Origin of the sequence: Acinetobacter sp. TAC-1, from assembly GCF_029025845.1 — a bacterium.
In the GTDB taxonomy this organism is placed as follows: domain Bacteria; phylum Pseudomonadota; class Gammaproteobacteria; order Pseudomonadales; family Moraxellaceae; genus Acinetobacter; species Acinetobacter guillouiae.
In genome coordinates, this window is sequence record NZ_CP118892.1 from 749730 (window position 1) to 807400 (window position 57671).

53 protein-coding genes and 8 tRNA genes (2 of these 61 cut by a window edge) are annotated in these 57671 nt (G+C 38.9%); 41 read left to right on the forward strand and 20 right to left on the reverse strand.

Translation table 11 applies throughout. From position 1 onward, the window contains the following. The 4 genes from PYV58_RS03575 to PYV58_RS03590 form a co-directional block, all read left to right on the forward strand. Nucleotides 1-1172, forward strand: the 3' portion of a protein-coding gene (locus PYV58_RS03575) for a hypothetical protein (protein WP_051671064.1). The gene continues 385 nt to the left of window position 1, outside the view; 1172 of the gene's 1557 nt are visible here — the last part of the coding sequence; its start codon lies off the left edge, out of view; it ends in the stop codon at nt 1170-1172. Nucleotides 1173-1188: 16 nt separating this feature from the next. Next, entirely contained in the window at nt 1189-1941 is a 753-nt protein-coding gene (locus tag PYV58_RS03580; protein ID WP_004817710.1) for a DUF6160 family protein, read from the forward strand. 21 nt (nt 1942-1962) lie between these two features. Further along, the gene (locus PYV58_RS03585; RefSeq protein ID WP_034615987.1) at nt 1963-4452 is read left to right on the forward strand and encodes a DUF6160 family protein; all 2490 of its coding nucleotides are present in this window, start codon (nt 1963-1965) and stop codon (nt 4450-4452) included. A gap of 95 nt (nt 4453-4547) precedes the next feature. After that, nucleotides 4548-5507, forward strand: a complete 960-nt coding sequence (locus tag PYV58_RS03590) for a DUF6160 family protein (protein ID WP_034615984.1) — start codon at nt 4548-4550, stop codon at nt 5505-5507. Between the two features lie 97 nt (nt 5508-5604). Here PYV58_RS03590 and PYV58_RS03595 read toward each other — a convergent pair whose 3' ends face one another. Together PYV58_RS03595 and PYV58_RS03600 are read right to left on the reverse strand one after the other, a co-directional pair. Beyond that, entirely contained in the window at nt 5605-7320 is a 1716-nt protein-coding gene (locus PYV58_RS03595; RefSeq protein ID WP_034615981.1) for a proline--tRNA ligase, read from the reverse strand. Nucleotides 7321-7569: 249 nt separating this feature from the next. Beyond that, nucleotides 7570-8211 (reverse strand): hypothetical protein, encoded by a 642-nt coding sequence (locus tag PYV58_RS03600; RefSeq protein WP_004723804.1) that lies wholly within the window; start codon nt 8209-8211, stop codon nt 7570-7572. 284 nt (nt 8212-8495) lie between these two features. Here PYV58_RS03600 and pilG point away from each other — a divergent pair, with 284 nt between their 5' ends. From pilG to PYV58_RS03630, 6 genes are all read left to right on the forward strand, one after another. Beyond that, on the forward strand, nt 8496-8879 hold the full coding sequence (gene pilG / locus PYV58_RS03605; RefSeq protein ID WP_004723803.1) for a twitching motility response regulator PilG: 384 nt from the start codon (nt 8496-8498) through the stop codon (nt 8877-8879). 25 nt (nt 8880-8904) lie between these two features. After that, nucleotides 8905-9273 (forward strand): response regulator, encoded by a 369-nt coding sequence (locus PYV58_RS03610; protein ID WP_004723801.1) that lies wholly within the window; start codon nt 8905-8907, stop codon nt 9271-9273. Between the two features lie 3 nt (nt 9274-9276). Further along, a complete protein-coding gene (locus tag PYV58_RS03615; RefSeq protein ID WP_004723799.1) occupies nt 9277-9813 on the forward strand; it encodes a chemotaxis protein CheW in 537 nt (178 codons plus the stop codon). Nucleotides 9814-9855: 42 nt separating this feature from the next. Then, nucleotides 9856-11925 carry a methyl-accepting chemotaxis protein gene (locus PYV58_RS03620; protein WP_004817697.1) on the forward strand — a complete coding sequence of 690 codons (2070 nt, stop codon included), beginning with the start codon at nt 9856-9858 and terminating at the stop codon, nt 11923-11925. A 145-nt stretch (nt 11926-12070) separates the two neighbouring features. Next, complete coding sequence (locus PYV58_RS03625) at nt 12071-16597, forward strand: Hpt domain-containing protein (RefSeq protein ID WP_034615978.1); 4527 nt, start codon at nt 12071-12073, stop codon at nt 16595-16597. An 8-nt stretch (nt 16598-16605) separates the two neighbouring features. Then, nucleotides 16606-17070, forward strand: a complete 465-nt coding sequence (locus PYV58_RS03630; RefSeq protein ID WP_004723795.1) for a hypothetical protein — start codon at nt 16606-16608, stop codon at nt 17068-17070. Between the two features lie 75 nt (nt 17071-17145). On the opposite strand, the gene dapE is transcribed toward PYV58_RS03630, so the two are convergent. From dapE to PYV58_RS03645, 3 genes are all read right to left on the reverse strand, one after another. Continuing rightward, a complete protein-coding gene (gene dapE / locus PYV58_RS03635) occupies nt 17146-18279 on the reverse strand; it encodes a succinyl-diaminopimelate desuccinylase (RefSeq protein ID WP_004723792.1) in 1134 nt (377 codons plus the stop codon). A gap of 156 nt (nt 18280-18435) precedes the next feature. Continuing rightward, nucleotides 18436-18576 (reverse strand): entericidin A/B family lipoprotein, encoded by a 141-nt coding sequence (locus tag PYV58_RS03640; RefSeq protein ID WP_004723791.1) that lies wholly within the window; start codon nt 18574-18576, stop codon nt 18436-18438. Between the two features lie 115 nt (nt 18577-18691). After that, a complete protein-coding gene (locus PYV58_RS03645) occupies nt 18692-19537 on the reverse strand; it encodes a DUF1853 family protein (RefSeq protein ID WP_034615975.1) in 846 nt (281 codons plus the stop codon). A gap of 226 nt (nt 19538-19763) precedes the next feature. On the opposite strand from PYV58_RS03645, the gene PYV58_RS03650 reads away from it, so the two are divergent. The 10 genes from PYV58_RS03650 (at nt 19764) to PYV58_RS03695 (ending at nt 22046) form a co-directional block, all read left to right on the forward strand. Next, nucleotides 19764-20162 carry a YbaN family protein gene (locus PYV58_RS03650; RefSeq protein WP_004723787.1) on the forward strand — a complete coding sequence of 133 codons (399 nt, stop codon included), beginning with the start codon at nt 19764-19766 and terminating at the stop codon, nt 20160-20162. Between the two features lie 282 nt (nt 20163-20444). Next, nucleotides 20445-20520, forward strand: a tRNA-Val gene (locus PYV58_RS03655). Between the two features lie 23 nt (nt 20521-20543). Then, nucleotides 20544-20620 (forward strand) — tRNA-Asp (locus tag PYV58_RS03660). A 44-nt stretch (nt 20621-20664) separates the two neighbouring features. After that, nucleotides 20665-20741: transfer RNA gene (locus PYV58_RS03665), tRNA-Asp, on the forward strand. Nucleotides 20742-20813: 72 nt separating this feature from the next. Next, nucleotides 20814-20889 (forward strand) — tRNA-Val (locus PYV58_RS03670). Nucleotides 20890-20897: 8 nt separating this feature from the next. Then, nucleotides 20898-20974, forward strand: a tRNA-Asp gene (locus tag PYV58_RS03675). A 107-nt stretch (nt 20975-21081) separates the two neighbouring features. Continuing rightward, nucleotides 21082-21157 (forward strand) — tRNA-Val (locus PYV58_RS03680). 8 nt (nt 21158-21165) lie between these two features. Next, a tRNA-Asp gene (locus tag PYV58_RS03685) sits at nt 21166-21242 on the forward strand. Between the two features lie 185 nt (nt 21243-21427). Then, nucleotides 21428-21503 (forward strand) — tRNA-Val (locus PYV58_RS03690). Between the two features lie 75 nt (nt 21504-21578). Beyond that, nucleotides 21579-22046 (forward strand): DUF2750 domain-containing protein, encoded by a 468-nt coding sequence (locus PYV58_RS03695; protein WP_034613763.1) that lies wholly within the window; start codon nt 21579-21581, stop codon nt 22044-22046. A 33-nt stretch (nt 22047-22079) separates the two neighbouring features. On the opposite strand, the gene PYV58_RS03700 is transcribed toward PYV58_RS03695, so the two are convergent. The 4 genes from PYV58_RS03700 to yccS form a co-directional block, all read right to left on the reverse strand. Continuing rightward, nucleotides 22080-22865: a YdcF family protein gene (locus PYV58_RS03700; protein WP_034613766.1), complete on the reverse strand. Its 786-nt coding sequence runs from the start codon at nt 22863-22865 to the stop codon at nt 22080-22082. Between the two features lie 124 nt (nt 22866-22989). After that, nucleotides 22990-25638 carry a PepSY domain-containing protein gene (locus PYV58_RS03705; RefSeq protein WP_034613769.1) on the reverse strand — a complete coding sequence of 883 codons (2649 nt, stop codon included), beginning with the start codon at nt 25636-25638 and terminating at the stop codon, nt 22990-22992. Nucleotides 25639-25797: 159 nt separating this feature from the next. Continuing rightward, entirely contained in the window at nt 25798-26358 is a 561-nt protein-coding gene (locus PYV58_RS03710; protein WP_004817689.1) for a YcxB family protein, read from the reverse strand. 99 nt (nt 26359-26457) lie between these two features. Beyond that, complete coding sequence (gene yccS, locus PYV58_RS03715; protein WP_081401510.1) at nt 26458-28632, reverse strand: YccS family putative transporter; 2175 nt, start codon at nt 28630-28632, stop codon at nt 26458-26460. Between the two features lie 146 nt (nt 28633-28778). Here yccS and PYV58_RS03720 point away from each other — a divergent pair, with 146 nt between their 5' ends. Continuing rightward, nucleotides 28779-29990, forward strand: coding sequence for a multidrug effflux MFS transporter (locus tag PYV58_RS03720; protein WP_034613774.1), 1212 nt, complete (start codon nt 28779-28781; stop codon nt 29988-29990). A gap of 478 nt (nt 29991-30468) precedes the next feature. Further along, nucleotides 30469-30918: an ABZJ_00895 family protein gene (locus PYV58_RS03725; RefSeq protein WP_034613776.1), complete on the forward strand. Its 450-nt coding sequence runs from the start codon at nt 30469-30471 to the stop codon at nt 30916-30918. Between the two features lie 109 nt (nt 30919-31027). Here the strand turns inward: PYV58_RS03725 and PYV58_RS03730 are convergent, their stop codons facing one another. Next, nucleotides 31028-31450 (reverse strand): hypothetical protein, encoded by a 423-nt coding sequence (locus tag PYV58_RS03730; RefSeq protein WP_004817681.1) that lies wholly within the window; start codon nt 31448-31450, stop codon nt 31028-31030. Nucleotides 31451-31984: 534 nt separating this feature from the next. Between PYV58_RS03730 and PYV58_RS03740 the strand changes: the two genes are divergently transcribed. From PYV58_RS03740 to PYV58_RS03750, 3 genes are all read left to right on the forward strand, one after another. Next, entirely contained in the window at nt 31985-33607 is a 1623-nt protein-coding gene (locus tag PYV58_RS03740) for a mechanosensitive ion channel (protein WP_034613779.1), read from the forward strand. A gap of 83 nt (nt 33608-33690) precedes the next feature. After that, complete coding sequence (locus PYV58_RS03745) at nt 33691-33855, forward strand: hypothetical protein (protein ID WP_004723765.1); 165 nt, start codon at nt 33691-33693, stop codon at nt 33853-33855. Nucleotides 33856-34000: 145 nt separating this feature from the next. Then, nucleotides 34001-34153 carry a hypothetical protein gene (locus PYV58_RS03750; protein ID WP_004723764.1) on the forward strand — a complete coding sequence of 51 codons (153 nt, stop codon included), beginning with the start codon at nt 34001-34003 and terminating at the stop codon, nt 34151-34153. A gap of 26 nt (nt 34154-34179) precedes the next feature. Here the strand turns inward: PYV58_RS03750 and PYV58_RS03755 are convergent, their stop codons facing one another. The 5 genes from PYV58_RS03755 to PYV58_RS03775 all read right to left on the reverse strand — a co-directional run bounded on the left by PYV58_RS03755 (nt 34180) and on the right by PYV58_RS03775 (nt 39920). After that, nucleotides 34180-35379, reverse strand: a complete 1200-nt coding sequence (locus tag PYV58_RS03755; RefSeq protein WP_004817673.1) for an NAD(P)/FAD-dependent oxidoreductase — start codon at nt 35377-35379, stop codon at nt 34180-34182. A gap of 80 nt (nt 35380-35459) precedes the next feature. Then, nucleotides 35460-36323: a pyridoxal-phosphate dependent enzyme gene (locus tag PYV58_RS03760; protein ID WP_034613781.1), complete on the reverse strand. Its 864-nt coding sequence runs from the start codon at nt 36321-36323 to the stop codon at nt 35460-35462. Nucleotides 36324-36504: 181 nt separating this feature from the next. Then, the gene (locus PYV58_RS03765) at nt 36505-37632 is read right to left on the reverse strand and encodes an HlyD family secretion protein (protein WP_034613784.1); all 1128 of its coding nucleotides are present in this window, start codon (nt 37630-37632) and stop codon (nt 36505-36507) included. A 75-nt stretch (nt 37633-37707) separates the two neighbouring features. Then, on the reverse strand, nt 37708-39360 hold the full coding sequence (locus PYV58_RS03770; protein ID WP_034613787.1) for an MFS transporter: 1653 nt from the start codon (nt 39358-39360) through the stop codon (nt 37708-37710). Nucleotides 39361-39371: 11 nt separating this feature from the next. Then, nucleotides 39372-39920, reverse strand: coding sequence for a TetR/AcrR family transcriptional regulator (locus PYV58_RS03775; RefSeq protein ID WP_034613789.1), 549 nt, complete (start codon nt 39918-39920; stop codon nt 39372-39374). 209 nt (nt 39921-40129) lie between these two features. Between PYV58_RS03775 and PYV58_RS03780 the strand changes: the two genes are divergently transcribed. The 5 genes from PYV58_RS03780 (at nt 40130) to PYV58_RS03800 (ending at nt 43267) form a co-directional block, all read left to right on the forward strand. Then, nucleotides 40130-40801 carry a D-Ala-D-Ala carboxypeptidase family metallohydrolase gene (locus tag PYV58_RS03780; RefSeq protein WP_004723753.1) on the forward strand — a complete coding sequence of 224 codons (672 nt, stop codon included), beginning with the start codon at nt 40130-40132 and terminating at the stop codon, nt 40799-40801. 71 nt (nt 40802-40872) lie between these two features. Further along, on the forward strand, nt 40873-41508 hold the full coding sequence (locus PYV58_RS03785) for a hypothetical protein (protein WP_034613793.1): 636 nt from the start codon (nt 40873-40875) through the stop codon (nt 41506-41508). Between the two features lie 99 nt (nt 41509-41607). Beyond that, on the forward strand, nt 41608-42369 hold the full coding sequence (locus tag PYV58_RS03790) for a class I SAM-dependent methyltransferase (RefSeq protein WP_034613796.1): 762 nt from the start codon (nt 41608-41610) through the stop codon (nt 42367-42369). A 56-nt stretch (nt 42370-42425) separates the two neighbouring features. Further along, the gene (locus tag PYV58_RS03795) at nt 42426-42989 is read left to right on the forward strand and encodes a hypothetical protein (RefSeq protein WP_155768682.1); all 564 of its coding nucleotides are present in this window, start codon (nt 42426-42428) and stop codon (nt 42987-42989) included. Between the two features lie 104 nt (nt 42990-43093). Next, on the forward strand, nt 43094-43267 hold the full coding sequence (locus PYV58_RS03800; protein WP_004817658.1) for an NF038215 family lipoprotein: 174 nt from the start codon (nt 43094-43096) through the stop codon (nt 43265-43267). An 89-nt stretch (nt 43268-43356) separates the two neighbouring features. On the opposite strand, the gene PYV58_RS03805 is transcribed toward PYV58_RS03800, so the two are convergent. Then, on the reverse strand, nt 43357-44976 hold the full coding sequence (locus tag PYV58_RS03805) for an oleate hydratase (protein ID WP_034613801.1): 1620 nt from the start codon (nt 44974-44976) through the stop codon (nt 43357-43359). A gap of 397 nt (nt 44977-45373) precedes the next feature. Here PYV58_RS03805 and PYV58_RS03810 point away from each other — a divergent pair, with 397 nt between their 5' ends. From PYV58_RS03810 to PYV58_RS03825, 4 genes are all read left to right on the forward strand, one after another. Beyond that, a complete protein-coding gene (locus PYV58_RS03810; RefSeq protein ID WP_034613803.1) occupies nt 45374-45997 on the forward strand; it encodes a LysE family translocator in 624 nt (207 codons plus the stop codon). A gap of 132 nt (nt 45998-46129) precedes the next feature. Continuing rightward, nucleotides 46130-46801, forward strand: coding sequence for a CsgG/HfaB family protein (locus PYV58_RS03815; protein WP_275059706.1), 672 nt, complete (start codon nt 46130-46132; stop codon nt 46799-46801). Between the two features lie 10 nt (nt 46802-46811). Next, nucleotides 46812-47189, forward strand: coding sequence for a DUF4810 domain-containing protein (locus tag PYV58_RS03820; RefSeq protein WP_034613811.1), 378 nt, complete (start codon nt 46812-46814; stop codon nt 47187-47189). Then, complete coding sequence (locus PYV58_RS03825; RefSeq protein WP_034613814.1) at nt 47186-47860, forward strand: DUF799 domain-containing protein; 675 nt, start codon at nt 47186-47188, stop codon at nt 47858-47860. The genes PYV58_RS03820 and PYV58_RS03825 overlap by 4 nt, the downstream gene beginning before the upstream one ends. A gap of 79 nt (nt 47861-47939) precedes the next feature. On the opposite strand, the gene PYV58_RS03830 is transcribed toward PYV58_RS03825, so the two are convergent. From PYV58_RS03830 to PYV58_RS03845, 4 genes are all read right to left on the reverse strand, one after another. Next, nucleotides 47940-48683: an amino acid ABC transporter ATP-binding protein gene (locus PYV58_RS03830; RefSeq protein WP_034613818.1), complete on the reverse strand. Its 744-nt coding sequence runs from the start codon at nt 48681-48683 to the stop codon at nt 47940-47942. Between the two features lie 13 nt (nt 48684-48696). After that, complete coding sequence (locus PYV58_RS03835) at nt 48697-49374, reverse strand: amino acid ABC transporter permease (protein ID WP_275059707.1); 678 nt, start codon at nt 49372-49374, stop codon at nt 48697-48699. A 2-nt stretch (nt 49375-49376) separates the two neighbouring features. Beyond that, complete coding sequence (locus PYV58_RS03840; protein ID WP_034613822.1) at nt 49377-50219, reverse strand: amino acid ABC transporter permease; 843 nt, start codon at nt 50217-50219, stop codon at nt 49377-49379. A 91-nt stretch (nt 50220-50310) separates the two neighbouring features. Next, nucleotides 50311-51222 (reverse strand): amino acid ABC transporter substrate-binding protein, encoded by a 912-nt coding sequence (locus tag PYV58_RS03845; RefSeq protein ID WP_004723734.1) that lies wholly within the window; start codon nt 51220-51222, stop codon nt 50311-50313. A 523-nt stretch (nt 51223-51745) separates the two neighbouring features. Between PYV58_RS03845 and PYV58_RS03850 the strand changes: the two genes are divergently transcribed. The 7 genes from PYV58_RS03850 to hisD all read left to right on the forward strand — a co-directional run. Further along, nucleotides 51746-53194: an RNA polymerase factor sigma-54 gene (locus PYV58_RS03850; protein ID WP_034613871.1), complete on the forward strand. Its 1449-nt coding sequence runs from the start codon at nt 51746-51748 to the stop codon at nt 53192-53194. Between the two features lie 179 nt (nt 53195-53373). Next, nucleotides 53374-53715, forward strand: coding sequence for a ribosome-associated translation inhibitor RaiA (gene raiA / locus PYV58_RS03855; protein WP_034613825.1), 342 nt, complete (start codon nt 53374-53376; stop codon nt 53713-53715). A 137-nt stretch (nt 53716-53852) separates the two neighbouring features. Next, nucleotides 53853-54104: a BolA family iron metabolism protein IbaG gene (gene ibaG, locus PYV58_RS03860; protein ID WP_004723729.1), complete on the forward strand. Its 252-nt coding sequence runs from the start codon at nt 53853-53855 to the stop codon at nt 54102-54104. 6 nt (nt 54105-54110) lie between these two features. Beyond that, nucleotides 54111-55370 (forward strand): UDP-N-acetylglucosamine 1-carboxyvinyltransferase, encoded by a 1260-nt coding sequence (gene murA, locus PYV58_RS03865; RefSeq protein ID WP_004817645.1) that lies wholly within the window; start codon nt 54111-54113, stop codon nt 55368-55370. A gap of 4 nt (nt 55371-55374) precedes the next feature. Further along, nucleotides 55375-56070: an ATP phosphoribosyltransferase gene (gene hisG / locus PYV58_RS03870; protein ID WP_004723724.1), complete on the forward strand. Its 696-nt coding sequence runs from the start codon at nt 55375-55377 to the stop codon at nt 56068-56070. Between the two features lie 103 nt (nt 56071-56173). Then, nucleotides 56174-56836: a DUF4272 domain-containing protein gene (locus PYV58_RS03875; protein WP_034613828.1), complete on the forward strand. Its 663-nt coding sequence runs from the start codon at nt 56174-56176 to the stop codon at nt 56834-56836. A gap of 128 nt (nt 56837-56964) precedes the next feature. After that, on the forward strand, nt 56965-57671 hold the 5' portion of the coding sequence (hisD, locus tag PYV58_RS03880) for a histidinol dehydrogenase (RefSeq protein ID WP_171077765.1). Its footprint extends 595 nt past the window's final position; 707 of the gene's 1302 nt are visible here — the first part of the coding sequence; its start codon is at nt 56965-56967; its stop codon lies off the right edge, out of view.

The window sequence follows — 57671 nt, forward strand, 5'->3', positions numbered from 1 at the left end:
ACCTTAGATTGGATGCGGGATCAACCAATGGCGTAGCGAATGCTGCGATTAAAAGCTGGGGAACTGCAACCAACCCTTGGATATTCAATGTAAAAACAGACCTCAATGTACCTGACTTTGGTGCAGGTGCGGGTTCTGTGACATATTTAAATTTTGAAGCGCCGTTGTATGAAAATTTATATTCATTTGCTGCTGATAAGAAAACAGTGACGACCAGTGCTTTTGTCAATGATGTCGGTGGGGAAGATGCATATAACCTTAAACTTGCATTTTGGGCAGATGGTTTTGTACGCGATCAAAGTAAGGCAGACAAAGATCCAAATCAATTTAATTTAGGTGAGGGGTTTAGTACCACTGCAACAGGTCGAGCAAATCGTATTCGCTTGCAAGGTATCTTTAACGGTTTTGGATTAAATGGCAGTAAAATTCAATTATTCCAAACACTCGGTGGCGCTACAAATACGGGTGGTATGAGTGCTTTTTATAACAATACTTTAGGTTTGGCTGGTGTTATACGATTAAATAGTGGTGATGGTTCAAAGTTATTGGGAACATCTACAGCAAACTCATGGACTACTCCAGCGAACTTGATGAGCCATGTTTTTAGGATTAGCACTCAAGAATGTGGAGTTGGTAACTTAAATGGTTGTACCACACCTTCAGCGCAAGACATCTTATCGACTCCAGCAATTAATGGCGGAACAGCACCGACTTTTTCAGATAAAGAAGGTATTTATATCTATAATTTGAATACCAATTTGGTGCTTGGTTCATTATATCAGCCTTTGATTCTCGGATCTGATGGAACAAACTTTAGTATAGAGCTGGCTAGGATCCCAAATAAAGAATCAATTTATAAGAAGATCTATACAGATTATACAGGGGCGGATACTTCATATACAGGCTCCACTTGTAATGTCTATAACTGCGGCACAAGTTCAATAGCAGGTTATCAAGGCAGTTCAGCAACACACAGTAGTATCAGTATAGGGACTGTTTATAGTATGGATGCAGGGAAGACTTTACTTGCAGATAAATCAGCAGGGGCTGTAGGGGTTTCATTTAATCAATTAAATAATGCCACCAGTTCAAATGCACAGAATAACTTAGGATCTGCCTTGATTGATGGAATGCTGATTCAGCATATGAAAATAACCACCAAAGGCCTATAGGATAGGAAGAAATATAATGAAAAAAACAGTACTTCTTATTTTAACCAGTTTGGTGAGTTTTCATTTGGCAGCGATGGAGGCTTTAACTGATTCAGACATGCAGCAAGTTGAAGGGCAAGCTGGTGCCGATTTATCTTTAAAATTGGTACTGAACCAAATTAATGCAAGTGATTCATATTACACCACAAATAATGCCTATAAGTTTGATAATGGTACTGGCGGTATTTGTGAGAAATTACAATTTTGCCATTTGGCATTGTCTGTCAATAATCGCTATGTTGATGCAAATGGTTTAGCCAGTAGTACTGAAGGGAATAAACTTTGGGTGGTCTTTAAAGGTGTACAAGGGACAATTAATATTCAGAAATTGGGTTTGGACGGTGTTGATTTGGTCTATAAAAATACCACTGCTATGCAGATGATCAAGCCCGCAATTCAGTTATCTTTTGATGCGAATCAACCGATTCAAATTCGTAATTTTGGCTTCAACTCTCTTTCTATCGAAAAAGATGATTTCACCAGTAAGACCAATCCAGATGGAACAGTTACAGAAAATTCATCGGGTGCAACGGAAGGCCAGTATGGTTATTTAAAAGCCAATAAATATGTAGCAAAACCTCAAACAACGGGTGCTAATGGCTCAACGGCAAATAATTATGATGTCGGTCGAGAAACAGGCTTTATGGGTGTACAAATGAACGGTAATCTTGTTCTGCAGGGCAAGCTGATGATGTTTAGTTGTGATTCTACAATGAATAAGCGTTGCTAAAATAAATCTGAGGGTTTAGGGATGAACATTAAAAAACAACAACATGGAAAAAGATTTATTTTAAATACATTGGCTTTGAGTTTGTTGGCTATACATACACCTGTTTATGCATTACAAGCTTTGGATGATAGCGATTTAAGAAACGTAAATGGCCAGGATGGCGTACATATAGAGGCAAGCTTAAAAGAAGCCAATATTAAAACATTATACTGGACAGATCAGGCGGGTCGCGCAGAAGCAGATGCAACCAGTCAAGCGCTCGTTGCAACTGCAGATACGGTTAAAATACAACAGAGCAATACTTCTACAGATCCATTAAAAGCAGATATCAAGCTTAATATGGGAACTGTTGCGGGCAAAACTGGAGTGAATTTAGATTTATCACTCTCTCCTATGCTGATGACCGTCGATTCATTTCGTGTTTGTGATAGTGATCCAAGTGGAGCGCGTTGTAGTGCAAAGTTGGGTAATTTAGCGGTGCAGACGGCTTCAAATACCAGTATTGGATTAAAAACAAGCAATGGGCTTTTAAGTAAAACAGATCAAGTCGAGCTAACTTTAGGGCTTCAAAATGCCAACATCTATTTAGGCCAAAGCAGTGCTACAAATCAATTAAATCAACTGATTTTAAAGAACTTTAACTTTAACTTTAAAGGAAAAGGTTTTGCGTTTATCGATGCAGCTGAAGGCTTTAAATTACAAACGAATTCTGGAAGTAATATTGCGGGTGCAAATCAGGCACCAGATACGAACTATGGTTATGTGGATTTAACCCGTGTGGTTGATCCAGCTTCATTAAAGGCGGGTTTTATAAACACAGGCAGTTATGGAAATGGGACTTCCACAACCAATGCGGGTTTAAATCTTGAAATTATGGTGAATAATAAAGGCACCAATCCTACATCGCTTTATGATGTCGATAGCTATAATACCCCAACAGGTGCTAAAGGGTTGATTCGCGTAGGTGCCAGTGGGCGTATGGTGAATGGTTCATTGCAATTTCGTGGTGTACAGAATGCCAGTAGTTTAATTGGTTCTGCTGTTAATTCGAGTGGTGCAGACACTGGAAAAGATATTGTTGGTGGTTCAGGTATCGCATTTCGTATGAAGACGGATTTCACCAAAGAAGGTGACACCATGCTTGCTGGTGGCGGCGATGCAACAACTTTGGAAATTGGTGGTGCTGGATTAAATAGTTACGGTTTTGAGTTTGGTAATTTAACCGGTTTACAAAAGGGAACGCGTGCTTCTTTTGACACAGGAAATGTTTTTTTAAATCTTACCGACTCTAAGCAAGTTACGATACCGGTAAACACAACCTTCCAAAATTCAAGTTTTGGTAATGGTCAGGCTTTAACCAATTTAAGTGATTATAAACAAGATATTTATACGACCCTATCAGCGGGTAATCGCCCTTATGCTGTGGTCGCTTCAATTCGTGGTGGGGAGTTCCAAGCCATCTCTAGACGAGGGCGATTTACCACTGCCGCTGGTGTTGCTGCTGGTAATTTATTTACCGAGAGTGGTTTAAATAATCAGTGGGGGTTGGCTTTACCTTTTTATAACTTAAATGCCAATTTAGCCATGTATGGCACAACAGTTGATGCTGATAAAGCTTATTACTATTCAGCAGATGGTACGAAAAGCAGTGTTGCAGCTACAGCGGGTACACAAACCTCTAGACTCGGTTTTTCTTTAGGTTTAAGTACAGAGGGGGTGGATAAAAGTGGTACAACTAAGCTTGGCAATAAAACAACCTCGATTTTGGTGATTGATGGTGGTCAGGTAAAAAATGATGCAGGTGTTCCGATTGCCGGTACCTCTAAAGACTATTATTTAGGTTTAAGAAACATCGATATGTTGCTGAAAGGCAATGGCAGTATCGGGGTGGAAAACGGAAGTTTAAATTTAAGTTTAAAAAATATGTTGGTGGTGATGGCAGCTGAAGTTGCGGCAGGTTATTTACCTGGAACAACCTATGCATCATGTGCAGGTGGTATTGCAACAGCAAGCGTCGCTTGTGGCAATAAGGGAGCATCTGATTCCAATAATTTCGCCAAAAGTGATGATGTGTTGTTTGGTCTAAAACTTCGCTTTGGTGGTGATATGGATTTGTCACTTATTCCAAATAGTGAAATGAAAGCGGATGGTACAGGCAATCGTTTAACTGTGGTCGGTGATTTAAAATTAGCAGCTACAAATAACACCATCCAGATTAGTGATCCTGTCAATGGTTCTATACTCGGTTTAGATAACTTGACGGGTGATATTCGCTTTAACAATGCTATTGTGCTCAGTAAAAACTCAACGAGTGGAACTGGTCAGGTTGGATTTAATGCAAGTTTACAATTTAATCCAACACAGTCAGTCGGCGGTGTATTTAGAGCGAGAGATTTAAACTTCTATCCTCCATCTATGAATGGGGCTTTAGTTTCGGGTGCACGCTTAGGTGAAATTGCGTTGACAGGAGGTCGGTTGACCAGTGAATTTAACATTGTTCCTCGGAATTAATGCGTTATTGGTCGGCTAGTGCTTTTATCGTACAGAATTTCTGATTAGACTGTGATGTGGTAGGCAGTATATAAATTTTCCTAAGGATTAGGATAATGAAAAAAAATAGAAACCTAGGATGTATATCATTATTGATACTGAGTCCAATTGCGCTGGCAATGGAACCTATGGATGATCAAAGTCTTTCCCAAACAACGGGGCAAGATGGGATGAATGTTGGTATAAATTTGAGTAAAGTTCAACTCAATCAAATTTCAATTATTGATCGTGACGGGTTAGGCTCAACTGTGAATGATGCAAATAAAGCATCGCTGGTTCTTGCTGGTAAAAGTGCTGGTACGCTTGCTGACCAAACTGTTGATATCACTTTTCTAGGCGCTTCAAATACCCCAACGATGAATATAGTCATGGATACCGATGGGGGCGCTACAGGTGGAGCAAGTGGTAAACCTTTTGCCAATATCGGAATGAGCTTTGCAAGTAATATTACGGGGATTAAAGTTTCACCATTTGCGCTTTACTTGGCTGGAGCGAGTTCATCTTCAGGGCCTGCTGGATATCAATCTATTTTTACAGGTACCAGTGAAAAATCCGATGTCATTAAATTTTTAAAACTGAATGATGGTTTTGATATCAACTTTGCTGCTGCCAAACCCACCATTAATTTACAGTTAGGTAATGCACCTCAAGGGCGTATGATTGCTTTTGGTGGCGCAATTCAATCGATTTGTGGTACGGGATCAGGCTGTGCTATTGCACTTTTATCTGATGATAGCGATATTGGTGCAAATTTTAACTTCCAATTAACTGGAACAGATAAGGTCAATGGTTTTTCATTAAACGGTTTCTATGCTGGCGTTGAACCAACAGGTTTTGTCTTTGGTAATACGGGTGAATCGAGTAAGTTTGATCTGGGTATCAATCAGATGATTATGGGAACGAGTGGGGCAAGTGCGGCAGGGACTTTTAATGGTCTGCAAAATGGCTCGATGGGGAACTTTGGGGCAATCGGAACATCAGTTACAGATTTAAAAGTCAAAATTAATGGTCTGTAATGATGGTCTATAAAATACCAAAGCATAAAAAACCCTATAAGTTGTGTGACTTATAGGGTTTAGTTTATTTCAGGGCTTTTTTAATGCGATTGAAAAGTTACTTCACTAATTTAGCCAATAACTCATCTTTGCTTAAATTTACAGATTCGGCATCTGTGCGACCTTTATACTCAAAAGTATCTGCATCTAAGCCTTTTTCACCAATGACAATACGGTGAGGAATACCTGTTAATTCCAAGTCAGAGAATTTAACACCAGGACGCTCATTACGATCATCCAGTAATACATCATAGCCTGCAGCTTGTAATTCAGTATAAAGCGCTTCAGCTGCTTCAAGTGTACGTGGAGATTTTTGTGCATTCATTGGCACAATTGCAACTTCGAAAGGGGCAATTGCAGATGGCCAAATGATACCTTTCTCATCAAAGTTTTGTTCGATCGCGGAAGCAACTACACGGGTTACGCCAATTCCATAACAGCCCATTGTCACCACTAATGGTTTGCCGTCATCACCCAAAACTTTACAGCCGAGTGCTTCTGAGTATTTGGTACCCAATTGGAAAATATGACCGACTTCAATACCACGTTTAATTAAAATCGTGCCTTGACCATCTGGAGATGGGTCACCTTCAACCACATTACGTAAGTCAAAAACTTCTGTAAATGTTGCATCACGGTCCCAGTTGATACCAGTGGCATGCTTATCTACTTCATTGGCACCCGCAACAAAATCTGAAAGCACAGAGGCTGCACGGTCAACAATCACAGTTAAGCCTTTCTCAACCAGTCCTTGTGGTCCGCAGAATCCTGCAGTTAAACCAAGAGCATTGAGTTGAACATCTGCTGCAAATGTTAAAGGTGCGGCAATCAGTGGATGCTTTTCAGCTTTAATTTCATTGAGCTCATGGTCGCCACGCAGGAATAACGCGATTACAGGAACATGACCCTTTTCATCAGCAATACCTTGTACAAGTAAGGCTTTTACCGATTGCGCTGGATCTGTATTTAAAAATGCAGAAACATCAGCAATGGTTTTTTGATTTGGTGTGTCTACAATTTTTAGATCTTGGCTAGGTGCTGCGCGCTCACCAGTCAATACTGCTTCAGCCATTTCAACATTGGCCGCATAGTCAGATTCGGTTGAGAAAGCGATATCGTCTTCACCACTTGATGCAAGTACGTGAAACTCATGTGAACCTGAACCACCAATCGATCCTGTATCTGCTTGAACAGGGCGGAAGTTTAAACCTAAGCGGGTGAAAATTCGGCAATACGTATCGTACATAACATCATAAGTTTCTTGTAATGACGCTTGATCGACATGAAAAGAATAAGCATCTTTCATAATAAATTCACGCGAACGCATCACACCGAAACGTGGACGAATTTCATCACGGAACTTAGTTTGAATTTGATAAAAATTCATTGGAAGTTGTTTATAACTTTTTAATTCATTGCGAGCCAAATCCGTAATGACTTCTTCATGTGTCGGACCAAGAACAAAGTCATTGCTATGGCGGTCTTTAAAACGCAACAGTTCTGGGCCGTATTGTACATAACGACCAGATTCTTCCCATAGTGAAGCCGGCTGCGTCACGGGCATTAATGTTTCCAAAGAACCTGCACGATTCATTTCCTCACGAACAATCGCTTCAACTTTATTGAGCACACGTACACCCATCGGCAACCAAGTGTATAAACCTGAAGCCAATTTACGGATCATCCCAGCACGTAACATGAGCTGATGTGAAATGACTTCAGCATCGTTTGGGGTTTCTCTTAACGTTGCAAATAAAAAGCGACTCGCGCGCATGGAAACTGTCCTAAAATTTTTAGATTTAAAGGAATGATTATACGATAAAAAAATACGATAAAAAAATAAGCTGAACATTTTTAATGATTGTTTAAATTGAAAACTTTATATTCTTATACTGACGATACGATCAGAGCTCGGTTTTAACTTGAAATTAGCCGATATCGTGAAAGGTTGTTTAAATCATTTATATTGTTTTGTTAAGTTCTTATCAATAATAGAGCCAAGGAATTCCGAATTAAAAGGTGATTATTCAAGTTTTTTAAGGCGGTTAATAATATCATCATAGTAGGTTTGTGTCTTGCGGTAGTTGTCTTGTAGGCTTCCAATATAATTCTTTGTTTTATCTATGTTTTCAGAATTGTATTTGATCCGATCTTTGAGTGTAACAGGAACAGAGTTACCTTTGCGGTAGTATTCCATTTCTTGTCTTTTAAGTATAATACGATCACTTTGAAGCTGTTTAAGTGTTTGGTTTTGTAGCGTTATTTGTTGTTTTATATTGCTTAGAAGTTCATTTCTTTTGTTGACAGCGACAGATGAGTTGCCATAAGCACGCTTTAAGCGCGCATCTTGTTCTAATTTACGCATTTCAGATGCGCGTGATGTCGATTGCTGTAAATCTTTTTCGACATTATAAGCATGATTACGTTTGATCACTTGCATGTTGCGATCAAGCGCTTCATAACCATTTTTTATGTGTGCTGGGGTGACCGAGGTGCTGATATTAGCCACCCCATTTTTATCATAATATCGATACCATACCGCTTTAGCTTGAGGCGTATCAGCATAGACCGATAAAGTACAGATGAGTAAGCTGACTGAAAGGGCGGTATTGCATATTTTTTTTGTTTTTGACGCTATATTTTGGTAATAGATTATTCTATCCATTTAAAGTCTACCATCCCCAAAAAATCAATGTAAGTTATATGATTTTGAAACTATCTTTGGTCATTTTATGTGGTTACAAAATTTTAATAAACAATTAACTTCTAAAAAAAAGCAGAATATTTTTTTTTATGTGAGATTTACTGTGTTTTACTGTTTGAAGTGAGATTTCCGACAAGAAATGTTCATTGATAAAGTGAGTTAATATATGTTAAAAAAACATGATTAATTGTAAAAATAAATCTGTACAGCACAATTCATTCCAAGCTTACGGAAAGGGGCATTAAATGGACGATAAATTTCAAAATCTAAAAGTCATGGTGATCGATGATTCTAAAACCATTCGTCGTACTGCTGAAACATTATTACAAAGAGAAGGTTGTGAAGTTGTCACTGCTGTAGACGGTTTTGAAGCCTTATCTAAAATTGCTGAAGCAAATCCAGATATTGTTTTTGTTGATATCATGATGCCTCGTCTGGATGGCTATCAAACCTGCGCTTTGATTAAAAACTCCCAAAATTATCAAAATATTCCAGTCATCATGTTATCCAGTAAAGATGGCTTATTTGATCAAGCAAAAGGTCGTGTTGTCGGTTCAGATGAATATTTAACAAAACCATTTAGTAAAGATGAACTATTAAATGCTATTCGCAATCATGTGACTGCTTAAATGAACGGTTAATTTGGGGGAAATAATGACAAAAATTTTAATAGTTGATGATTCACCAACAGAAATGTTTAGATTTAAAGAAATTCTAGCTAAGCATGGATTTGAAGTGATTGAAGCAACCAATGGTGCAGATGGTATTACACTGGCGCAAGCTGAATTGCCGGATCTTGTGTTAATGGATGTTGTTATGCCTGGTGTAAATGGTTTCCAAGCGACTCGTCAGATCGCACGTGGTGCAGCCACCAAGCATATTCCAATTGTGATTGTAAGTACTAAAGATCAAGAAACCGACCGCGTTTGGGGAAAACGTCAAGGGGCTTGTGACTACTTAACCAAACCGATTGATGAGAATCAGCTGATCAGTACGATTAAGCAACATCTACAAGCAGGATAATGTATGGCAGCAAATGGATTTATCGAATTACTTCGATTGTCTAAGCGAGGAAATAAAAATTACGCTGACAATGAAAATGAAGTAAACCGATGGTCAGGCATTGCATTTGAAATGATGGGGCAATATTTTGTTGCGCCTTTGGGTGAGGTTTCAGAAGTTATTTATCCGCCAAAATACACACCCGTTCCCAATGTTCAGGGATGGGTGAGAGGTTTAGCGAATATTCGCGGACGGTTATTGTCAGTTTCTGATTTGGCTTTTTATTTAACGGGGCAAAGAAGCCAATTTCTACCTACTCAAAAAGTCTTATGTATTAGTCATAATGACCACTATGTTGGTCTGATCGTAGATCAGGTTTTGGGGATTCAACATTTTAATAAAAAAGGCTTTTTTTCTAAAAACAATCAATTAGAAGAAAACCTTCAAACCTATTGTCAGGGATATTTTCAGCAGCATAATCAGGCTTGGAATATATTCTTGTTTAGTCGTTTGTTAAATGATCCTCAATACATGAATGCATCAGAAAAATTTATAAACTAGCTTTGACGCCTAATGAGAGTTAAGCGAATCGGGAGAAGCTGAATGGGCTTTAAACTAAAGAAGAAAAATACAGGGGATACTGCTCAAAAAAGTAGTTCAGGCGTATTAACCAAAACCAAATCAAAAATTGATGAATTTGCTAAGTTGTTTGGGGAAAGCGACAAATCAAAGCCATTTATTCAAATGGCAATTGCCAGCATCATCGTTGCGATTATTTTGCTTTTGGTTCTATTCTATACAGTTCCTCGAAATAACGACTTAACTCGTAGCTTGGGTGAATTAAAACTTTTATCACAGACCTTATCACGTCAAGCAACTGAAGCCACCGCATCGGGTTCGAAAGACTCAATTGATGCTTTAGTTGCATCGCAAAAGAAATTTAAAGAAAACTTAGATGTCGTCAAAGATATTCATGCGTCTTCAAAACAAGTGGAAGGCGTTGAAAAAACTTGGAAACAAGTTTCTGCTGATATCGACATGATTGCGACACACCAAAAAATCATTAACCAATTATATGACACCAACATTGCTGTTGCGGATGTGATCCCAGGCATGCAGGCGGAATATAACGCAATGGTTGACCAAATGGCACGTGACAACATGTCAAGTACTCAGGTTGTTATCGCGAAAAACCAAGTATTCCTTGCAGAACGTATTTTACGTTCTATTGGTTCAGTATTAAGTGGTTCGGATAATACCCGTGCTTCAGCAGACGACTTTAATGCGGATACTGAAACATTTGGTACGTATTTAAATGCGCAACTCAATGGTAGTGCCGATTTAGGTGTAACACGTATTGATAAACCTGAACTACGTGAGTCTTTAGAAAGTATTAAAGCGGATTACAATGAAATTGTGCAATTGGCATCAACTTCTGTACTAAAGAACTCTGATCAGATTTTTAAAGTACGTCAGGCATCGTCAGACATCTTTGCGCAATCGGATAATTTATTAAAAGGTTTGGATCGACTTTCGGTAAATACTGGTGTGGGTACGATTTTACCTGCATTGATTTTACTTCTTGCGCTCGGCGCATTCTTATTTGCTGTATTTAAACTTCTTGGTTTACGTAGTGAGTCAGATAAAGTTCGTGTAACACGTTTACAAGACGAGTATGACCGTAACCAGAATGCGATTTTACGTTTACTTGATGAAATTGCTGATTTGGCAGATGGTGATTTAAGTTCGTATGCAACGGTATCGGAAGACTTCACTGGTGCAATTGCCGATTCGATTAACTTTGCGATTGACCAATTACGTGACCTAGTATCTCGAATTAATGACACTTCTCAAGAAGTTGCACAATATACGCAGAATACCCAACAGATTACTAACCAGTTGGCTGAAGCTTCTGAGCATCAGGCGCAAGAGATTGCAGGGGCATCAACAGCGATTAATGAAATTGCACAGTCGATTGACCACGTATCTGCAAATGCTGCTGAATCAGCAGAGGTAGCACAGCGTTCCGTACAAATTGCATCAAATGGTGCAGATGTAGTAAACCGTTCAATCGAAGGTATGGATACAATTCGTGAGCAGATTCAAGAAACTTCTAAGCGTATTAAACGTTTGGGTGAATCTTCTCAAGAGATTGGTAACATCGTATCGCTGATTAATGATATTGCCGACCAAACCAACATCTTGGCATTAAATGCAGCAATTCAGGCATCTATGGCAGGTGAAGCGGGTCGTGGTTTCGCCGTGGTTGCGGACGAGGTACAGCGTCTTGCTGAACGTTCAGCATCTGCAACCAAACAGATTGAAACACTGGTTAAAACCATTCAGACCGATACCAACGAAGCCGTAATTTCAATGGAACAAACCACCTCGGAAGTTGTGCGTGGTGCGAATCTTGCAAAAGATGCGGGTGTTGCCTTGGGTGAGATTCAAACAGTATCAAGTAACTTGGCTGGTTTGATTGAAAGTATTTCTGAGTCGGCGAAATTGCAGTCTGCTTCAGCAGGTCATATTGCAAATACGATGAATGTCGTACAAGAAATTACTTCACAAACCACTGGTGCAACATTTGATACAGCCCGTTCGGTTTCTGAATTGGCAAGTATGGCGGATTCATTACGTCAATCAGTTTCAGACTTTAAACTGCCTGACTAAAACGATTGATACTTTATATATGTGCAATATCGACTGTAACAAGTGGCTATTGCACAGAATGGAACGCCTTCTAAAGCCATTCAGCTTGACTGTATTTTGAAAGGTTTTAGTCCCAAAGACGGGAACTAACATAGAAGCCTGAGCTATGAAAGAAATATTAAAACATTTAGTGGAACACGTTACTTTACCTGAAGATGCGTATCTTGGTCAGGATGAGGAAATTTTAGAAATTTTTGTAGAAGAACTTGAAGAAATTTTTGAACAGCTACAAACCTCTCTTGATCGATGGCAACTCGAAGAGTTTAAAGATACCGAATTGGTCAATATTCGCCGTTATTTTCATACGCTTAAGGGGTCTGGGCGTATGGTGGGGGCTAAACGTTCTGGTGAACTTGCTTGGACTGTTGAAGATACATTAAATCGTATTATTACGAAAAATCTGGAACTTACTTCCGAGATTCAACACTATGTAAGTGCAGTATTTAATATTTATAAGTTCAAACTCTATTCAGAGTTTTTAAATCGAAAACCGCATCATTTAGATTTAGCACCTTTGGTGTATTTGGGGCAACAGCTACAACAGAAACAAAGCTTAGAACCTGCTTTAGACGAGTTATTGGCATTATCAAATACACTGGATAATGAAAATGTCATTACTGGTTTGGAGATTGGTGAAGATACTGCAACAGCAGCAGGAACCTCTGTGACCACTCCGCATGTGGTTGATCTCGTTGCAGATAGCTCTACAGATACGACTGAAGAAGAAGTGGTAGTTGAATCGACTGTTGCAGATGATAGTTTAACCTCTGAAACCTTGGAAATCTTTGTTGAAGAGTCAGAGGAGCATCTGGCGGCAATTAAAGAATTTTTGCACTTAGAAGAACATACGCCTGATCAATATAATCGCTTGATTCGTGCCTTGCATACTTTGCGTGGCAGTTCTTCAATGGCGCATGTCAATGAGGTCTTTGAAGCAAGTGGTAAGGTCGAGCATTTATTTAAAGTATTGGTTCAAGAAGATACCGAGTCCTCAAAAAATGAAAATGCGCTACTGACTTACTATGCTGAATTTGTCAGTGATTATCTCTATGTTTTAAAGCTGAAAGGTAATCAAGCTGTTGAGCTACAAACCATTTATCAAAAATTTAATGATGCTTGGGAACGCTATGATTTCCAACATCAATATCAACATTCGCAAACTGGTTTAGTCACACAATTGGTTGATCTTGAGATCGATCTATTGCTTGATGCCGAGTTTGAGTTTGATAAACGCGCCCAAGTTGAATATCCAGCATATTTCCAACAACTGGCTCAACAAGCGCAGATGTTGATAGATCATACTAATAATCGTGCTGCACAAGGCATTCATGATTTTAGTCTTGCTTTAAAAGATGGTTATGAACAAGTTATTCGCAAGCCAGATTTATTAAATACTGATTATGCTTTTGAAATGTTTTCTAAGGCCCATCAGGAATTTATTCATTTATTCGATACTTTGGCCTCAGGACAAAGAGTCAGCCTTAATGAATCAACACAAGCGATTTTGGCTGAGTTACATGACTATTTACACCAAGAAATAGACACTGGTGTTGCTGGTCAAATTGTTGAAACAAGGACTGCGCTAGACACTGAACAGCAGCCAGATACACTCTCAATTGCAGCGAACCCTGTTGAATCAGTAGGGAACTATGTACTGACGCAAATTAATCTGGATAAACAGAATATTGACTCAGAACATAGTCAACGTGAATTTGATGCTGATGTTCTCGACATTTTTATTGAAGAAGCCGACGAATTGTTGGTTGGAATGGACCATGACTTAAATACTTGGTCAAGCCATCCTGATGACACAACCGCGTTAAACAATTTGATGCGTTATTTGCATACCTTAAAAGGTGGTGCAAATATGGTGCAAGCCACCCATATTGGTTTGATTGCGCATGAGTTGGAAACCATTTATGAACGCGTGATTAAAGGTCAACTCAAAGCAGAACCACACATTATTCAAGCGATTCGTTTAATTCAAGATGATGTGGCAGATCGTATTCAATTGATCCGTGAAAAATCAATTGATTATCCAGCTACTCATATTCTCAGTGTTTTACACAATATTGATCAGCAAGGTCCGATTGAAGCTGTTCAAGCATCAACTGCGGTTGAGCCACAATTTAGTCATGATGCAGTAGATTTGCATGAACTTGAATATGTTGTAGATGATATCGTTTTAGCGATTGATCAAACTCCAGAACTGCTTGAAACTGAACCGTTGGATCAAGATCAACGACCTGCAATTGATGATGCTCAATTATTTATAGATGCAAATCAAGATACAGGTTTAGATCCTGTTGAAGTTGTTGCTCGAGAAACCTTTATTGAAGAAGCACGAGAGCTGATTGATGATGGTTTGAGCATTTTATCTCAATGGTTTGATCAGCGTAGCAACCGTAGTTTCCTACTCCAATTACAACGTATTGCACACAGCTTAAAAGGCGGTGCAAAAATGGTGAAATTGGAAGAAGTGGCTGATATTGCATATGAATTAGAAAATGCATTTGAGCAATTTGGTTTACATAATTTTAACTCGAATGTTTATGATGGTTTATTGGAAAAAACCTTTCACTGGCTAGATGCTGCAATCTTTAAACATCACTATGATAATTTTGAAGGCTTAAAGTCGAGTTTACATGGCATTGAATATGTTGATGTTTCTGCACAGCTTCCAGAAAAATTATCTCGAACAAATTTAATCTTTGAGCAATCGATCAGTGAGTTTGTTCAGGGGGATGGTACTGAGCCACCGTCAATGCTGGGTGAATGGGATCTTTCACAAAAAACTGAATCCAACAATGAGATGATTCGTATCTCTGCGGATTTGGTTGAAAAAATGATTGACCTTTCTGGTGAAAACGCGATCAACCGTTCACGTATTGAGATGGATTTGGGGCAGTTAGGGAATACCTTGACTGATATGGAGTTGGCTATTCAACGTTTGGCTGATCAGCTACGCCGTATGGAAGGTGAGTTAGAAAGCCAAATTATTGCAAAACATGGTGATTTAAGCGCTCGCTATGCAGATTTTGACCCTTTAGAAATGGACCAATATTCATCTCTAAACCAGTTATCAAAATCGTTGGCTGAATCTGCATCTGACTTGGTTGATTTTAAGACCACGTTGGCTGAAAAGATTCGTGATACTGAAGGTTTATTGCTTCAGCAATCTCGTATTCAAGCTGAAATTCAGGAAAGCTTGATGCGTACTCGTCTGGTACCATTCTCAAGATTGTTGCCTCGATTACAGCGTTTGGTTCGTCAGACCTCTTCAACCGTGAATAAACCCACTGAGCTTTTAGTCAATAATACTGAAGGGGAGTTGGATCGTAATATTCTGGAAAAATTAGTTTCACCGTTAGAGCATATGTTGCGTAATGCGATTGACCACGGGATTGAAGATGCGGAACAGCGTCAGAAGTCGGGCAAAGCGTTGACAGGTCGAATTGATTTGAATATTAGTCGTCAAGGTACAGATGTGCTTGTATCGTTTAAAGATGATGGTAAAGGAATTGATCCAAAAGTTATTCGTGATAAAGCAATCGAAAAAGGCTTAATCAAAACTGATCAGCAGTTAGAGCCTGAGGAAATCCTACAGTTTATTTTCCATCCAGGTTTTAGTACAGCACAGCAAGTGACACAAATCTCTGGTCGTGGTGTTGGCTTGGATGTTGTGCAAAGTGAAATTAAATCACTTGGTGGACAAGTGAGTGTCAGTTCTGAGTTGGGGCATGGTTCAACCTTTACGATTACCGTACCTACAACAGTTGCGGTCAGCGATGCCTTGATGGTGAAAGTCGGTGATCAGCAATTTGCAGTCCCATTATCGCAAATTGATCGTATTGTTCGAATTTCACCAGCCGCTTTGGAAGAATATTTTGAAACTCAAAATGACTATTTTGATATCGATTTCCAAAGCTATAAGCTACGTTATTTAGGTGAGTTTACCTCGAATCAAGTCACTCCACGGTTACATGGACTTGCACATTCATTACCAGTGTTGTTGATCAAGGGAAGCTTGGGGCAATCCATTGCCATTCTGGTTGATCAGTTAATTGGTTCACGTTCACAAATTGTGGTTAAACCGATTGGTAAGCAGTTTGCTACCATCAATGCGATTGCGGGTGCAACCATTCTGGGTGATGGTCAGGTGTGTTTGATTTTGGATGGACAAAATATTGCACGACAAGTTCAAGCATCTACCCGAGGTGGCGCTGAACATCTTCAACATGATAAACAACGTCATCGTGATCAACGCCGTTTGATTATGATCGTGGATGACTCAGTTACCGTTCGTAAGGTCACTTCACGTTTGCTTGAACGCCAAGGTTTCGATGTGATTACTGCGAAAGATGGTGTGGATGCGATTGAGCAACTTGAAAATGTCAAACCAGACTTGATGTTGCTGGATATTGAAATGCCTCGAATGGATGGTTTTGAAGTCACCAACTTGGTTCGCCATCATGAAATTCACCGCGATTTGCCAATCATCATGATTACGTCACGAACAGGTGAAAAACATCGTGAACGGGCATTTAGCTTAGGTGTGACAAATTATATGGGTAAACCATTCCAAGAAGCTGATTTATTGGAAAATATTGAAGCTTTGTTGACGGTTAAATAGGAACGCTCATGACAAAGAATATTGAAAAATCTGCAATTGATAAAATTAGCACACGGGAATTACAGCATTTAATTACCGTGTCTACTGGGTTTATTGATGCATATATTATTGATTGTTATGATAAAGCACCAATGTTATTACCCCAAAATGTGGTGCTTTCTGCTCAGAATAGTCCAACCTATGTCAATGTCGTGGAATGGCATGAAAAGAAGTTGCCGACATTTAGTGTCAGTGATCCTAAAAAGACCTTGGGTGTCGCACTGATCATTGAAGGGGAAGATGCAGATGAGCGTTTTGCCTTGATGTGCAATGAAATGCCAAGTTCGATACGGCTACGGATTTCAGAGGTGGTCGACGCAGAGGATAGCATCAAAGATAAGACGATTTTACAATATGTGAAAATTGGCGATAAGACTTATCATGTGCCGGATTTGGATCAAATCCAGTTACAGATTGGGATAAAGAAGACTTGATCTGTAATGCTTTCAAAGCTTATCTGTAAAAAAGGACGCATTTGCGTCCTTTTTACTTAGTGAGAATCGCTCAGCTTAAGCGAGTAATTCGACTAAGATTTGTTCGTAGATTTCAGCCAAAGGCTCTAATTCAGCAATATTCACATGCTCATTAATTTGATGAATCGTTGCGTTTAAAACACCTAACTCAAGCACTTGAGCGCCTGTCGGAGCAATAAAACGACCATCAGAAGTCCCACCACTGGTTGAAAGTTCGGTCTCTGTTCCTGTCACATTTTTAATTGCAGTTCGTGCAGCATTGACCAATTCACCGACTGGGGTTAAGAAGGGCAAACCTGATAAGGTCCACTCAATATCATAATCAACATGATGACGATCTAAAATCTCAAGAACACGTAATTTGAGTTGATCTGCAGTTACTTCAGTTGAGTAACGGAAGTTAAAGGTAACGGTCATCGTACCGGGTACAACATTGGTTGCACCTGTACCTGCTTGAATATTGGAAACTTGGAATGAAGTTGCAGGGAAGTATTCATTGCCATTGTCCCATACCGTATCACAGAGTTCAGCTAAGGCTTTTGACGCGGTATGAATGGGGTTGATGGCTAAATGCGGGTAGGCAACATGGCCTTGTTTCCCTTTTACCGTTAACACTGCATTTAATGACCCACGACGGCCATTTTTTACGATATCGCCCAGCGTATCTGTACTTGAAGGCTCACCGACAAGGCACCATGTCATTTTTTCATTACGTGCTTCTAAGGTTTCGACAACTTTAACCGTACCATTGATAGAAGGGCCTTCTTCATCAGAGGTGATTAAAAAAGCAATAGAACCTTTATGGTTGGGATGATTCTTTACAAAACGTTCAGATGCAACCACCATTGCAGCCAATGCTGTTTTCATATCAGCACTGCCACGACCATAGAGTTTGCCATCACGAATTTCAGGTAGGAATGGATCAGACTCCCATGCATCTAGATGACCTGTAGGCACAACATCGGTATGACCTGCAAAACAGAAAACTGGAGATGCCGTTCCGCGTCTTGCCCAAAGATTATCAACATCTTCAAAACGCATATTTTCAATATTAAAGCCAATAGCAGACAGACGATCTGCCATGATAGTTTGGCAGGTATGGTCTATAGGTGTCACGGAAGGCTGACGAAGAAGTTGTAAACTCAGTTCTAAGGTATCCGAATGATTCATGGACATTGATCAAGTAAGTAAATTGAACAATATAATAGAGGAAGATAAAACCGAATGAAAACCTTAAAGCTTGAGAAAGGATAAAACTATTTAAATTGGCATTAAAAAAGCCTTATCTATTGAGATAAGGCTCATGTTGTAGAATGAAGTTGAGTCTTACAATTTATTTTCAACTTTTTCTGCAGAATTCGTAACAGCATCCCCCGCTTTAGATACATCCTTACCAACACCTTTAAATGTGTTGCAACCAGCTAAAACAAAAGCGAATAACATTGAAACTGCTAAAATTTTTTTCATTACTATCTCCGTGTTTCACGCGTTAATTAGAATTTTAGTATACGAGTATCGGGTCAATATATCGTTATGTTTTTATGAGTGGATTGGTTAAACCGTGTATAAGAAACGTGAATAATTAAGCATTTATGTCAAAGAAAAGCGCCAGAGGGGCTTGGCGGTACATATAAAATTGCAGGCTATGGGTATCATGATATAAACCATTACACCAAAATTGGGCAGCAACTGAGCTTTGTTTTAGATCTGGGCAAATCCATTCATGCCGTTGTAGACGGTAAAAATCTTGTGCAATGTGATGTCCCCATTGACCCAATCGACGTTGCGTGTTGATCCATGAGGGCGGTGCAACATCGTCTTTATTGTCAGGCAGATAAAGCTGTCCTTTCATTACAGCCAGTTTCTTTTCAATTTTAAGATCTAAAGCCTCGGTAAATTGAAATTGTTTTTCTGAGAAATGATTCAGTTTTCGTAAAAGGGTGTCGCTACGATTTAGACCATACCAATGCTTTAAGTGTAAGTTTGATTCGCCTAAATAGTACTTTAAAGCAACTTCCCAATGCTCGATCTGTTTTGTGGCCTGATTACGAACAAGGAAATCAATTTCGCCTAATGTATTCTTTGCTTCAATGATTTGGATACTATGCTGAATCAGTTGATAGTGTTGATTGGATTCATCTTGTAACCAGAACCAAAATAAATATTCAAAACGTAAACCTAAACGTGTGCTTTTAAGCTGTTGTACAAATTCAATGAGTGGGGTGGGGGCGTGATCGAGTTGATCTAAGCGTGTTTGAAAATCTATATATTGTTGTTGCCAAAACGCCGAGTTGTGTACTTCAAAACGATTTTTAATTTCTAATTCATCAGGCAGATGCTGAATAATATTGGGACTGGCAATGCAAAAAGCCAATTGACGAACAATAGGGTGTTTGTACTTTAACCAAGGCTCAAAGAAGTCTGTCATTGTATGTTGTCCTAAGCTGAGGACTCACTCAGTTTATTTTTAAAGAAAAGGTTTTTAGTGTGTTGAGATTCAAGCAAATAAGTGGATCAACATGCAAGCTCAATTTGACTGTATTGGAAATGATGAACACCGTGATTTTAAAATACAATGATTTCAATTGATTTAAAATATACTGGCAAAATCATTTGGGCGGTATACTAGTCGAATGGGCAGATTGAGTTAATCTATGAAAGTTTTGTTTTGGCGAACATTGGTGATTGTTTTTATTGTACTCGGGTTTATTGGGGCAATATTACCGGGAATGCCAACGACAGTTTTCCTCATCTTGGCAGCTTGGGCGGCATCAAAAGGTTGGCCACAGGTTGATGCTTGGTTACTCAATCATCCAAAATATGGTGCAACGCTTCGTGCTTGGCGTGAAAATGGGACTGTGCCACGTAAAGCAAAGTGGATCGCCAGTATTATGATGTTGATCAGTGGAGTAATTATGTTATTCACCAATGCACCACTGGCTGTGAAAATTTTTACCGATGTGACCATGTTGATTGTGGCTATCTGGCTTTGGTTGCGCCCTGAACCAAAACCTATTGTAAAAAATCTGAATGAAATGGATAAATCCGAATAGCCTTTATTTGATATTCTTGATCATTCAGTACTGAATATTTTATTAAGTTTAGAGCAAATAGATAATAGGGTTAAAATATTGATTAAATGATCAACTCAATTTAATTAAAATACAGGTTTTAAAACCTTATAAATAGATAAATAATAAACAAAAAACACCAATTTAAACTAAAATGATCTATTTTTTAATCACTCAAACCTAAAATAGGTAAAACATCGAGAAAAGCGTTTGACACTCAGTAAAGATTCTCTATAATGCACCTCACAAACGATGAAGTCGTTAGGGCGCTTAGCTCAGTTGGTAGAGCGTCTGCCTTACAAGCAGAATGTCGGCGGTTCGATCCCGTCAGCGCCCACCAAGCTTTAACGTTGAATTTTTAGTGCAGCGGTAGTTCAGTTGGTTAGAATATCGGCCTGTCACGCCGAGGGTCGCGGGTTCGAGTCCCGTCCGCTGCGCCACTTAAATTCAATCATCGTATGTATAGCAATTCATTTGTTAAAGTGCAGCGGTAGTTCAGTTGGTTAGAATATCGGCCTGTCACGCCGAGGGTCGCGGGTTCGAGTCCCGTCCGCTGCGCCACTTTAGAATGATTTTGCAGTGACATGTAATACTGAATTAGAGTCTAAATAGTTTTTTATTTATTCTAGTTTAGGGCGCTTAGCTCAGTTGGTAGAGCGTCTGCCTTACAAGCAGAATGTCGGCGGTTCGATCCCGTCAGCGCCCACCATATACAATGCAGCGGTAGTTCAGTTGGTTAGAATATCGGCCTGTCACGCCGAGGGTCGCGGGTTCGAGTCCCGTCCGCTGCGCCATTTATCTTATTTCCTGAGATCAAGATATTTGGATGTATAAGAATTTGAAAGGAAATATTGTTTTCTTTTATGTTCTGATAAAGTAATATTGTGAAGATCCACACTCAGGGCGCTTAGCTCAGTTGGTAGAGCGTCTGCCTTACAAGCAGAATGTCGGCGGTTCGATCCCGTCAGCGCCCACCATATACAACGCAGCGGTAGTTCAGTTGGTTAGAATATCGGCCTGTCACGCCGAGGGTCGCGGGTTCGAGTCCCGTCCGCTGCGCCATTTATCTTTTTTCCTGAGATCAAGATATTTGGAATAGTAAGAATTTGAAGTTTTTGATTTTTAAAGATCAAACATTATAGACTTTATATCGCTTACTCCCCATCTTTAGGATAGAACTTAAGATTAAATCATCGATTTTTCTTATAGGTTCAAACAGAGTAAACAACTTTGTTTATCCACACTCAGGGCGCTTAGCTCAGTTGGTAGAGCGTCTGCCTTACAAGCAGAATGTCGGCGGTTCGATCCCGTCAGCGCCCACCAAATTTTCCAATCTAGTTATTTGTTTAGAACTTCTGTATAATATATAAGCATAAGTATTTTAAAAATAAATTTTCTATGCGAAATCCATATCAACGTAAAGCTGCGTCTTCAACTCAAAAAAACTCAGTTCAAACCCTAGACCAATATAAACATTTTGTCGAAATGATTGTTTCACAAACCAAGGTTTTTGTTCTTTATGATGATGGCTGGGCTTTGTGCGCATCACCGACAGGGCAACAGTCTTTAGCTGTTTGGCAAAGTAAAAATTTGGCACAACTTCTGATTAAAGATAACTGGAGCCGTTACGCAGTTCAAGAAGTTGAACTCATTGTTTTTATTGAACAGATGATTCCTTTTATCAAACAAAATAATACCGCAATTTCTATAAATTTAACCCCTGAAGGGCGGAATATTTTAGTTTCGACAAATAAATTTTTACTCGATATCAAAAATTATTTATATCAGATGTATACCACTCAACCTGAGTTATTTCAAAACAATAAACGCTTACCGTTACCACGGAAAATTCGCTTACATCAGTAACGCTGTACAGACAATGATATGGCTTTCTGTGCCTTAATATTCACCGAGCATCCACCCGCTGATATAGGCAAAGTACTCTCTTAACCATGCGTTATAACGTGTCGTGAGTGGGGTTTCAGCACCTACAGTAATGAAGTTATGATAGCCTTGTTTTCTGGCGATTGCTGCGGCACGTAAGGTGTGAAAATCACTGGTCACAATCGCAATTTTAGAGTCTAAAGTTAAACCATGCGCTTTTAAAATCGCTTGGCTATTTTTTAGGTTTAAGTCAGTACTGGTACTTTTATTTTCTTGTAGGATCCTACTGGCTTGGATTTGCATATGCTCTTGTAAATATTGCGACATAATTTCTGCTTCGGTTTTTTCTTCACCAAAATCTAAACCACCACTGACAATGATCAAAGCTTGTGATTGTTGTTTTGCAATTTCGCCGGCTTGATCTAAACGTTTTGCGAGGGTCGGTGAGGCTTTTCCTTGGGTAATCCCACTGCCTAACACAATAATCGCTTGTAGATTGTTTTCTGCTGTATTTTGTTGGGATTTTAAGTGGATATAACCAAAGAAGCCGATTAAGCTGACAGACCAAAGCGTAAATAGAATCCATCCTAAGCGCCAGATTTTCTTTAACTTTAAGTGTTGTGCTAAATACTGCTGAATGTGTTGGCTCCATAGCACTGTAGTGATAAAAGCTAAGCCAATCAGCAAAGGGAGTATTGTTCCTAAGTGGATTTTTTTATATAAAATTAAAATAAATCCATCGAGGAATAAGACAAATCCCAGCAAAAAAAAGACAATGCGGAAGAGTTTATTGTTATACATGGGTGAAAACAAATCATTAAAAATTAGTCTAATTCTAAACGAAATCTGTGTATTTATTATATATGAATCAAAAAAAACCGAGCAATCGAGCTCGGTTTTGGCGGGTAAATTTATTCAATAGACCCTAATAAACGTCACGACGATAACGACCATCTAAACGTAATTGTTCAACTGTGTCTTCTCCAAGGATATCAATTAAAGCGAGATCAACATCAGTTGCCATACCATTGATACTGCCACAGACATAGATCACCGCATCATTGGCCACCCATTTTTTCAGTTCTTCCGCTTGATCACGCAGTTTATGATGTACATAAATTTTTTCAGCTTGATCACGAGAGAAGGCTAAATCAATACGTTTGAGCATCGCTGTATTTTGCCAAGCTTGAATTGTATCTTTAAAGAAATAATCGTTTGCTTGTTGGCGTTCACCAAAAATCAACCAGTTTTCAGTATAGTCCATACGAACACGGGCATGAATCAAACTCATTAATCCCGCAATCCCGGTACCATTTCCGATGCAGATAATCGGACGGTTATCGGTAATTAAATGGAATGATTCATTATTACGAATTCTTAACGCAATTTTATCACGCAATTGTACATGTTCGGTTAGCCAACCAGAACCGAGACCAAGCTCACCTTGAGGATTTTGTTGCTGACGAACCACCAAACGCAACACTTGCTGACTTGGAATACTGGCAATCGAATACTCACGAGTCGGTAGTGTAGGGAGTTGTTCGAGTAAGTGTTCCATATTGGCAAAAGGTTCAACAGCAACAGTTAAATCGCGATTCCAAAGCGCTTCTTGAATGCTTTGTTCGAGTGAATCCACTTTTGTTTCTGCATGAACTTGATATTTATCCAAGAACAATTGAATACGTTCTGGACTATTCCCCGTTTGAATTTCAGCAATATCACCTGCTTGCCAAGCTGTATCATAGCTGGCTTGTAATTCAAGATTAAATGCGGGTGCGCCTAAGCTGTTTGGATTGAGTAATTCTCGTTTTGTCAAACGCCATTGATCAAAAACTTTATCAATAGACATTGTTTGTAGATCGAGCTTTGTGGCTTTTGCTAAAGCATCATTCCAGTGTTGGATATCTGCATTGTTGCCATTATTGACTTCAAGCGTAGCAAACAACTGTTGAGCACCAGATTGTTTTAACCATGCGTCTATGCGATGCCCAAAGCTACAATAGGTCTCAGGATAGTCTTGTGAACCCAATGCTAAAACCGCATATTTTAAATGCGAAAGATCCAATGATGTAGCCATAAGCTTTTTCTCAAAGTGCGAGGCTAAGTCAGGTGCTTCACCTGTACCATAGGTACTTGCAATCAAGAGAATCTGTTTGGCTTGCTTGAGGTCATCTTCAGAGAGTTGTTGTACAGCTTTTACCGTGGTTGGCTGATGGGCTTCTTGTAGACTGGTTGAGGTGCGCCATGCCAATTGCTCAGACATTCCTGTTTGAGAGGCATAAGCAATTAACCAAGGTGTTGCATTTGGATCAATTTGAATTGCTGAACCCGCTTGTTTTGCAGCAAGCGTAAGTCGCTTTTGCTTACGACGTTTTAAATACAGCATCCATCCAGTAACAAAAAATAATGGCATTGCCAATGCCGCAAGCATTGCGATGAATTGAAAAACTGGGCCAAAGAAACTACCACGGTGTACAGGGAGCATACTTCCCATGATTTTTTCATTGAGTGGTTTGCTTTCGTATAAGTCTAATTTTTCAATTTGTGCAGTTTGATAGTTATAGGTTGCTTTATTTCGTGCACGCTCATGTTGTGGAATAGCATCAACAAAAGTGAGTTCAACTTTACCATCTGGCTTTTTAGGGATCGAAACAGTCAGTGTCGAATAGTCACGATTAATTTGAGCATTAAACCCATTCCATGTTTGAGTAAGTACATGTTGAATTTGTTCTGGTTTTAAACCTTCTTTATTCTCATGCTTATTTTCACGGTCTGGTTGTTGATGACCTGTCGTTGAATTTTGCTTTTCGCCACGTTGTTGTGGTTGTTGTTGAGGATTGCCCGAAGCCCCTTGACGTCCTTGACCTTCTCCACCGCGTGCCGCTTGCATTTCAGGCTGAGGTCGTTCAACCCCCATTACTTTAAACATACCATTACGCCACCAGTCATATGACCAATACAGCCCTGTACATGCTAAAAGTAAATAAAAGATCACCACCCACGTTCCGACAACTGCATGTAGATCCCAAAGGAAATTACGACCTTTGAGTTTAGGCTTAATGGCAAACCATTGTTTAAAAGAATGCTTTTTCGGCCAGCGTAAATAGAGACCACTGAGTACAAAGAAAATTAACATCAAGGTACTGGCGCCAGTAATTTGTTTACCGACTTCACCCACAGTTAAGTTACGATGCAGTTGCTGTATAAATTGAAAAAAATCTTTGCCTTTCACTTCAGGAAGAACTTCAGCCGTGTAAGGGTTTACCATCATGGTATAACCTCTACGAGCGCCTTCTTTGACAATATTAATGTTTGAAGCTTCTTCAGCGGCTTTCGCGACAGTAATACTGTTGATCTTCATTTCAGGGTTTTGGGTTTGGAAATGTTGATAAATTTCAGCAGGCGTGAGTTTTGCCTGATTTTCAACTTTTACCGTGTAGCTGTCTGGATTTAACCATCTTTGAATAGGTTGTTCATAAGAATAGATTGCACCAGTCACTCCCATAATTGAGAGAATTAAACCAGCCGTAATCCCTAGAAACCAGTGAATTTGAAAAAAAATCTTTTTAAACATGGCAATGCAAAGGGCAGAATATTTTTGATAGCAAATTATAGCTGAATAAATCGGAGAGATAATGAATTTTGCAGATAATATTTATTCTCATTATCATTTTTATTAAAATAGCGAAGTACAAAAAAACCTCCAAAAATGGAGGCCTTTTAAAATTTTAAATTAAAGTGTCTTGGGTTCACCAACAACTTCTTTTAAATGTTTACGCAGTGTTTCAAAGGGAAAATTCTTGCTATCCATACGTTTAGGTAGAATATATGCGCCTTGTTGGCCTTTCACTTTAAAGTTTACCAGTAAGAATTCAGGGGTGTTGTACCATTCATAAATGTCTTTCCAAGCCACGGTTCCAACACCTTCTTGTACACCCATTTGTTGACGCATCACAATGCCACTTGGCTGTACACCTAATTTTACACCTTTGATTTCCTGAACTGGAAATTCATTCATCTTGCGTTTTACATACCATTCAAGACCGAATTTGCGAACCAAAAGATAGATGGCAACCGCAGCAAGAACCACCCAAAAAATAATGGTTGAATAGTTTTTAATTAAAGCGATGCCAAGTAATGAGAGTATGACTGCTACACCCATGATTGCCCAAGCTTTAATCCCAATTTTATTGGTACTACGCCAAATTGCAAGTTGAGCGCCGCGTTGTTCGGCTTCCGAAACTTCGTACGGAACAGGTTGTAAGGTATAAGCGTAAATATTCTTGGCAGTCATAGTGTCAGTAATGTATGTAAATCTAGTCAGAGTTTAGCACTAAATCTCAAGATTTAGTGCACCTATTGTACCAAATAACGATGCAATTTTGATGCAGATTTATAAAGAAGCCAATTCAGTAGATTGATCATCTCGTTCATGGCTTAAATTCTGTTTCAAGCTACTCAGTTGCTTTAAAATACTGAACATTAATGACAATTGTTGAAGAATAATGAGTGATTTAGAGTCTTCTGACTCGGATTGGCTTAAACGGGTACGAATAGCTTTCAACATATTATGCGCGGTTAAATCAGGCATTTCATCCCGTAATAAAGCCCCAGAGATATCATCTAAAGCTTGATCCAATAGATTAAGCACTTGTTGGTCTTTCACTTGCTCACGATGTGCGCCGAGTGCTGCGATATAGCTAAGAAAGGTATGATTTAGACATAAGAACTCAAAAGCTAAACTTTTTTGACTTGGATCGAAATCTGGTTCAGTGGCAAGGGTTGAAATCAGAGAGGCAACATCTGCATCCCGATTATGTGCAGCACGACGAACAATTCGATACTCTAAACTATTATTGCGCCCCTGATGATATTGAGCGACAACATTGGCCAAATAATTGCATTGAGCTTCAAGTGAACGTTGAATGGTGCGGGGTAAACGACGGAACTTCCAGTCAGGGAAAATAAAGCTGACACCGAACCAGGCGAGGGCACAGCCAATCACTGTATCAATCATACGAGGTAGCGCTGCCTCATAGCCAAGCCCATCCAAGTTAAAATTGATCAGCGCCATGATGGTAATAAAGGCAGTGGCTTGGGCATATTGTTTACTGCGTAAATCAAAAAACAATACACCACTAAGTACGAGTAATAAGAGTTGTCCTTCAATAGAGGGCACAAAATACAAAATTGCATAACCTAAAATAATGCCGCCTAAGGTTCCAATAATCCGTAATCTCAAACGTCGTTTGGTCGCATTAAAGTTTGGTTGGCTGACAAACAGTGCGGTTAATAGAATCCAGTAACCGTATTCAATATTGGTGAGTTGCACAAAAACATAGCCAATAAACAAAACAATCGAAACGCGAATTGCATGTCTAAAAAGTACAGACTCAGGGGTTAAATTTTGTTTGATTCGAATGACAATATCATCCCAACCTTTGAGGTCATCATCTTTAAGTTGGTTTTCGAAATTTTTACTTTGATCGTATTTTATATGGCGTTCAGTTTCGAGATTTTGTAATTGGGCATCAATCGACTTTAAGTTTTGATAAAGCGCAAACAGTGAATTGACCCAAATTAAGTCATAATTTTCTTCTTTTTTGAGTTTATCCAGCGAGTATCTGAGGTTTTTAAAAGCATGCTCAAAACGGACATTATGCTGGTAGGTGGTGCGGTGTAAAATGCTATCACTCAAATCCTTACAGGCTTTACCTTGCAGCGCTAAAATACGTTGGAAACGAAATAACACATCGCTATGTTCAAACATTTTGGCCAGCTTTTGATAATCAATATGTGCCGAATCGGCCCGTTCATGAATATCTTGTGCAACAAAGTAATATTGTAAACTACGACGCGTATCACGTTGTCCTCGGTCACCTTTTAAACGCGTCAACAAGGCGGTACGCATATCATTAAAAATGCTGATGAGCTGTCCATTTTCCATAGACAAACTAATCATACTGTCTTGATAGCTGGTCGGTGTCATATCGACATCAAACAAATTGGATTTGGAAAACAGAAAATTACCTAATGATGAAAAACATTGAGACAATTTGTCTTGAACTTGCCGTACCGGGAACAGTAAAAAACTGATGGTTGAAATAAGCCCATACCAAATTGCACCAATCACCAATAGACTTGGCTGGATATACCATTGATCAAATAAATGCACCCCAAGCATGGAATACACAGAGACCACCAAACAGCCATAAGAAATGGTGGCATAGCGACGTCCCAAAGAACCCAATAGAATCCAACCAATACAAGAAACAATCAAACCTAAGGCAAACAGAATAGGGTATGGAAAGAGCAGGCTCACTGAGGCAGCGGTGATAAAGAATCCGATATAGGTATAGATCAAATTCATGATACGTACAGAGAAGCGATCGTCTATATCACTGAGACCTGCTGCAACCACCCCTAAGGTCAGTGGAATGGTCATTAACTGCTGTCCCAACAGATAAGGTACAAATGCAGTCCCTGTGAAGGCAATGATCATTCTCAAGTTATACATGAAACTTGTGTTGTAGGTTGCTTTTCTGAGTTTTAACAGCCAAGTGTTCAAAGGAAATCCTTGTTAAATCAATAGGGTGTTATGTACTTGGGCAATGCGATTTGACTTATATGGCTTTTCACTTATCTTTGTGACAAATCATACAATGGACAGTGTAAACTTGTCTGCAACATTCCTTATCGAATTATAAACCATCTATGTCTGAAAAAAACGTGGGTCAGCAGTATTCAACGGGCTGGATTATGCTTTTGGCTTTATTTACTTCTTTGGGTCCCTTATCCATTGATATGTATTTGCCAGCATTGCCACAAATGGCGCAAGACTTTAATGTGACAACCCAGCAGATCGCCAATACCTTGCCTGCATATTTTTTTGGTCTTGCTGTTGGTCAATTGATTTATGGTCCAATCAGTGACCGTATCGGGCGTAAGAAACCGCTTTATTTTGGTATGACCCTGTTTGCTTTTGCCAGCTTGCTGTGTGTTTTAGCACCTGATCATTGGTCGTTGATTGCCGCACGCGTTTTACAAGCCTTAGGGGGCTGTGTGGGGGTGGTGATGGCACGGGCTGCAATTCGAGATCGTTTAGATGTACAAGGTTCAGCGCAAGCTTTTTCCAGTATGATGATTGTGATGGGGATTGCCCCAATTCTTGCTCCAACTTTGGGTGCCGCCATTCTACAATTCTTTAGTTGGCAAGGCGTCTTTATCGCCTTGTTTGTGATTGGTTTGTTCTGCTTGTTTTGTGTACACTTTTTATTTAAGGAAACACTCGCACCAGAACGCAGGCTGCATCTCAACTTTAAACAAGTGTTTATTTTATATGCTTGTATTTTTAAAGATCGAAGCTTTCGCTTTCCAATGTTGGCAGGTTGTTTTACTGGTGCAGCACTATTTTGTTATATCAGTTCCGCGGCAGCAGTGTTGATGGATGGTTATCATTTAACTCAGCAACAGTTTGCTATTGCCTTTGGTTTTAATGCTTTTGGTATCATTTTACTGTCTTCTATCAATAAGCGTTTAGCCAACAAACTCTCGGTGATCCTGCGCTTGAAAATTGGTGGTTTGATTCAGGTTACAGGCGCATTGATTATTGTCAGCGCAGGTTTCATGTCTGATGCACCATTGGCGATTGTCATGTTGGGTTTATTTTTCTCTGTTTCAGGGATTGGTTTTACTGGACCGAATGCGATGGCATTGGCGATGTCTGAACAAGGCTCAAGAGCAGGAACTGCAAGTGCAATTATGGGCAGTATGCAATTTGCGTGTGGCTTATTGGGTGGTGTGGTATTGAATTTTCTTGTATGGAATCATTTATTCAATATGGGAATTTTGATGTTGGCTTTTACTGTGGCTGGATTTATGGCAATTTTAAAAGTGGCTCAACAGTTCAAGATGAAACAAATTTAAGCTTATACCAATACTGAACATGAGATCGTCTTGTTGATTTACAAGACAAAAGTGAATTTTGTTTTATCGAATCAAAGACGATCTGTATTTTTTATTCAAGTATGAGGAAATTGACAGGTTCTAAGAGATTGTATTGTTAGAACAAGTACGCGATACACATACACGTGGTCAAAGCAGAAACGATAAAAACACAAATACCAGAAAAACAAAAGCCGACGATTCGAGTGATGAGTAAATCGTCGGCCAAAATACTTCGTTATAAAGATTCAGGCTGCTAAGTTGAATCTTAAGAAGCATAAGTTTTTAGTTTCTCTGAGAGAAGGTCTCCAAATTTCTTTGCGGATGCCGTGCAATCAATTTGGTTGCTGCAGACCTTATACTTATATAACGACAGCAGTTTCAAATTGGTTGACAAGAAAATGAAAAAAAGTTGAAAAAAAATTATAATATTGTTCTTTATGCAATCTAGGCTGTCGTCATGGTGTCTTTAAACAAATATTTTTTGTGGTTTTTGCTGCTTTGTTTAGTCTTGACCATGGTTGCAGGTGTATTGGCTGCATTATTGCCCAATGAAATTGCTGGCGTGTTAACCGCAATACCTTATTTGATTGCGATGATTATCGTGTTATATCGTTTTCTCAAACAACAACGTCGTGCGCCTACAGACCAAGAGCGTAAAAAACTGACCCTTGGTTATACCGCAATATTTTGGGGCTATAATTTACTTGGGGTATTTGCGGGTGTTTGGTTTTTTTCTCAGAATGATCCAGACGTGTGGAAAACTTTTGTGATGTATCTGCAAAATACTCAATTTTTGCTCACTGCATTGATCATGTTGCTGATGTTGGCAATCCCTTTATATTTAATTACCTATTGGTTTTATGGAAAGCAAGCGCAGCGTATGGCAGCTAAAATGTTTGGTCAATGATCTGTTTAAATTGTTGACTTTACTTTGAGAAATCAAAGTCATTGATGAAATCTGCGTCAATACAAATAAGCAAAAAATAAATCTTATTTTTTAAGCTATGGATATGCTGTTAGTGTACGAACATATCCATAAATTCGCGTAATTCTTGAATGGCAATTTCAATGTCTGTGGTTAACCACGTTGGTTCAAAGATCCCTGCATAATGTTCTAAACGATCTTGAGGCACAACAAGTCGTATCGGGCAGTCTTCTTCAAGTAAGCGCCATGGCACGATTGGAACTTCGTTATCCAGAAATGGCACAATATTGCGAATATCAATAATCATCGCATTGATACATTCTGGGAACGGCATAACGGATAATTCATCTGTACGGCGACGGAAATACTCTAAATCACCCCATTTTAGAATATAACTAGGCTTATTAAATTCAATAATTCCAATGAGATGGTCATCTCTTGAGGTATGTGTGAAGCATTGATGCGTGACATCAGTGTCCAAGTCCAACTCGACACTTTGTCGTTGATAAGCCATATCTACAATAGCCAAAAAATGGGGTACATATTATAGCTCATTTATCTTTCAAGAACTGCTCGAAATAAAATTTACTTTTGCTTAAAATATTTTTACACACAGATCATAAATAGCCTGTTAGTATAAAAATACATCAATTCGATGGAGGTGGACGTCATGAAACACGATTTCAATAAACCATCTTATGTAACAAGTACTGAAGATATAACGCATAAGAATCGCTTACCCATTTATATGCTTATTCTTGTGGGGTTATTTCTTGTTTCCTTGCTTGTTTACATGATCGCCGACTGGGTTTAATCCCATAATCATTTATAAAGATTATATTGATCAGACAAACTCTAGCTGCAAAGCTGGAGTTTTTCATTTTTGCATGCTTTTGTTGTATTTATGCAGTTAAATTTGCTCGTTATATAAGCAATAGATAAAGTAGAAGAGTAATTCATCAAGTATCCAATTCAAATAAAGAATGTTGCTTAAAGTCATTTGAGCACGCTCAGATTGTTATAAATCTATAACTTGAGGAAATAAAAAATGAATGAAATTTTACAAACAAGGGGGAGATTTGATGCCATGTATTATTGGGATCAATTCCACCCGATTCTCGCCGCTGTTGCCATCCTTATTGTGGGATGGATTATTGCACTAATTGTTGCAGCAGGAATTAAAAAAATCCTAGAAAAACTAGGTACAAATACAAAATTGTCTTCAGCAACAGGTCATCGTTCAAATATTGAAAGTATTGTTTCTCGAATTGTTTTTTGGGTGGTGATGGTGATCGCGGTGATTGGTGCATTAAATGTGCTGAATCTTACCAGCGTAAGCAGCCCATTTAGTTTGATGATTCAGCAATTCTTATTGTTTATTCCACAATTACTGGCTGCCGTCGCCATTGGGTTTATTGGTTGGATTGTGGCAAATCTGGTTAAAGTCGGCTTGAAAAAAGCTTTGGATCGGACTCAACTTGATGAGAAATTAAGTGCCGATGTTGGGGTCAGTCCGATCAGTCAGAATATCGCTGATATTGTGTACTGGCTAATTTTATTGCTGTTCCTACCAATTGTATTATCAATTTTAGGTTTGCAAGGCTTATTGCTTCCAGTGCAGAACATGCTGAATGAAGCAGTCTCTTATATACCAAATATTTTCATTGCGGGTGTCATCGTTTTTGTCGGTTATATCTTGGCAAAAATCCTGCGCGGGATTGTTGAGGGTTTAATCAACAGTCTAAATTTACAAACTCAAATAGAAAAAGTAGGGCTATTTAAAAACTCAAACCAAGGTTTAGCGAAGTTTTTAGGCTCTTTTGTTTTTGCCGTTGTCATGATTACTGCGTTAATTGTGGCTTTTGAAGCACTTGGTATACAAGCTATTTCACAACCAGCAACCGCAATGCTGGGCGAAATCATGTATGCAATTCCACATATTATTGCAGCTGGATTAATTTTAATTGTGGCCTATGTGGTATCTCGTTTTGTGGGGCGTTTGGTTTCAGAAGTTGTTGCTGGAACGGGTGTTGATGAAATTCCTGCAAAATTAGATTTACAACGCTTTTTAGGTGACACGAAAGTTTCTTGTATCATTGGTTATCTGATTGTTTTCTTTACCATGTTATTTGCTGTTTCTGAAGCGGCAAATCGACTGGGCTTTGAGCAAGTTAGTCATTTGATTTCAATGTTTATTTACTTTGGTGCCAACATTTTGTTAGGCGCAGTGATTTTGGTGATCGGTTTCTGGTTGGCCAATATCGTGGCGAATGTGGTGCAACGTGGTGAGTACAATAGCTCAAGATGGTTAGGCAACTTGGTTCGTGTTTTGATCATGGGGCTGGTGATTGCAATGGGTTTAAAAGCCATGGGAATTGCCGATTCGATCGTTAATCTTGCTTTTGGCTTAACCTTGGGTTCTGTGGCAGTTGCTTTTGCATTGGCTTTTGGCCTAGGTGGACGTCAACCTGCAGAACGCGTTTTAACGGATTTAATCGATAAAGCCAAGAAAGAGGCAAGTCAACCGAATCCTTTAAAGCAAGAAAATACTTATCCATCACAGCCAAGCGGTACAGACGCTACGCAAGTAACCGCAGATACCCCTGCGATTGAAAATGAGTACAAGTCACTTACTGATTCATTGAAACAGGACAAAGATGACCCGAATTAACATTTAAATTCTTTTAAAGATCGATCAGGATTGATGCTTGATCGATCTTTTTATTTTTAGGTCAAAAGTGAGAGGGAATAGAGATGTCTAAGAAAAAGCCAAATAATTTCATTGCACCCATTGTGATTGCAGGAATCACTGTAGGGTTTTTAGCAAGTGCTTATAAGTTTGTGTTTGCAAAACCGAAAAAGCAACCGTCCGAAATTGTTAAGCAACAACATGAATCTCAAAACAAATCTCAAGAGTGATTGTGTTTACAAAGCATGAATTTTATCGGTTTTTTTATAGAAAATAGATAGACATCAGATGATTTATTGTCTAGATTGAATGGGTGAATATGTAGGCAATATAAAACTCACTCATCTGATAAATATCATTTTCAAAGGAATTGAAATGAAGATCATCTATTTTTTACACAAAATTCATCAGTCGTTATTTGCAAAAAACCATGATCTAAAGTCGATGGATTTGGCGATTCAACGAGTGACCCAGAAGCAGCAAATCCAGAACCAACTTATCTTATTTAAAACAGATTATTTAGAATAAGCTTTCTATCTATTAATCAGTTTAAATTAAACATATTCTGAAGCGGCATGTGCTGAAGCCCATGCCCACTGAAAATTAAACCCACCTAAATGACCAGTCACATCTAAGATCTCACCTATAAAAAATAAACCTTTTTGTTTTTTACTTTCCATGGTTTTTGATGAAACTTCAGTGGTGTCAACACCGCCTAAAGTGACTTCTGCAGTCCGATAGCCTTCAGTACCAGAGGGTTTGACTTCAAATTGCTGTAGTTTATTGGCAATCGTTTCAAGTTTTTCATCACTTAATTGCCCAATCGCCGTTTCAGCCCACTCGGACCAAATGAGATTTTGTAGTTCAATCACTACACTTTTCGGTAAAAGTTCAGTCAGTAAGGTTCTGATTAACACCTTAGGTTGGCTTTGCTTTTTGCGCTTTAAAAAATCAAACAGCTCAAGACTTGGTAAAAAGTTAATATGGAATGCTTGTCCTGCATTCCAATAATTTGAAAGTTGTAATGAGCTTGGACCACTTAAGCCACGATGTGTAAACAACAATGCTTCAGTAAATGCGATCAGTTCGTTAGATAGCGTTGCTTCAACCGCATTGCCGCTTAAACGAGTGGTAACTTCTTTAAATTGATCTGAAAAAGTGAAGGGAACTAAACCTGCGCGTGTAGGATAGATGTGGTGACCAAATTGTTTGGCAATCTCATAGCCGATGCCAGAGCCACCCAATGTTGGAATAGATAAGCCTCCTGATGCAACAACAACCGATTCAGCCTGAAAATAGCCTAAATTGGTGGCGACTTGAAAAGTCTGATCGTCAACTGTGTTGATCGCTTTGACTTCACAGCTGGTTTTAATCTCAACATGATGTGTTTTTTCACATTCGTTGAGTAGCATGCTTAAGATTTCTTTTGCGCCATTTAAGGTAAACAGTTGTCCATGTTTGCGTTCTTCATAGTCAATGCCATATTCACAGACCATCCCAATAAAGTCCCAATTGGTATAACGCGTCAGGGCAGAGATGACAAAATGTGGGTTATGTGAAATAAAATTTTCAGGTTCGACATAAAGATTGGTGAAGTTACATTTACCACCACCTGACATGAGGATTTTTTTACCAATTTTATTGGCTTTCTCAACCACTAAGACTTTACGACCACGGGCAGCTGCTTTTGCCGCAAGCATTAAACCTGAAGCACCCGCGCCGAGGACAATCACATCATATTGGTTAGAAGACATATCACACTCATGGAAACTTTGAGCAGGGGATTATAGACAAATTTAAAGTAATTTTCAGGACAATTATAAATAGGTAGGGTTTAGCTACGTCCTTGCAAGCCACCACTATGCAGAATCAAGATTTTTGCATTTTCTTTAAAGTAACCTTTTGAAATTAAATCAAAAATCCCATAAAACATTTTCCCAGTATAAATCTGTTCAAGCGGAATGCGATATTGCTGCTCAAAGTTGTTTATAAAGCTAACTAATTCAACTGTGGTTTTGGCATAACCTCCAAAACAATAATCATCCAGTATTTTCCAATTGCTTTTATGGGTGAGTTGACTGACATCTTGTTGTAAAAAATCACCTTTAAGTGCTGAAAATCCTAAAATTTCCTGCTGTGATGAACTGGCGTTAATCAGCCCAGTGATTGTGCCACCTGTTCCTACCGCACAGCAAATCACATCATAATGATTTAAATCTTCTGGCGTTAAAATTTCCTGACAACCTTGTATAGCAAGCTCATTAGTTCCACCTTCAGGAATAATATAAGTGTTTGGATAATGTTGTGTTAATTCATCGATCCAGTCATGATTATTTTTTTGTCTATATTTTTCACGTGAAACAAAAACTAGCTGCATGCCCAACTGCTGTGCTGTCGTTAGAGTAGGGTTGAGCGGTTTATGCGCTAACTCCTCGCCCCGAATGATCCCGATGCTTTTAAATCCAAATAACTGTGCTGCATAGGCTGTGGCAGCGATATGATTGGAATAGGCACCACCGAACGTCAGCATCTGTTTTAGGCCAAGCTGACGTGCTTCAATCAAATTATATTTGAGTTTAAAAAATTTATTGCCAGAAATTTGTGGATGGATTAGATCAAGCCGTTTAACTGTAAGTTGAACAGATCCAGCAAAATCTAAACTTTGGTAGGGAATAGTTTGGGCAATATGATCAAACATGCTGATTTTTTAACTGAATGGGGGTATATGAGTAGCTTTGCTTTGAATTAAGCCTGTTCAAGATATTCTAATCAAACCTGTAAAGCAAGACAGGTTTGATTGAGTTTCATGTCTATTATTGGGGATAAATTTCTAGGTTTTAACTCAAGCCTTTTTAACGTAAGCTTTTCACTTAGGCGGATCATTGAGTGCTGGTATCGACGGAAGTCACCACAGACATCCCCGGTCGTAAAAATTCTAAACCTTTTTGATTGGGATCAATAGCAATCCGCACAGAAATACGCTGTACGACCTTGGTAAAATTACCTGTGGTGTTGTCAGGCTTAAGCACACTAAACTCAGCACCTGCAGCAGGTGAAATCTGTTCAATACGGCCAGTAAATTTTTGATGTTTCATAGCATCTACCGTAAATGTTGCTTTTTGCCCGATGTGCATATCGGCAATTTGTGTTTCTTTGAAATTGGCAATCACCCAGGTTTGTTGCGGAATTAGATACATTAACTGGGTACCAGCTGCAACATATTGTCCCACACGAGGAGTAACTTCGCCCAACTGTCCATCCATCGGTGCTGCAATCACGCTGTAGTCTTTTGTCGTTACCGCTTGATCAAATTGTGCCTTGGCATTGGTGACTTGTGCTTTTAAGCCCGATTGAGCCACTTGAGCTGTTTTTAATGCTTCTTGAGCAACCAATACATTGGCTTCCGCTTGTTTGAGTAAGGCTAAATTATTTTTTACATCCGCAGCCGCTTTGTCTTGTTCTGTTTTAGAGGTTGCGCCAGTATTTCCTAATTGTTGATAACGATTGAGTTGTGCTGTTGAAAGTTCATAACTTGCTTTGGCTTGTTCAACTTTGGCTTGTGCAGCCACAATATCTGCTTTACGTTGTTCAATCGCTTGGGTTTGATTGGCTAAAGTGGTATTGGCCTGATCAACACCTGCTTCAGCCTGAGTCACTTTCTGATCATAGGTTGTGGTATCAATATGCATTAACGGCTGACCCTTTTTGACATGGTCAAAATCAGTCACCAATACATCTTTGACATAACCATTGATTTGAGAAGATAAAACTGTGGTTCTGCCTTTGATATAACTATTGTCGGTGGATTCTATGCTGCTATCAAAAGGGCCAATTTTCCATGCGCGCATAATCACAGCAATCCCCACCAACAAGACCAAGAGCATCAACAGCAATGTTCTTTTCGCTGTTGGAATAAGCTTACTGGATGGTGGTGGCGCTGCTGCTGTTGCAGGTGCTTGTGGTGGTGTAACTGCTGCTTGCTCTGTTGGTTTTTGATCTTGCGACATAAGAATTCTCAAATATTTTTTAATACATAGCGTGACATCATGGATCATCTGATTTCGGAATAGCCTGAGATCTGTCTAACTGCTATTGAGGACCTGTTGCTGTTTTTTGAGTTGATAGCGTGTCCAAGCAATATTAAAACTACTCCAAATCAACAGTAAAATGGCGAAAATTCCATTTAATGCAATCACATCATTATAGGCACGCACTTGCGCTTCTCGTGTCACAATCTGGTTTAAATTGCGATAAGCTTGGTTCTGTTCGAGTGATGCATCTAAAGTATATTTATTGGCTGCTTGCTGATAGGCTGCAAGTCGTTGCACCACCAATGGATCAGTGGGTGACAAGTCACTGACAATTTCAGCCCGATAATTTTGCGTGCGTAATTGTTGATAGGTTGAAAAGAATGAATTTCCAATTAAACCACCAAAGCTTTGTGTTGCAGAGAACAACACCACAAAAGTGACCATGTGTGATGGACCTTTTTGTAAGGCATTAATAATCCCTGTCAGCAACAATGGTCCGATAAACATACCACTGGCAAAGCCAACGATAAATTGGCTGCGGTAAAAATTCACAGGTCGTACATCACTGGTGAGGTGATAGTCTAGAGCGCAGGCGATAAGAACCAAGACCACAGCACTGACCAATTGCCATGAGATGCGCTCTCTTTTAAAGGTCATGGCGCTAAAAACAGTGCCGAGCACAATGCCAAGAAAAATCACGCTATACAAGGTAACGAACTGATCAGGTCCCATGCCCATGGTTTTTAAAAAGTTAACAGCTGCGTAACTTTGCTCAGACATTAGCAAGCGAATCGCCAACGCACCAAACACAAATTTAAGTGTGGTGGCTGAACCTAGCCAACGGGTAATGATAAGCGGATTGACACGGTAATGTTCATAAGTCAGTCCGATAACAATAAGACTGAATCCTGCAATTAAGGCATACCCTAACCATTTGACTTCAAACCACCAAAGGATTGGGCCTTGGGTCAGGACGATACATAGCAGGGCAAAACCAGGTGCGAGTAAGGCAAAAGTAAAGAAATCCTGTTTTTCAAAGACTTCGATTCTTAAGCTACGCGGCAGTTTTAAAGAAACCACCATAGCCAAACAACATATCGCTAAACCCAACTCAAAGGTATAGAGCACAATCCAGTCATTTACATCGACCAGAGATGGGGAAATGATCCATGCCAGTGGGATACCCAATTGCTGAAAGCCCAGTGCGAGATAAATTCCTCGTCCAAAGTTTTCTCGTTTAAAGGCCTGCATGATGTAGTACATGCCTAAAGAACTCAGGGGGGCGGCAACTAAACCGCTGATCACACGGACAAACAATGCCATTTCAAAGGTGTGCACAAAGATATGCAGCACCAACACACAAATAAAAAGCACTAAACCAATTTCAGAAAAAAGCCGTAACCCATATTGTTGCCGAGCTTTAAACAGAATCATGTTGGAACTAATATTTGCCATCACATAAGCTGCGGGAATCCATGCAGCCTCTGAAGGCGTTAGCGAGTATTCACCCTGAATAAGTGGTAAATTTGCAGTAATAAAACCATTACTTAAACTGCCTGAGATCGCAACAAACAGGCCAATAAAAAAATAAATCAGCTTTTTATGTGTTGGATGTGCAATAGCCGCAGGCGAGCCTGGTAAGGTTGGACGCTCTTCAGGTGTCCAATCTGGGGCAGGTTCAAGTAAACGTGGCGATTTATCCATAAGTGCCTCAATTACGCCTTGATGCCATCAATCAGTAAGTCAACTGCACGTGTGGCCAGTTGAACTTGTTCTTCGTCGGTTAGCCCTTGAAAGGAAGCCCTTAGAATACCAGTAATTAGCGCATAATCTTTTGGGGTAAGATCTGGTCGGCAAATTCGATGGGCAATGGCTTGATCAATCAGCGGTTGAAGAATTGCGTCACGCCGTTGATAAATATCCACCATACTTGGGTCATTACGATCAATCACACGCCAATATTCCATCAAGGCGGTGAGATAAGGCAGATTCTCGACATGATTGCGAATTAACCGAATCAAACCATCAGGATATTCTGAAAAGCTTTTTGCCCGTTCATCTAGACGAGTTAATGCTTGTTCCATCAAGGCGATGACCAACTCACGGCGATCTTTAAAATTACGATAAAAGGTTGCCCGTCCAACGCCAGCTTCATCAATCACAAGCTGTAATGGCGCACGAATCCCTTGTTTACGGAATATTTTCAGTGCAGCATTAAGCAAATCTTCGCGATTTTGTGCCGCTTGTTTTTGACGTATACGCATAGGGGAAATTGCATTAAATTTTATTCTGATATTTAACGGACATTTTTGTCCGTTGTAAATTGCTAACTCTGTGGATTTTTGTAAATTGCAGCTTTAAAGTTGATTAGATTGGTTAGAATGACTTAGGTCAATGATTAATAAATCCTATAAATAGGTTTAGATTTCTAAATATTTACCCTTTAAAATAAAACAATAAGTGTGCTGAAATTGTGAAAATTTTTAAAAATATTGTTATTTCGATCTGCTGCATCAGTGTATTGGTATTAAATGCCTGTACGCCATCTGAGAAAAAAGCAGATCAGGCCGCATCTTCAAGAAAATCATCAGATCATCAGATTGAACAACAATTCAAGCTTTGGAAGGCGCAACAAGACCCCCAATTATTGGCAGATTATTATCAGTTTATGTCGCAGTATTTAAAACATCCGCCTAGTCTGATGGAGCTGACAACCAGCCGAAACTATATGCCAGAACAGTGTTACTCAAAACGTTTTGCCATTCCACCTAAAGCCTTTTGGAAAAATGTGGTGAGTAGTTTGCAATTGGTGGAAAAGTTAAATCGAAATGAATATTTTAAAACATATACGATTTCAGCAATCTATCGTGCCCCTGAATTAAATAAATGCATAGGTGGGGCGGAAAAAAGTAAGCATTTAAGTAATTATGCCGTTGATTTTCATGTGCTATCACCCAAAGAAACCATTAAAAAAGATCGCGAATTATTGCTTAAAAAAATGTGTCATTTTTGGCAAGTGGAAGGCAAAAGTTATAAAATGGGTTTAGGTGTTTATGGTAATAATCGCTATCATATTGATACCCAAGGATATCGTACTTGGGGTAAGGACTTTAAATCGAAAAGTTCGCCGTGTCTAAAAAGTTAAAATTGTATTTTTGAGCAAGAATTGAACTTGAATCTATATTAAAAAATGTTGAGAGATTGGGAACGTTAAGTATGTTGAAAATAATAAAGGGTTGTTTATTTGCTCTGACTTTTTTCGGTAGTTATCCTGCTTTTGCACAAGCTGATGCTGCTGTCGAAGTTGACCCTGAATACGAGGTATTGGGCCGTGCAGGGAAACTGAAAATTCAAAAAGAGTCTTGCACTCAGCATGGTTCTAGTTGTGACTATGTACTCTATGATGCTAAAGGAAAGAAGCAGGTATTAATGGAAAATTGGAGTAAAACCGCAAACGTTTATCAATTTAATCCAAATTTAATGGGGTTTTTGTTAGGGCTAACAGGAAGTGAGTATAATCTCACTGTGATTAACGATAAAAACCAACAAAAAGATTATAGTAGTTTTCTTGCGATGAATGGGCAGCAAAGTTGTTTTGTCACTTTTGAATCGAATTTAAAAAATATGCCGAATTCATTGGTATTTTATAGCATTCCTGATTTTCGAGTACGCTTAGTGCTCAACAACAAAGTGCCGCAATTTAAAAAGCTGAACTATCCTGCAACGGCAAATTTTGAGGATAATGGTGATTTTTCATTTAACTATAATATTAAGATCGGAAACGAGATGGGGGTACAGGATGTTATCATTCAAAACCCTTGTCAGTCTGATTATCGGATAATTATGAGTTAACATAAATAAAATAAAGTTATTAATTTTATTAAAATTCATCATTTTTATTTTTTAATTGAGTTGTCTATTGTCGTTTTATTCGACAACAAGGACACGACAATGACCACTCAACAGCAAGTTAATCAGGCACAATATCAAAATAAATCAGAAGCATACTTAAATAGCCAAGTACATGCACAAGGCATTGAGTTTGAAAAAATGCAAAATTTAATCCAACAGCATCAATTCAAACGAGTTTTGGATCTAGGCTGCGGTGGTGGGCATGTCACGTATCAGATTGCAGCATTCACTGAGCAAGTAATTGCCTATGATATTACGCCTGAAATGGTCAATCTTGTGACCACACAATCTCAACAAAAGGGATTCGATCATGTCATAGGGCAGGTTGGAGCAGCAGAGCAATTGGATTTTCCTGTTGAGCATTTTGATTGTGTGATCAGTCGTTATTCTGCGCATCATTGGCAAAGTATCACTCAAGCAATTCATGAAATTTATCGTGTATTACGTGCTGATGGCAAAGTGATCCTGTTTGATATTATTGGCAATTCTAATCCAATTTTAGACACCTTTATTCAGACCATAGAAACCATTCGTGATCCAAGCCATGTTCGAAATTATAGTTTGGCGGAATGGGTAAAAATCGTAGAACAAGCAGGCTTTAAGGTAGAAACCATTGAAAAGCAAAGTTTACAGTTAAATTTTCAAAGTTGGGTGGAGCGTATGCAAACACCAGTAGAGAGTATCCATACCATTCGCTATTTGCAGTCCAAAGCCGCTGATCAAGTACGACAGTATTATCAGATTCAGCAAGATGGCACATTTACCAGTGAAGCTGTATATTTGGTATTGAGTAAAACTTGATTAGAAATCTGATGTCAAAAAAAATAATCAATACAATATTTCCGATATTATTTAGCATGATGGCCTATTCTAGCAGTGGTTATGCCGAGCAGATTCATCGCACAGTGGCCAAGATAGGACAATTTTCAGTTATTCAGCAAACATGCGATGAAGATGCAAATGATCATTGTGATTTTGTACTCTATGAAGGCGATGATTATAGATTACCTTTGGTCATGAACTGGGAGCGTGGTTTAAATGTTGAAAACCAAACCGAGGATTTCTTGCATTTAAGCTATGGCTATACCTTTAATGTTCATCATAGTCTTTTCATCTCGAAGGCGGGGATCGTTCAGGCTTTAGACAACGTTGTTGCTGTGGATGAAAACACTGGTTGTATCGCTCGATTTGAATTAAAAGATGTCCCTACGATTATTTTCCAAAAAGCATTTACCGCGAAAGTTTTAAACAAAATTCAACTTCAGCCAGAGCAATACCCTAAAATTGAGTCTGTAAGCGTAGATGCTTTTCAATATTTTAGTGACATGGAATTTGATGGAAATGGTGGCTTTCACTACCGTTACAAAAATAAAAATGGTGAAGATCAAGCTGTTTTAATGATACATGCTTGTGACGTATAGCCACTTTCTATAGATAGACACCTTTTGAAATAAAAAATAGCTGTATTTTTAATCAGAACTGTTATGCTCGAACTATAAATAAAACAAAAAATGGAGGAGATGCCATGAAAAAGCTATCCATCAGTTTGAGTGTAATACTTGCAGTATTTTTGGCTGGGTGTGAAAAGAAACCACCTACACCAACAAAAACTGAAGTTCGTTCAATCCATATCGCAGGTATGCCTGTGTATGAAAAAGATTATCGTCTCAGTGCTCGTTCAGTGGATTCACAACCCTGATTTTTATTCAAAATATAAAAACGAGTGCATCAAAAGAGGATGCACTCGTTTTGTTGTAATTCAATTTAACTCAGTTGATTTTAAATGAATTAATGAAAAACAGTTTCTAAAGCTTTTAGTCCGACTTTAGGATCAAGTAATCCATTATAGATCTCAGGAATTTCACGTTCTACGCCAAAGAACTCATAAATTGCAATCATGGCACCACGAACAGAATATTCAACAGTAAAAACCACATCATCTTCAATTTCAACAAATTGTCCCAAAAATGCGAAGTTTTGTGAGCCTTGTGGAATAACCTGTGGGCGGTCACCAGGCTTACGGCAAGCAAATAAAGCTGATGCATAAGGCATCATTGCAGTTGTTACAATGGTATTTGCTAGAACATGCTCAAGAATGTCATCAAAACCGAGTTGTAGAATCAGTTCAGTGAGTATTTCATTGCCTGTTGCTTGTGACATCGGTTTTTTGATGTAGTCACCTGTTTGATCAATTTGGAAACCATAGCCCCAGAGGGTAAAGGTGCCTTCTGGTAAATTTGCAAAATGAGGTTGAGCTGGCACCACAATCGATAAATGCCAACCAGATTCAAACCAAGTCATCAGTGCTCCAGTACCTGGCTGGTTACCTGTGTAATCAATGATGCGATTTAATAGAACATCGTCTTTCATGGTGAGTGTAAAAGACTCCCATTTATGTTCATCAATGTTGCCGTAAAAGGTCATTGGTCGGCCAAAGTCAGGTGCTTTTTTCGCAAGGGTTTCCCATAATGTCCAACCATGATCAAGTCGATCACGAATAAGCGCTGGAACATCATCATTCCCAGCATAACGGGAATCTGCTGTAATTGAACCTAAAGTAAATATGGCAAGATCATTTTCTTGAAGGTTGATTTGCTCAGTACCTTCAGGAAGGTTGACATACAAGCGTGTTGCACGACGTTCTAGGGTTGCTTCATCGGTTTGAAAGTCTGCATCTGTCACATAATTGCCAAAACGAACATCTACGCCTTGTTCAAGCAACCAACGTTGTAGCGGCAAAATCATGGAATCATATTGGTTGTATTTGGTTCTTTTTACCCCAGCGAGGGTATGAATACGTGGTAACTCTTGGATAAAGCGTAAGAAATAGCGACGAAGTTCTGCTGCACTGTGCCATTTTTGAAAGGCAAATGTCGTACGCCACATACGCCAAAAGTTCGTTTCAAAGAAGGTCTCATCGAAAAATTCATCAATACGGCGGCTGCCAATTTTTTCTTCTTTCGCCGCCAATAAGCGTAACATTTGCGCGCGATGGCGTGTATTTAAACCCAGTTTAGCGGCATCTGAAATCACATGCTGCGCATCAATTAAACGGGCTTGTGCATGGGTTTTGACTTGTTGATTAAACTCACGACATTCTTCACGAACAGAAATTTCAGGATTTTCTAAGGATGGAATACTCGAAAATAAGTCCCAAAGACATAAATATGTTTCATCTGTCAGCATCCGCCCACCACGGGTAACCCATGCTTGCGCAGCATGTGGTGTATGACCGCCATCCATTGAACCACCTGAGACATCCAACTCTTCGAGAATGTGAATATTTTTAGCTGGTACTTTGGCATCACGTATGGCAAATGCGGCAGCTGCCATTCCAGCAATTCCACCGCCAATGATCCATAAATGTGCTTGGCTTGCATCTAAACGGTTGGTTTTGTTGTTGTGCATTTTTTACCCCTGAGTATAAATATTGATTTTGGATAATTTAAAACCATAGTTTTATTATGGTTTTTTATAGCCTATAAATACATGAAAATGGAAGTTAATTTTTGTGATTTATATGGTCTATTTTATGGCTTTTTAGGATGTTTTATATACCTTGATGATTTTATTGATATAATTAAAATATTGAAAAATAAATTTTTATTGAGTTTTTACTCTAAAATATCTGTTTGATCTAAGTATGATGATAATACACAAGTGTATTTAAATTTATGATTGAAATTTTGATGAATTTGCATTGAATAAAAGTGTAATCGCGAAATAATAAAGATTTTTATATCTTCAAAAATCGGTTGTAGCGTAAAATATCTATTCTTAAAAATAGTCTGGGTCGGGGTGTCTCTTGGAATCATTATTGATTTTAGGTTCAATTGCATTGGCATTAATGCTAGGTGCAATTAGCCCTGGTCCTACATTTGTTTATGTGGCTAAAAATTCAATTGCGATTTCTCGTAAACATGGTTTGTTTACCGCTTTAGGGACAGGCACGGGCGCAGCTTTATTTGGTTTTTTAGCTGTAATGGGATTACAGGCAATCTTATTGGCTGTACCTTCTGCATATTTAGCTTTAAAAATTTGTGGTGGGCTGTATTTACTTTGGCTGGCTTATAAAATTATTAAACATGCTAAAGATCCTATGGCGCAGGCATCTGACTCATCCACGGTGATGAGTTATCAACAAGCGTTTCGTTTAGGTTTAATTACCCAGTTAAGTAATCCTAAAATTGCGATTATTTTAGCCAGTATTTTTACGGCGCTTTTACCCAAAGACATTCCAACGTATTTTTATTTTGTTTTGCCTATCTTGTGCTTCTTTATCGATGCAGGCTGGTATTCACTGGTTGCTGTTGCGCTTTCAGCGGAAAAGCCGCGCCGTGTTTATTTGAAGTTTAAAAAAGTCTTCGATCGAGTCGCGGGTGGTGTCATGACCTTACTCGGTTTAAAGCTAATTTTTGGTATGAAATGATTGTTTTTACGAGTAAAAATGGTCATGGATTTTATCAGCAGATCTTGTTTGTTAAAAATTAATTAACAGTATGTTTAGTTTGTGTTATATATTTATTCATTATAATGGTTTAGACCTTAGAGAGATGTAATTTTGAAAAAAATATTATTGATTGCTGCCTTAAATGGCTCGGTACTTACGGCTTGTTCTACCACTGAAAGCTCTAAAACCATCCAAGCTCCTCAAGTGGCTGCTGTGACTTCAGCGGTAAAATATTCAGGTGCGAAAACAGCAGTTTCGATTGGTAAGTTTGATAACCGCTCAAGTTATATGCGCGGAATCTTCTCTGATAATGTCGATCGTTTAGGCGGTCAAGCAAAAACGATTTTAGAAACGCACTTGCAACAAACCGGATATTTTTCAGTCTTAAATCGAGACAATTTATCAGAGCTGCAACAAGAGGCTGGTTTTGGTAAAGCAGCTCAATCCATTAAGGGTGCACGTTATGTGCTCACTGGGGATGTATCTGAATTTGGGCGCAAAGAAGTGGGTGACCATCAATTGTTTGGGCTATTAGGGCGTGGTAAAACTCAAATTGCCTATGCAAAAGTCAATATTAATGTTGTTGATGTAAAAACAGCAGAAGTTGTCCATTCTGTGCAGGGTGCAGGTGAATACGCGCTCAGTGAACGCGAAATTTTAGGTTTTGGTTCTACAGCATCTTATGACTCAACCTTAAATGGAAAGGTTTTAGATCTGGCTGTACGCGAAGCGGTTAATCACCTTGTCACAGATATTCAAACAAACAAGTGGTCCGTACAATAGGTTTGAATAAATGAAACGGGTTTTATTATTCTTAAGTTTTTTTACAACGTTAACTTTGCTTGGGTGTGCATCTGGACCACAGTCTTTATATAGTTGGGGCGGATATCCACAACAAACCTATTTAATGCTGGCGGTTCCAGAAAAAACTTCGCCTCAGCAACAAATTTTAGCGCTTGAAAAAGATGTTGAGAAAGCAAAAGCAAAAAATGCCGCAGTGCCGCCAGGTTTATATGCGCATTTGGGCTTGTTAAATCTGAATATTCAAAATGGCCCACGTGCAATTGAATATTTTGAGTTAGAGCGCCAAATTTATCCTGAGTCAACCGTATTGATGGATCGTTTATTGAAGAAAATGACCATTCAATCGACTGAGGTAAATCCCAAATGAAAAATATGAAACAATTATTGGTACTTGGTTTACTGATGATGCTTTTCACCGGTTGTGTGGTATCACCTAAGCAGAATCGTGATTTAGCAGCATATCGTGAGCATATCCCTAAGTCGATTTTGGTACTTCCTCCAATCAATGAGTCTCCTGATACGCGTGCAACCTATGGGTATTGGTCAACAGTAACATTGCCTGTGGCTGAGGCTGGTTATTATGTATTTCCAATTTCTGTTGTTGACACCATGTTTAAAGAGAATGGGGTGACCAATGGATTTGATGCTCAAGCAATTCCACCGCAAAAGTTAAAAGAGATTTTCGGAGCGGATGCTGCGTTATACATTAAAGTTAAAGAGTATGGTTCTAAATATCAGGTGATTCAATCTGTAGCAGCAGTTGCAGTAGAAGCCAAACTTGTAGATTTGCAAACTGGAACATTACTTTGGCAAGGTGAACAGCGACTTCAGCAAGCCAATGATAATAGCAATGCGGGTTTGATTGGCGCGTTGGTTGGTGCTTTAGTTGATCAAATATCCAATCATCTGTCAGACAAAGCCTATACTTTATCAAGTGCTGTAAGCTCGCAATTATATTCACCGAGTATAAATCAGCAAAAAGGTCTATTATATGGACCACGTTCGCCAAACTTTAGCCAAAATGCAGTGAAACCTTAAGCACTGGTATTGTTTGTGAGTATTAAATAAAAACCCCAATTTAAAAATTGGGGTTTTTATGTTGAACGCATATTGCTGATTAGTGCACCATAGAAATCTTGTCTAAGAAGAATTTGGTTCTTTCATGACGCTCATCAGGCTTATTAAAGAAGTCATTTGTTGCACAGTCTTCCAAAATTTTGCCTTGATCCATGAAAATAACTCGGCTTGAGACTTTACGAGCAAAGCCCATCTCATGAGTTACACACATCATGGTCATGCCTTCTTTTGCCAATTGACTCATGACTTCAAGCACTTCACCCACCATTTCAGGGTCTAATGCCGAAGTAGGTTCATCAAATAACATGCACACTGGATCCATACACAGACCACGGGCAATCGCAACACGCTGTTGCTGACCACCAGACAGTTGACCTGGGAACTTATTTTTGTGAGCTGCCAGACCAACACGATCTAAATATTGCAACGCTTTTTTCTCCGCCTCTGCTTTAGAACGATTTAAAACCTTAAGTTGCCCAATGGTTAAATTATCCAAAACAGTCATATGTGGGAACAATTCAAAGTGTTGGAATACCATTCCCACACGAGAACGGAATTTTGCTAGATCAGTTTTTGAGTCTTTTAACGCTGTTCCATCAACAACAATATTGCCTTCTTGGAACGGTTCTAATGCATTTACAGTTTTAATCAGTGTAGATTTACCAGAACCTGAAGGTCCACACACCACCACAACTTCACCTTTTTCAATTGAAGTGGTGCAATCTGTAAGAACTTGAAAATCTCCATACCATTTTGAGATATGTTGTATTTCTATCATTGGCATATTGATTCTCCAATTATCGAATTATTGCTATTTTTTGATGTAAACGCTTCACAAGTCGTGAAAGCGCAAAGGAGATACAGAAGTAAACAACTGCTACAATCAGGTAGAAAGTTGCTTTGGTTTCAGCACCGTAGGTATTTGCTAAGGTATTGGCATTGCCCAAGAAGTCTGGCGCACTAATCACATAAACTAATGATACATCTTGGAAAAGTACGATAGATTGAGTCAAAATGACAGGTAGCATGTTTCTAAAAGCTTGTGGCAACACCACATTGGACATGGTTTGTCCATAGGTCAAACCAAGTGCATAACCTGCATTGACCTGACCTTTAGAAACAGACTGAATCCCTGAACGGACAATTTCTGAAAAGAATGCTGCTTCAAAAATTGCAAAGGTCACCACACTTGAAAACAGTGGACCATAATAGGTATCTGACTGAAACTCAAAAATCTTTGGCAATAAGAAATAGAAAATGAAGATCACTTGAATCAGTGGTACACCACGGAAGAAATCGACATAAACTTTAGCAAAATTACTGGCAACTTTATTGTTGGATAAACGCATCATGGCCAAAGGTGTGCCAATCAGAATCCCGCCAATAATCGATAAAATCGTCACCGTAACGGTAAATTTAAACCCTGCGATCAGCGTTTGAATAACATCTTGATTTTGTAAAATACTAAAATCCATGACTATTTACCCCCCGAGCCTAGACCAGGAACAGCCATACGTTTTTCAATCCAAGCCATGATCAACTTAATGGTATAGGTAATGACTAAGTAAACTGGTGTCGAAAGAATAAGAATAACAATATCTTGAGATGTTTCTTCACGCATGGTTTTGGTATAAGCAAAGAAGTTCAAAACACTCAGCGCATACAGTACAGCAGAGTTTTTGAAAATATTCATTGCTTCAGAGGTAAGTGTTGGCCAGACAATACGATAAGCGACAGGGAGAATGACATAGCGATAGCTTTGGCTTTGATTTAAACCAATTGCAAAAGCTGCATTTTTTTGTCCATTTGAAACCGTATTAATGCCTGAGCGCACTTGTTCAGCAATACGTGCTGCGGTATATAGACCGAGTGCAAACACCCCAACCATTGCGGGATTATCATTGAGAATATTTTGCCACCAACCACCATTAACCATCTCTCCACTACCAGTACTTAAGCTGAGTGGTAATAATTGCGGGAATACGAATGCCCAGAAAAATAGTTGTACGATCAGCGGGATATTTCGGAAAAGTTCGACGTAACAAGTACCAATAAATGAAAGTGGTTTATTGGGTAGTGTACGTAAAATCCCGATCAGAGAACCAAGAAGAAATGCAATGAAAAATGCAGCAATCGCGGTCCAGACCATAGTCCAAACACCTGAGCCTAGGAGTTGTAGCCAGGTTGGTGCATCTGCAACAGGGGAATAACTTTCACCACCAATTGCTTTACAGACAGATTCAGCCCATGCAGCTTTATCAAGACTATATTCATTCGAGGGGAGACAATATGCTGTCCAGTTAAGTGAGCCTACGGACATGTGTGCTCCTTGTGTTTTTAATTTTATAAAAATTTATAGACCAGACTTTAAACCTAATCTGATCTATAAACCGTTTTTTTAAACTACGTTATTAGTTGATACCAGCATCCGTAGGATTGGCTTTAAGCTTTAAATATGATGAGCTCATTGGCATATTTAAATTGACATTTTTAGGTGCAATTGGAGACTGGAACCATTTTTTATATAGCGCCGCCATTTGACCATTTTTCCACATTGTTGTTACTGTTTTATCTGCGATTGCTTTATATGCTGCATCGCCTTTCGGTAACATAATGCCATACGGCTCAGAAGAAAGTACTGGACCTACAATTTTAAAGTCTTTTGGATTTGATGATTTTGCAATTAACCCTGCAAGAATATTGTCATCCATCACAAATGCTGCAGCACGGCCAGAAGCGACCATGGCAAATGAGTCTGAGTGGTCTTTACCGTAAACGTTGTTTACGTTGACTTTTTCGCCTTTCTCACCCATTTTGATGTATTTGTCAGATGTAGTCCCTTGGGTGGTTACAACTGCTTTACCATTTAAATCTGCAATTGTTTTAATTGGTGCACTGGCTTTAACTGCCATGCGTACTTCTGTTGCATAATAGTTGGTTGAGAAGCTTACCTGCTGTTGGCGTTGAATAGAGTTTGTTGTCGTACCGCACTCCATATCGATATTGCCTGCCAACATTTCTGGAATACGCGTAGAAGAGGTAACTGCTTTATATTCAACTTTAAGATTTGGCATCTTAAGCGTTTTTTTCAGCTCATTGGCAAAGTTATTACAAATATCGACAGCATATCCCATTGGTTTACCACCAATCACATAGGAAATCGGATCAGATGACTCACGGTAACCAATGATCACTTTCCCTGATTGTTTGATCTTTGCTAATGTATCTGCTGCTTGAACCTGTGAAAAAGCACCGCCAGCCATAAGTACACCAAGCGCTGTGGTTAAAACTTTTTTTGATAGTGTTTTTGTAGATAGTGTCATTTGAGTTCTCCATTACATGATTTTTTTGGCAGTTTAAGCCGCTCGTTTCTAAAATTAAGCAGTTATCGTGCCAAACCTTTTCCTTGAAACTACGATTCATCATATTTCTTTATATCATTATTTTTATACTCACTATTCCAATAAGTAAAGGATAAAAATAATAAATTTCACAAAGTAGAAATGTGACTGGTCTCACAAAGTGGAACCTATTTTATTTAAATATTTTGAAATAAATAGCCCTAAAGCCATTTATTTTTGCTTATAGGTTTTAAATCTCTATTTATATAATTGATGACTATTTCAACAGATCTGGATCAGAGGTCTTTTTAAAAAATTGAATAAAAAAACGTCATAATTAAAATTTATCTTTAATTGATAAATAACAAACATTTTTATGTAAGGTATTCATTTTTTTTACTGGTCCTAATCCATTTCCTGTGATATAAAAAATCAATAGGCATGAATTTTGCATTGCTTATTCACATAAGATGAAATGAAATAATACAGTGTGGGAATTATGGGTATGAAGTTATCGGTTGGATTAAAAGTTGCAAATTCGTTGTCGCTTACGCCACAACTGCAACAAGCCATTCGATTACTGCAATTATCGAGTTTGGAGCTTGAACAAGAAATTCAAATTCAACTTGATAGTAATCCTTTGCTTGAAAAAGTTGAAGAAGAGACACATGAAAGCCCTGAAAATGTAAAACAAGAACAACAAGAATATGAGCTTTCAGATTCTTTAAATGCCAACCATTTACCCGATGAGCTGCCTGTAGATACAGATTGGGATGATGTCTATACCCATCAATCAACTGCAATGGAGCGCCCTGAGTTTGAGGATCGTGAAGACAATCGTCATTCAGAAGCTTCATTAAAAGAACATATGTTGGGGCAAGTCAATTTATTGCATTTTTCTCCAGTGGATAAGTTAATTGCGTATTGCATTGTCGATGCTTTAGATGAAAAAGGATTTTTGGCTGCCGATATTGAAGAAATTGTCAGCTCAGTACAGCATCTACTACAACAAATGGATTATGACATTGAGGTTGAAGAGGATGAAGTGCTGGTTGTTTTAAAACATATCCAACGCTTAGAACCGATTGGTATTGGTGCTCGTAGTCTTGCAGAATGTCTTTTTGTGCAAATTGAGGCTTTAGCTACCACCACACTGTTTAGGAAAGAAGCGCTAATGTTGTTGAAACATTATGAGCTTTTGGTCAGTAATGACTTAAATAAACTGATTAAGCAAACGGGTTTAAATGCTGAGTTATTAAAGTCAGCAATTGATTTATTGAAAACCCTTAAACCTTATCCGGGTGCTGAATTTGAGCAAAAAGAATCAGATTATCAAATTCCAGATGTGGTGGTGTCCAAGAAAAATGACCATTGGTATGTTCAACTGAACCCAGATATTTTACCAAAACTTCGAATTAACTCATTTTATTCAGGCATGATTAAACGTGCTGATCAAAGTGATGATAACCAATATTTACGCAATCAAATGCTTGAAGCGAAAAACTTTATTAAAAGTGTCGATGAGCGTCATAAAACTTTATTAAAAGTCGCAAGTTGCATTGTGCAACATCAACGTGAGTTTTTAGAAATCGGTGCTGAAGGAATGAAACCTTTGGTTTTGCGAGATGTTGCAGAAGAAGTTGAATTACATGAGTCAACAGTTTCTCGTGTCACCACCAATAAGTTTTTACTGACACCTCGTGGTCTATTTGAGCTGAAATATTTCTTTTCTAGCCATGTGGGAACAACTTCTGGAGGAGAAGCATCATCAACAGCCATCCGAGCAAAAATCAAAAAGCTTGTTGCAGATGAAAACCCACGTAAGCCGTTGTCAGACAATACAATTGCTAATTTATTAAAAGAAGAGGGGATTGATGTGGCACGACGGACAGTCGCAAAATATCGTGAATCGTTACATATTCCGTCTTCATCTGACCGAAAAGTGTTGATCTAAATTTTAAAGTGTGGCTATTCTAATTGTTCATTATGACGAAATAATGAATCGCTTTTTGTCTTTTGGAGTAACTTAAATGATTGCATGATATTGAGCACAGTTTTTTCCTTGGTGAATGCTGTCATGAGATCGTTTGGGTTATGACTTTCATATTCCTATATAAGGAGAGGGATAAAGCTATGCAAATTACAATCCGTGGACATCACTTAAGTATTACACCAGCAATAGAAGAAAATATTCGAGATCGATTTGCCCAGATGACCAAGCATATTGATCAGGTCAATAGTATGCAGGTCAAGCTGAGTAAAGATCATCAATTGGATAAAAGATCAAAAAAAGGCAGTGCAAATCATATTGCTGAGGCAATTGTTCGTTTGCCGGGGATAGAGCTTTTTGCCCAAGCGAGCGCTGATGATATGTATAATGCGATTACAAAATTGACAGATAAATTAAAAAGGCAATTAGATAAACATCGGAAAATGCAGTTGGATTATCAACCAATGGAAGTTTTAGCGACATAAAATTGATATTTTTAAAAGAGGTTGAAAAGACCTCTTTTTTTTATCTATATTTTTTTGTACGAGTTAATGAATTATTTCGGTGAGTTATAGTAAAATATCCCGTTTTTACACTGTCAGTCCTATAAGAGGTCGATGCAATGAATAGTGAACAGCTCACTGAAATCTTAAAAGCAGCTTTTCCTGATGCTGAAGTTGCTGTCAGTGGACAAGCAGGTAAATTTGACCTCCGTATTGTCGATAATCAGTTTGAAGGGAAACGTCCTGTTCCTCGTCAACAAGCTGTTTACGCGCCACTTAATTCTTATATTGCCAGTGGTGAGGTACATGCGGTAACTATTCGTGCAATGACTAAAGAAGAATGGCGCAAAGCCAGTATGTTTGGAGCTTAAGCGTCAATGGATAAATTTGTCATTCAAGGTGGTGTAAAACTCGAAGGTGAAGTTCGTATTTCTGGTGCGAAAAATGCGGCTTTACCTTTATTGGCTGCAATGATTCTTGCAGATACACCGATTACATTAAAAAATGTTCCAGATCTAAAAGACGTTCGCACTTTAGTTAAGCTGATTGGTGGTTTAGGTATCACCATGAGTTATGAGGGCGAAACGGTTATCGCAGATACCTCTACACTGGATAATCAATTTGCGCCTTATGAACTGGTTAAAACCATGCGCGCATCTATTTTGGTGCTTGGGCCACTGTTGGCGCGCTATGGTAGTGCAAAAGTTTCACTTCCTGGTGGGTGTGCAATTGGTTCACGCCCTGTTGATCAGCATTTAAAAGCCTTAGAAGCTTTGGGTGCACAAATTGAGGTCGAAGCAGGTTATGTTCACGCTAAAGTGGATGGCCGTTTAAAAGGTGGTGAAGTCATCTTTGATATGGTGACTGTCGGTGGAACTGAAAATATTTTAACTGCAGCAGTATTGGCAGAGGGTGTTACAACAATTCGTAATGCTGCGCGCGAACCTGAAATTACAGACCTTGCACTAATGCTTATTAAAATGGGTGCAAAAATTGAAGGTTTAGACACAGATACTTTGGTGGTCACTGGTGTTGAAAGTCTACACGGCTGTGAATATTCAGTGGTTGCTGACCGTATTGAAACTGGTTCATATTTAGCAGCGGCGGCTATAACGGGTGGTAAGGTCAAAACCACACATACTGATCCAAATCTTCTTGAATCTGTTTTAGATAAATTTGAAGAAATGGGTGCAGAAGTCACACGCGGTGAAGACTGGATCGAATTGGATATGCTGGGGAAACGACCGAAAGCTGTCAGCTTCCGTACCTTGCCACATCCAGAATTCCCAACAGATATGCAAGCACAGATCATGGCGGTAAATGCCATTGGGCGTGGTTTTGCAACAATTTCTGAAACGATTTTTGAAAATCGTTTTATGCATGTACCTGAATTAGCACGTATGGGCGCAAATATTCAGGTTGAAGGCAATGATGCTGTAGTTACAGGTGTGGAAAAATTATCTGCTGCACCTGTTATGGCAACTGACCTACGTGCTTCGTTTTCTTTAGTTTTGGCTGCTTTAGCTGCTGAAGGGGAAACTATCATCGATCGTATTTATCATATTGATCGTGGTTATGAAGATATCGAAGCAAAGTTACAAGGTCTAGGTGCCCAAATTAAGCGAGTGAGCGAGTAAGTTAATGAGCGATATGAGAAACGATGATCCAAACTTTGACGTAATGGGCAATTTTGATCATGGTTTAACTTTGGCATTGAGTAAAGGACGTATTTTAAAAGAAACGTTGCCTTTACTTGAAACTGCTGGAATTAACTTATTGGAAGATCCTGATAAATCTCGTAAGTTAATTTTCCCAACCACACACAAATCCGTTCGTATTTTAATCTTACGTGCTTCTGATGTGCCAACCTATGTGGAAAATGGCGCAGCGGATATTGGTGTAGCGGGTAAAGATGTGTTGATGGAACATGGCGCTCAAAATGTCTATGAACCATTGGATTTAAAGATTGCCAACTGTAAATTAATGACAGCTGGTAAAGTCGGTATGGTTCGCCCTAAAGGACGTTTAAAAATTGCCACCAAGTATGTAAATTTAACCCGTCAATATTATGCGAGCTTAGGTGAGCAAGTTGATGTGATTAAGCTTTACGGCTCAATGGAATTAGCCCCATTGGTTGGTTTGGGTGATTATATTGTCGATGTGGTAGATACAGGGAATACTTTGCGTGCCAATGGCTTAGAGCCTTTGGAAGAAATCTGTAAAGTATCTTCACGTTTAATTGTCAATAAAGCCAGCTTTAAGCGTAAGCAAACATTATTAAATCCAATTCTTACTCAGCTTGAAAAAGCAGTAGAAGAACGTCAAAAGAGCAATTAATTCATTCATGTTTGTTCTATAAAGATGCCGTCTAATTTTAGGCGGTTTTTTTATGCAATTTATGTTAAAAAATAACCATCCATGATTTAAAAAAAAAGAGTTTATGAAAACACCTCAACAGCGCAAAGAACAATCTATTTTAAAACTTAAAAAGTATTCAATTCCTTATATTGACTGGTTACCTGTGATCGAAGCTGCTGAAGACGTGCAAGCGCGCAGTGCAGAACAGATTGCAAAACGCGCGATTGCTTGTTTGTGGGTGATTCAAGTCGCTTGTGATCTGAATAATGATCAATATGATGATGAAACACAGCTATTTGTATTTGATATTTTGAAGAAAATGCAGGTGCTAGATGCTTTAACCGAGAAAGAACAGGCAATTTTAAAGCGTGAGGCTTCAGCACAAGATATCATCAATATGGTGTGGAAATATGAGGCCTATTGGGTATTGTTATGGGCTTTGGGGATTGTGGATGAGTTGAGTTATCCAGCAGATATCGTTGATTGTGATTTTGCCATTCAAGCCGTATCATCGTGCGATAGCTTTGCAGAATTTATGGCTAAAGTCCAGTTGCGGGATAGCGAAGAAATTTTAGATCAGGCTGATTTAATTTATCGTTATGATTGGGCATGTGTAAATGCGCGTTTAAAGCAACAGGATGCACCTGAAAATTTAAATTCATCTATTGTTGTGGAACGGCATGGTGCATTGAACTGGCTGATTCAGGCAGATAGTGATTGGGATCACCCAGATGTGAGCACCTAAATAAAAGTTTGCTGTGTCAAAAGTGATTTGCAATCAAACTTTCCTATTAAAGTAAGTTGAAATGTTGCGGTGATGTTGCCCACAAGATACTCAAAACAAGGTAAACTAAATCTTTCCTAAACAACCTTGTGGGTAAATTGATGCGACGTTTATCGACTCAAGAGCAGAACTTTAAACAAGTCTTTGCTGACTTGTTAGCTTTTGAAACAGTGAGTGATCCTGAGCTTTTAAAAACAGTAGACCAAATTATTGCAGATGTACGCCAACATGGCGATGCACATGTACTTAAACTCACTCAACAGTTCGATCGACATCCAGCGCATCAATTTTCAGATTTAGAACTGACACAAGAACAACTTAAAGTTGCATTTGAAGGTTTAACCGTAGAAGTACGTGAAGCTTTGGAATTGGCGGCCAATCGAGTTCGCTCATTCCATCAGGCGCAAAAACAAGACGGTTGGTCTTATGTGGATGAATTAGGAAATACTCTGGGTCAAAAAGTCACCCCTTTAGACCGTGTTGGTATTTACGTTCCAGGTGGTTTAGCTTCTTATCCGTCCTCTGTGCTGATGAATGCTTTACCTGCGCATGTGGCTGGGGTAGCAGAAATTATTATGGTGGTACCTGCGCCAAATGGTGATTTAAATCCTTTGGTATTGGCAGCTGCTTATTTAGCAGGCGTAAGTCGTGTGTTTACGATTGGCGGTGCGCAAGCAGTTGCCGCGCTGGCTTATGGAACAGAAACAATTCCAGCAGTGGATAAAATTACAGGACCAGGTAACCGTTTCGTTGCTGCGGCAAAACGTGCTGTTTTTGGTCAAGTCGGTATTGACAT

Coding starts and splice junctions, on each gene's coding strand:
- PYV58_RS03620 (WP_004817697.1), top strand. CDS start 9,856: ATGGGCTTTAAACTAAAGAAGAAAAATACAGGGGATACTGCTCAAAAA.
- PYV58_RS03805 (WP_034613801.1), bottom strand. CDS start 44,976: ATGCACAACAACAAAACCAACCGTTTAGATGCAAGCCAAGCACATTTA.
- PYV58_RS03695 (WP_034613763.1), top strand. CDS start 21,579: ATGCGAAATCCATATCAACGTAAAGCTGCGTCTTCAACTCAAAAAAAC.
- PYV58_RS03795 (WP_155768682.1), top strand. CDS start 42,426: ATGATGGCCTATTCTAGCAGTGGTTATGCCGAGCAGATTCATCGCACA.
- PYV58_RS03590 (WP_034615984.1), top strand. CDS start 4,548: ATGAAAAAAAATAGAAACCTAGGATGTATATCATTATTGATACTGAGT.
- PYV58_RS03840 (WP_034613822.1), bottom strand. CDS start 50,219: ATGTCCGTAGGCTCACTTAACTGGACAGCATATTGTCTCCCCTCGAAT.
- dapE (WP_004723792.1), bottom strand. CDS start 18,279: ATGAATCATTCGGATACCTTAGAACTGAGTTTACAACTTCTTCGTCAG.
- pilG (WP_004723803.1), top strand. CDS start 8,496: ATGGACGATAAATTTCAAAATCTAAAAGTCATGGTGATCGATGATTCT.
- hisG (WP_004723724.1), top strand. CDS start 55,375: ATGAGCGATATGAGAAACGATGATCCAAACTTTGACGTAATGGGCAAT.
- PYV58_RS03765 (WP_034613784.1), bottom strand. CDS start 37,632: ATGTCGCAAGATCAAAAACCAACAGAGCAAGCAGCAGTTACACCACCA.
- PYV58_RS03710 (WP_004817689.1), bottom strand. CDS start 26,358: ATGACTGCCAAGAATATTTACGCTTATACCTTACAACCTGTTCCGTAC.
- PYV58_RS03825 (WP_034613814.1), top strand. CDS start 47,186: ATGAAAAATATGAAACAATTATTGGTACTTGGTTTACTGATGATGCTT.
- PYV58_RS03650 (WP_004723787.1), top strand. CDS start 19,764: ATGAAAGTTTTGTTTTGGCGAACATTGGTGATTGTTTTTATTGTACTC.
- PYV58_RS03585 (WP_034615987.1), top strand. CDS start 1,963: ATGAACATTAAAAAACAACAACATGGAAAAAGATTTATTTTAAATACA.
- PYV58_RS03630 (WP_004723795.1), top strand. CDS start 16,606: ATGACAAAGAATATTGAAAAATCTGCAATTGATAAAATTAGCACACGG.
- PYV58_RS03740 (WP_034613779.1), top strand. CDS start 31,985: ATGAATGAAATTTTACAAACAAGGGGGAGATTTGATGCCATGTATTAT.
- PYV58_RS03700 (WP_034613766.1), bottom strand. CDS start 22,865: ATGTATAACAATAAACTCTTCCGCATTGTCTTTTTTTTGCTGGGATTT.
- PYV58_RS03820 (WP_034613811.1), top strand. CDS start 46,812: ATGAAACGGGTTTTATTATTCTTAAGTTTTTTTACAACGTTAACTTTG.
- PYV58_RS03775 (WP_034613789.1), bottom strand. CDS start 39,920: ATGCGTATACGTCAAAAACAAGCGGCACAAAATCGCGAAGATTTGCTT.
- PYV58_RS03730 (WP_004817681.1), bottom strand. CDS start 31,450: ATGGCTTATCAACGACAAAGTGTCGAGTTGGACTTGGACACTGATGTC.
- PYV58_RS03755 (WP_004817673.1), bottom strand. CDS start 35,379: ATGTCTTCTAACCAATATGATGTGATTGTCCTCGGCGCGGGTGCTTCA.
- PYV58_RS03750 (WP_004723764.1), top strand. CDS start 34,001: ATGAAGATCATCTATTTTTTACACAAAATTCATCAGTCGTTATTTGCA.
- PYV58_RS03875 (WP_034613828.1), top strand. CDS start 56,174: ATGAAAACACCTCAACAGCGCAAAGAACAATCTATTTTAAAACTTAAA.
- PYV58_RS03645 (WP_034615975.1), bottom strand. CDS start 19,537: ATGACAGACTTCTTTGAGCCTTGGTTAAAGTACAAACACCCTATTGTT.
- ibaG (WP_004723729.1), top strand. CDS start 53,853: ATGAATAGTGAACAGCTCACTGAAATCTTAAAAGCAGCTTTTCCTGAT.
- PYV58_RS03705 (WP_034613769.1), bottom strand. CDS start 25,638: ATGTTTAAAAAGATTTTTTTTCAAATTCACTGGTTTCTAGGGATTACG.
- PYV58_RS03625 (WP_034615978.1), top strand. CDS start 12,071: ATGAAAGAAATATTAAAACATTTAGTGGAACACGTTACTTTACCTGAA.
- PYV58_RS03610 (WP_004723801.1), top strand. CDS start 8,905: ATGACAAAAATTTTAATAGTTGATGATTCACCAACAGAAATGTTTAGA.
- raiA (WP_034613825.1), top strand. CDS start 53,374: ATGCAAATTACAATCCGTGGACATCACTTAAGTATTACACCAGCAATA.
- PYV58_RS03770 (WP_034613787.1), bottom strand. CDS start 39,360: ATGGATAAATCGCCACGTTTACTTGAACCTGCCCCAGATTGGACACCT.
- PYV58_RS03850 (WP_034613871.1), top strand. CDS start 51,746: ATGAAGTTATCGGTTGGATTAAAAGTTGCAAATTCGTTGTCGCTTACG.
- PYV58_RS03595 (WP_034615981.1), bottom strand. CDS start 7,320: ATGCGCGCGAGTCGCTTTTTATTTGCAACGTTAAGAGAAACCCCAAAC.
- PYV58_RS03720 (WP_034613774.1), top strand. CDS start 28,779: ATGTCTGAAAAAAACGTGGGTCAGCAGTATTCAACGGGCTGGATTATG.
- PYV58_RS03725 (WP_034613776.1), top strand. CDS start 30,469: ATGGTGTCTTTAAACAAATATTTTTTGTGGTTTTTGCTGCTTTGTTTA.
- PYV58_RS03600 (WP_004723804.1), bottom strand. CDS start 8,211: ATGGATAGAATAATCTATTACCAAAATATAGCGTCAAAAACAAAAAAA.
- PYV58_RS03785 (WP_034613793.1), top strand. CDS start 40,873: ATGTTGAAAATAATAAAGGGTTGTTTATTTGCTCTGACTTTTTTCGGT.
- PYV58_RS03640 (WP_004723791.1), bottom strand. CDS start 18,576: ATGAAAAAAATTTTAGCAGTTTCAATGTTATTCGCTTTTGTTTTAGCT.
- PYV58_RS03745 (WP_004723765.1), top strand. CDS start 33,691: ATGTCTAAGAAAAAGCCAAATAATTTCATTGCACCCATTGTGATTGCA.
- murA (WP_004817645.1), top strand. CDS start 54,111: ATGGATAAATTTGTCATTCAAGGTGGTGTAAAACTCGAAGGTGAAGTT.
- PYV58_RS03580 (WP_004817710.1), top strand. CDS start 1,189: ATGAAAAAAACAGTACTTCTTATTTTAACCAGTTTGGTGAGTTTTCAT.
- PYV58_RS03615 (WP_004723799.1), top strand. CDS start 9,277: ATGGCAGCAAATGGATTTATCGAATTACTTCGATTGTCTAAGCGAGGA.
- PYV58_RS03800 (WP_004817658.1), top strand. CDS start 43,094: ATGAAAAAGCTATCCATCAGTTTGAGTGTAATACTTGCAGTATTTTTG.
- PYV58_RS03845 (WP_004723734.1), bottom strand. CDS start 51,222: ATGACACTATCTACAAAAACACTATCAAAAAAAGTTTTAACCACAGCG.
- PYV58_RS03760 (WP_034613781.1), bottom strand. CDS start 36,323: ATGTTTGATCATATTGCCCAAACTATTCCCTACCAAAGTTTAGATTTT.
- PYV58_RS03830 (WP_034613818.1), bottom strand. CDS start 48,683: ATGCCAATGATAGAAATACAACATATCTCAAAATGGTATGGAGATTTT.
- PYV58_RS03835 (WP_275059707.1), bottom strand. CDS start 49,374: ATGGATTTTAGTATTTTACAAAATCAAGATGTTATTCAAACGCTGATC.
- PYV58_RS03790 (WP_034613796.1), top strand. CDS start 41,608: ATGACCACTCAACAGCAAGTTAATCAGGCACAATATCAAAATAAATCA.